The sequence below is a fragment of the Bacillus cereus group sp. RP32 genome (assembly GCF_040459735.1).
GTDB lineage: Bacteria > Bacillota > Bacilli > Bacillales > Bacillaceae_G > Bacillus_A > Bacillus_A wiedmannii.
On the sequence record NZ_JARVHO010000001.1, the window covers coordinates 4,597,501 to 4,655,171 of the forward strand.

A 57,671-nucleotide genomic window follows, 5' to 3' on the forward strand; every position below is an offset into this window, starting at 1 on the left:
ACCTACGTATTACCGCGGCTGCTGGCACGTAGTTAGCCGTGGCTTTCTGGTTAGGTACCGTCAAGGTGCCAGCTTATTCAACTAGCACTTGTTCTTCCCTAACAACAGAGTTTTACGACCCGAAAGCCTTCATCACTCACGCGGCGTTGCTCCGTCAGACTTTCGTCCATTGCGGAAGATTCCCTACTGCTGCCTCCCGTAGGAGTCTGGGCCGTGTCTCAGTCCCAGTGTGGCCGATCACCCTCTCAGGTCGGCTACGCATCGTTGCCTTGGTGAGCCGTTACCTCACCAACTAGCTAATGCGACGCGGGTCCATCCATAAGTGACAGCCGAAGCCGCCTTTCAATTTCGAACCATGCAGTTCAAAATATTATCCGGTATTAGCCCCGGTTTCCCGGAGTTATCCCAGTCTTATGGGCAGGTTACCCACGTGTTACTCACCCGTCCGCCGCTAACTTCTTGAGAGCAAGCTCTCAATCCATTCGCTCGACTTGCATGTATTAGGCACGCCGCCAGCGTTCATCCTGAGCCAGGATCAAACTCTCCAATAAAGTTAGTTTGTCTAGCATCTAAAAATAAAAATTGACGTTTCACGTTGTTTGTTTCGTTCAGTTTTCAAAGAACTTGTCTGCCGCTTCAGAAGCGACTTCATCATATTAACATCTTCATTTTTCGATGTCAACTACGTTTTAAAATTTCTTTTTTGTCGTTTTCTGCGTTTCCGCGTCAGCGACGTTTATTAATATACCATCATGTTTTTTAAATAACAAGTGTTTTTTAAAAAAAACACAAAAAAATATCCATCCTACTTTCTTCTATATAGAGACACCTCCTCCCATCTATGGAAAACAGCTATTTAAATTGTATACCAATACACTCTAGTTAACCAAACTGTATTTCATAACCCCTTCCTAGATTTTCATTCTCTTCTATATTAAAGCCCTGATCATTTACTCCTCTATAGACTAACAATATAAAAAACAAATCAATCCAAACTAAAAAAATAGATTCACCACTTCCTACATAAAGCAAACATGCCGATTTTTAGTTTTGTTCCTCCACACAAACTATTAATTGAACGAATCGGTTGTTTACAGACAGCTCGATTAGGTAATAGTCTTATCGCTCGGCGAATAGCGGAATAAATAACGAAATTCCAACAAAAACATTAACTTAAGATTATTGTTAGATTTTTTTACATTTAATTAATGAAAAATATCCATTTTTTGTTATATAGTAAGAAAGGACGTACTCAACTATAAATAAACCAATGGAGGAATTACTTTATGGATAGGTTAACAAAGTTTTCATTAAAAAACCGCGCCGCTGTTATCATCATGGTTTTTCTCATTTCCGTACTTGGCGTTTATTCCGGATCTAAATTACCTATGGAATTTTTACCAAGCATCGATAATCCAGCAGTCACTGTCACAACCTTATCTCAAGGACTCGACGCTGAAGCGATGACAAAAGAAGTAACTGATCCCCTCGAAAAACAATTTCGCAATTTAGAACACATCGACAGCATCACCTCTTCTACGCACGAGGGGTTATCACGTATCGATATCGCGTATACATCCAAAGCAAACATGAAAGACGCAGCACGCGAAGTTGAAAAGGCCATTAACACAATTAAATTACCTAAAGATGCAACTAAACCCATAGTTAGCCAATTAAATACTTCTATGATTCCACTCGCTCAAATTGCTATCCAGAAGCAAAACGGATTTTCAAAAGCAGATGAAAAACAAATCGAAAAAGAAATCGTACCACAACTCGAAAGCATTGATGGTGTTGCCAACGTTATGTTTTTCGGAAAATCAGCCTCTGAATTATCTATCATACTAGACCCAAACCAATTAAAAGATAAAAACGTAACAACAGAACAAATATTAAAAGTTTTACAAGGAAAAGAAACTTCTACTCCAGCTGGAGCAATTACCGTTAATAAAGAAGAATATAACCTTCGTGTCATTGGGGATATAAAAAATGTAGATGATATTAAAAACATAACCGTTGCACCTCAAGTAAAATTGCAAGATGTTGCTCAAATCGAACTTAAACAACACTACGATACAATCTCGCATATAAACGGAGAAGAAGGAACCGGATTAATCATCATGAAAGAGCCAAGTAAAAATGCAGTTGCAATCGGAAAGGAAATCGATAAGAAAATTAAAGATATAAGTAAACAATATAAAGATCAGTTTTCTATTAAACTTTTAGCCTCAACTCATGAGCAAGTTGAAAATGCTGTTACTAGTATGGGCAAAGAAGTAATTCTCGGAGCAATTGCTGCAACTCTAATTATCTTAATCTTTTTGCGTAACTTCCGAACGACACTCATCGCCGTTGTCAGTATTCCATTATCTATTTTATTAACACTCTTTTTACTACACCAATCTAACATCACACTTAACACCTTAACGCTCGGTGGTTTAGCAGTTGCAGTTGGACGTCTCGTTGATGATAGTATCGTTGTCATAGAGAATATTTTCCGTCGTTTACAAAAAGAATCTTTCTCTAAAGATATTATTCTCGATGCAACGAAAGAGGTCGCCGTCGCAATTACTTCTTCTACTTTAACAACAGTCGCTGTTTTCTTACCTATCGGCCTCGTATCAGGAGTAATCGGAAAATTAATGTTACCTATGGTATTAGCAGTTGTATATTCTATACTATCATCCTTAATCGTTGCACTAACAGTTGTTCCACTTATGGCTTTTTTACTACTCAAAAAAACAAAGCACAAAAAGCCAAGTTCTTCACCACGATATGTCGCTACATTAAAGTGGGCTCTTTCGCATAAATTCATTATTCTACTTACTGCTTTTTTATTATTCGCAGGATCGATTGCAGCCTATGTATTACTACCGAAAGCGAACATAAAATCTGAAGACGACACAATGTTATCTATTAATATGACTTTCCCAGCTGATTACGCTCCTGAAACACAAAAACAAAAAGCCTTCGATTTCGAAAAGAAATTACTTTCTAATTCGGATGTAACAGATGTTATTTTACGAATGGGATCTAGCGCAGAAGATGCACAATGGGGGCAAACGACAAAAAATAATCTTGCCAGTATATTTGTAGTCTTCAAGAAAGGCTCTAATATTGATCAATATATTAAAGAGTTAAAGAAAGAACATAAAGCTTTTGAGCCTGCTGAACTAGATTATATAAAAACGAGTTATTCAAGCTCTGGTGGTGGCAACAATTTGCAATTTAACGTAACAACAACTAACGAAACGAATTTAAAAGAGGCTGCTACTATCGTCGAAACAAAACTAAAAGATATGGCTGCTCTCTCTAAAGTAAAAACAAATTTAGAAGACTCTAAGAAAGAATGGCAAATCCATGTTGATCAAACAAAGGCCGAACAACTAGGCTTAACACCAGAATTAGCAGCACAACAAGTAGCATTCCTTATGAAGAAATCACCTATTGGTGAAATTTCAATCAATAATGAAAAAACAACTATTATAATAGAACACAAAAAAGAAAACATCACTAAACAAGAAGACATTTTAAACACAAACATACTATCACCTATCAATGGACCAATTCCTTTAAAAGACATTGCAACTATTTCAGAAAAGAAACTTCAAACAGAAGTCTTCCATAAAGACGGAAAAGAAACGATTCAAATTACTGCCGAGGCCTCAAATGAAGATTTAAGTAAAGTAAGCGCAGAAGTAAACGAAACGATAGCTAACTTAGACTTACCTAGCGGCGCAAAAGTAACTATTGCAGGTGCAACTGAATCTATGCAAGAGAACTTCACAGATTTATTCAAAATTATGGGGATTGCAATCGGGATTGTATATTTAATTATGGTTATCACCTTCGGACAGGCGCGCGCTCCTTTTGCAATTTTGTTCTCCTTGCCATTAGCTGCTGTTGGCGGTATTTTAGGATTAATCATTTCAGGAACACCCGTTGATGTAAATTCCTTGATCGGCGCATTAATGTTAATCGGGATTGTCGTTACAAACGCTATTGTATTAATAGAAAGAGTGCAACAAAATCGGGAACACGGAATGGAAACAAGAGATGCCTTACTAGAAGCGGGATCCACTAGATTACGTCCAATCATTATGACAGCTATAACAACAATCGTCGCTATGCTCCCTCTCCTATTTGGTCAATCGCAAGCAGGAAGCATGGTATCAAAAAGTCTTGCCGTCGTTGTCATCGGTGGTTTAGCAGTCTCAACCGTTCTTACATTAGTAGTCGTTCCAGTTATGTATGAACTATTAGATAAAATCGGGAGAAAAAGACGCTCTCGTAGAAAAATAAGCACTTCCACAGAAACACCTGATATTTAAAAGAAAAGCGTTATCTTCATGAATGAAGATAACGCTTTTCTCTACCTACTCATATAATCCATCATTTTTTGAGCATATGGCTCTAGAGGTTTATCAGAATCTACAATAAGATATTCAGTATTCGAAGGTCTCTTACTACCATGTAACCACTTTTTAAAAGCTACTTCCGAATCCACTTTTCCAATCTGACTGGCCATACGTTTACGTGTTTGCAGCCTATGATTAATCTCTTCCATATCATTAAGGTAACATTCGATATATTTATATTTTACACCATGTTTATTAGACAATTTTATTCCTTTTTCAACCATCCCTTCATATAGACACGGACTATCCAATATAACACTATGCCCTTGTCCTAAATAAGAATCAATCAATGCCCATTCAATATCGTATGATACTCCTCCAACAATTGTCGATTCAACCCCTTTCATTTCTAATGATTGTAACAATGCCGATTTCAAAACGTCATGATCTACAATTACAGCACCTGTTAACTTCGCTATATACTTAGAAACTGTCGATTTTCCCGATCCAGGAAAACCTGACATTTGTAGAAAAAACAAATTAACTTCTCCTCTCATCTGTACCTATTCATCTATATAATCAATTACAAATTCAACAATCATTACATCCATTCCTTCTATATTAAAATACAAAAAGAACTCTCTACTTATAAGTAGAGAGTTCTTTTTGTATTTTATGCTGCTTTTACCTTCTTCGTCGTTTTACTTTTTCTTTTCGTTCCTGTAAAACGCTTATGCAATATAGATGCTACCAAGCGCGAAATAACATTGAATAGTAATACCATAATAATTAATACAGCTGCAGATTTTGTCGCAATCAACTTTGCATCCGGAATAACTCCTTCAGAATTTAACTTCCAAATGTGAACCGCTAACGTTTCAGCTGGTCTAAATGGATTTAAAGGATGGGCAGGACTTGAGAAGTCCGCTGCTGAATTTAAAATCGGGGATGTTAAACCCGCTGTGTAAATTAACGCTGCCGCTTCACCAAATATACGACCTGCCGCTAAAATAATACCTGTAATAATTTGCGGTAATGACGACGGAATAATGATACGAGCAATTGTTTGCCATTTCGTTGCACCTAATCCAAGACTTGCCTCTTTTACATTATGAGGCACTTCTGAAATCGCATTTTCACAAACACGTGTTAAACCTGGTAAGTTTAAAATAGTTAAAGCAAGAGCACCGCCCATTACTGTGTATCCCCAACCTGTCATGGTAACGAACACTAACAAACCGAATAAACCAACAACAATCGAAGGTAACGACGCCATCGTCTCAATACATAAACGAACAAAATTTAAAAAGCGCCCTTGTTTTGCGTACTCTGCTAAATATATTCCAGCACCTAACCCAAGAGGAATAGATATAACAAGCGTTATAACAAGCATGTAGAAGGAATTGAATAACTGTGGACCAATCCCACCACCAGCTCTTGTATTACTTGGTTCTCCAAACAAGAAATCAGGATCCCAAAATCCCCATCCCTTTTGCAGAATTTCAAACACTAAGAATACTAGCAGAGCTACAACTAAAGCTGCAACTGCATAAAAGATACCTGTCCAAATTTTATTTACCGTTCTTGCATTCATTATTATCGCTCACCTCTTTGCCCAATCGCTCGAATTACTAAAATAAACAGGAATGAAATAACAAGTAAAATCATCGCTAAAGTCCATAGCGCATTATTCCAAGCAGTTCCGTTTAATGTATTTGTCATGTCCATTGTCAAAATACCAGTTAACGTCGCTGTCGGGCTATATATTCCTTCTGGTAATTTAATTGTGTTCCCGATTACCATTTGAACCGCTAATGCTTCACCAAAAGCACGCGCTAAACCTAAAACAACACCTGTTAAAATCCCTTTTTTCGCAGCAGGAACAATCACTCGGCTAACCGCTTGCCATTTCGTTGATCCTAGACCATAAGAAGCTTCTAAATAATCAAATGGAACAGAGCGTATTGCATCAGAAGCGATACTAGCAATAGTAGGTAAAATCATAATACTTAATACAACAATACCCGCAATTAGACTAAATCCCACTCCCCCGAACGAATCACGTAATAGTGGCACTAAAATCGTAACCCCTAATAATCCGTATACAACCGAAGGAATACCAACTAATAATTCTAAAACGGGCTTCAATACTTTATTTCCAAACTTTGGCGAAATTAAATTCATGAATATAGCAAGAGCTATAGCAATTGGCGCACTAATAATAACCGCACCTAACGAAACCACCGTTGAACCTACAATAAAAATCAAAGCCCCGAAGGTTCCTTCGTCAGCATTTGGATTCCATTTTGTCGATGTTAACATCTCAGTAAATGAGATACCACTTTGTGTAAAAGATTGAATACCTTTACCGCAAATAAACGCAATAATAGCTAATGTAATTAAAACAATAAAAATACCACAAAACGTAACAAGCGATCTTCCTATATATTCACTTTTTACGTAATTAATTTGTTTTTTCCCCTTCATCACAGGTCAGACCCCACTTCATAGATTGAAATGAACAGGACTGGCCTTGCAGCCAGCCCCATAAAAATTTATTACTTATTTAATTTAGACATTGGGATGTAACCCATATCTTCTACTTGCTTTTCAAAGTCTTTGCCTTTTACATAATCAATGTAAGCTTTCGTTGCTTCTTTCGCTTCACCTTTTGTTACCATGTACTCGTAAGACCAGAATGGATATTTACCAGACGAAATGTTTTCAACTTTTGGTTCAGAACCATCAATTTTCACTGTTTGTAGCGCACCTTTTTTATCGCCAACCATGTAAGACATTGCTAAATAACTTACTGAACCTGGAGTAGAATTGATCGCTTGCTCTACTGCACCGTTAGAATCTTGTGTTGTACCAGTTCCATCATTAATTTTCGCTTCTTTCATAACTGTCTTTTCAAATGTAGCACGTGTACCAGATGAAGCTGGACGGTTAATTACGTTGATTTTTTCATCTTTCCCGCCTACCTCTTTCCAGTTTGTTACTTTCCCAGTGAAGATATCTTGTACTTGTTGCACTGTTAAGTTATCAACTTTTACATCTTTATTTACGACAAGCGCGAATGCAATACCCGCAACCTTGTTATCTACTAATTCTTTCGCTTTTTCAGCATCTTTTATTTTATCTCCCGACGGAACATCTGAATTACCAATTTGTACTGCACCCGATGCTACTTGGTTAATTCCAGTTCCACTACCGCCACCTTGCACTTGAATAGAAACTTTTGAATTTTTCTCCATGAATTTCTTTCCAGCTTCCTCCGCAAGAGGTAGAAGAGCTGTAGAACCAGCTGCTGCAATCGTACCTGATAATTCTTGTTTTGTATTATCGCTTCCTTTAGCAGGTTCTTTACTAGCTGTATCATCTGCTTTCCCACATCCAACTAACGCTCCTGCCATCACTAAAGCCGCTAAAGAAAATTTAATACCTTTTTTCATAACCATGTCTTGTACCCCCATTTGGATTATCACTTTTCGAATTCATTTTCTTTCGAACACAAATTCATTGTAGGACAACAATATTATGTGAGTGTTAAGCAATTTTTAATTTTAAGTAAATGACGATAATAACCCTTAAAAGCTAGGAATCCCAACATTTATAGTTAAAGAACCCAACAAAATCCACACTAATTAAGCAGTAATGTAAATTTATTCTTAAAAATGTAAATTCAATGTAAATGTTTTTCGCTCTTTTCCCCTTTTAATTAAAAATACATTTACAAATACATTGTATCTTTTAACTTTTACACTCTTACTTTATTTACATTCAACAGAATTTCAGTAATATTTTTTAGTACAACTAAATAAATTGGAACAATTCTAAAAATAAATGAATATTTTTAAAGTACCAATTGACAGCATCATCCAATGTAGTCTACTATATTATTAACAAAAAGTTTACCTAAGGAAACTTTTTAAACTTAAACAAACAATATAGAGATGAGGTAACTTTTATGGTATCGGCTAATACAAAACCACTTTCCAAGTTTAAGACAGGAGAGTTTGTACAAATTGAGAAGATACAATTAGAAGGAACTATGAAACGACGTTTATTAGACTTAGGATTTATCCCTGGGGCAACAATTAAAGTATTACAGCGCAGTCCGCTTGGAGATCCGGTCGCTTATCAAGTAAGCAATACAACTATCGCACTACGTAAGGAAGAAAGTTCCCTTATTTTCGGGGTATTAATAGGAGATGATTTCAGATGAGCAAACATCGTATTGCTTTAGCTGGCAACCCGAACACCGGGAAAAGTACATTATTTAACACTTTAACAGGCTTAAAGCAACACACTGGAAACTGGACGGGAAAAACTGTTTTAAAAGCTGAAGGGGAATATGAACATAACGGAAGTAAATATACATTAATAGATTTACCTGGAACTTACTCACTATATTCAAATTCTGCGGATGAAGAAGTAGCAAGAGATTATATTATATTTGAAAAACCAGAAGTAACTGTAGTTGTTATAGATGCAACTGCAATGGAAAGAAATTTAAATTTAGCCCTCCAAGTGATGGAAATGACAAGCAATGTAGTCATTTGTATTAATTTAATTGATGAAGCGGAGAAAAAAGGCATCGTTATTGATGAAAAGAAATTAGCAAAATCACTCGGTGTACCTGTAGTTAAGATTTCTGCTCGTAACCGAGTAGGTATTGGGCATTTGCTAAGTGTTATCGCTAAAGTAGCAAATAAAAAATTAATTCCAACACCAATTAAAATTTCTTACAGTGAAAAAATCGAAAATATGATTCAGGAATTAGAACCACAAATTTATAAAGTGTTCGGTGATACGTATCCAGCACGTTGGATTGCGTTACGTATATTAGATGGAGATAAAAACTTCTTAACTACACTTCAAAAACACCATAATGAACCACTTGTAAGGGAGGTCGTAATGAATGGAATCTCACTCAGCCAGTAAGGCTCTTCCATTAGACTATATTATTCAACATGCACAAGCACTCTCAAAAGAAGATATACGAGATGATATTGTCGGAGATATTTATCGAACATCTGCAAGCATATGTAAAGAGTCTGTTCAATATACAAATACTGATAAACTGTATCGTTCTGAAAAACTAGATAAAATTTTCACATCTCCAATCTGGGGATTTCCAATTATGCTCGGTATTTTATCTATTATTTTTTATCTTACAATTGCAGGTGCTAACGTACCATCTGATATGATTGCTGAGTTTTTCGGATGGGCCGAAGGATATTTAACATCTTGGTTCCAGGCAGCACATGCACCTGAATGGTTACATGGCATTTTAATACTTGGTTTATTCCGTGGTATCGGTGCTGTTATTAGCGTTATGTTACCACCTATGGCAATCTTTTTCCCTATGTTCGCACTATTAGAAAACTACGGATATTTACCACGTGTCGCTTTTAATATGGATCGCTTATTCAAACGCTCTGGTGCACATGGCAAACAATCTTTAACAATGGCAATGGGCTTTGGTTGTAATGCAGCCGCTATTATGTCAACGCGTATTATTGAATCACCACGTGAACGTATGCTTGCAATCTTAACAAACAACTTCGTTCCTTGTAACGGTCGCTGGCCTATGTTAATTTTAATGGCTTCATTATTTATGGCTGCTGGTTATACAGGTAGTATGCAAACATTAGTTACTGCTGGCGTTGTAGTTGGAATGGTTGTAATTGGTGTTATTATGACATTAACTGTTTCTTGGGTACTATCAAAAACAGCTTTAAAAGGTGTGCCAACTCACTACACTCTTGAGTTACCACCGTACCGTAAGCCAAAAGTTTGGAATACAATTGTACGTGCAACACTCGATAAATCAATTTATGTTTTAAAACGAGCTATCGTTGTAGCTGCCCCTGCGGCTGCATTAACTTGGTTACTAGCTAATATTTTCATCGGTGACACAAGCTTACTTATGTATTTTGTAAACTTCCTAGATCCGTTCGCTAAAATGTTAGGACTTGATGGATTTATTCTAGCTGCATTCATTCTTGGACTACCAGCGAATGAAATTGTTATCCCTATTTTATTAATGTCTTATTTATCAACTGGAGCTTTAACTGAAATAGACGATTTTAATCAAATTAAAAATCTATTCTTAGAAAATGGTTGGACTTGGTTAACAGCGTTAAACACAATGTTGTTCTCACTTCTTCATTTCCCATGTGGAACAACACTGGTTAACATATATAAAGAAACAAAAAGTGCAAAATGGACATTCTTATCGTTTGCAATCCCTACCGTTATCGCCATTGTTGTGACATTCCTCTCTACACAATTGGTACATTGGTTAGGGCTTTTATAAGCAAAGCATACATAGAAGGTATCCCCCTTCACATTTGCTTTGCGCGAAAGAAACCTGAAAATCATTCAGGTTTCTTTTTTTGTGCATCAGTATTCCAAGGCTGTGCTCCATACGTTGTGAGTTTCTTATGAATAAAGTATATGGCTCCCGGAAGAACTGCCATTAATATCGTGCAACTAATCCCTAATCCAGTAAACAACTCATATCACCTTATTTCACTTTCTTCGGTAAAGCTGAACCTGAATGTTCAATTGTCGGATCAACATGAACATTAATTTCAGCATTACTAAAATAATTCTGACCTTGATCCCAATTCTTACTAACTTTTTTCCACTCTTTATAATTATGCCTCTTATATACCTCTCCTAATTCCAATACATCTACCTTATATTTTTTTTGAACAAGTTGTATAGACTTTTCAATACGCTTCGTCATTTCCTTTGAAATCTCTTTCTTTAAAAGCTTTTCACTCATCACTTGTTTCGGTTCATTAAAATGCAACTCAGCTAATATGCCTTCTGTGGACAAATGAATATCAAACTTCGGTTTTGTAGCATTTTCAGTAGACACCTGGATCTTTCGGCGCAACTTATGAATTTCATATGTAATAAGCTGATTCTTTTTACGAACAGTAAAGAAACCTCCAATTTTTTTACCTATTATATAGTTCATTCCTAATGTTTGTTCTCCACTCAAAATTCCAACGCACTTATTATCCTTTCCACGAACCAATGCCGCCCCTTCCATTTGTACCCCTTGTTTTGTTAGCCCTAAAAGAGGTAATGCAAAACTTCGATTTGCAATCATTTTCCCCTGCACTTCACCAATTCTCGCCGCCTCAATCATTTGAGCGTTTTTCGGAGGATGTTCAGCTAACATATCAATATACTGCGCCGGTAAATTTTCAGGTTTTGCACTCTGTTTTAAAATAGATTCTGCATTTTTCTTTGAAACAAACAAACGAATATTTCTTCTCATTTCATGATCACGAATATATACATCTAACGTATTTTGCAAAACATACGGATTCGCCAGTAATTCTTCCGAAAAAATAATCACTTGTATATGTGGAAAAAATAATGTTCGACTAATTTTTTTAGCAATAATTCGGATTTGCTCAAAGACACTATCTGCTTTTGCACTCACATTAATATAATTTTCACTACCTTCATCGCCCTGTCCACCTTGTTGTGCTAACTTACTGGGAAGTACCATCTGATACGTCCCTTTCATAATCGGATTTGATTTCTTTTTTTTCACAATATCGTAAGCTGCGCCTACTACAAATCCTCTTTCTTCTATTTCTTCTAGTTCAGAGCACCCACTTATAGATCCAGCTAAAACCATAACCATTATAATTTTAAGAAGGTGTTTCATTTCTACCATTCCTTCTTTTTATTTTATATACAATCAAAACTAACAAAGGAGCTAATACGACAAACCCCATATCTATCCACGCTAAATACGTTCCGTAACTTGATAACGTATCTAAATTACCAGGGAGCATATTCACCATAAAAATAATAGGAGCACTTACGAAAATAAAAATATATTTCTTCACTTTCGGAAACATAGCACAAAACAATAAAGATGCGACGTCATAATACATTGCTGTCGTGTTATAAATAGTAATAATCCAAGTCGTAAAAAAAATCGCATCAAATCTTTCTAAAAATCCCCCACCAATTTCAATTTCTTTCCCTAATTCAATCGTTGGATATGTCAATCCACGAGTTGTCATATACGTAAAAACACTAATACAAGTTACATAAATTAAAATGTATGAGAGCACATTTACTATCACGGCTTTTGCAACTGCCATTGGTGCCTTTTTCGCTGTCTTATCATTCAACAACACAGCATAAAACAGAGCTACCTCAAATCCAATAAATGTGAATATAGAATTTTTAACCCCAACAGCGTATTGACTTACTTCCGTTTGAAAAGCTGGAAATAAATTGTTTATTTCCATTAAATTTATATTTAATAAAGAAAGAAGCATTATCGCAATTAAAACAATAGGTAAGAACATAACATTTAATCGTAATAAAGCTGCTCTCGATCCTGCTATTCCATAAATAACAACTAATAAGAAGAAGAAAGATAGCAGCTGGACCGGCGTATCACTAAATAAATACGTTTGCGAAATAATTGCAATCATTCGCGATTCATATGCGGTCAAAGCAGCAAACGTCAATACTAAAATGCTACTAATTGTGTATGCAACAGGCTTCGTCAAATGCGTACTTGTATATTGAACAAAGTTTTGTTTCGGAAATAAAATAGCCACCCTCGTTACAAACCAGCCTAAAACTGCACATATCAATCCACCCAAAAGCAAAATAATCCAACCATCTGAAAATAAAGTTTGGTTGGCAATATCCCTCGGCATAGATAATGCGCCTATACCAATAATGGTCGATGATACCGCAAACCCAATTTCCCGAGATCCAATTTCTTCATCACCATACTCAAATGGTTTCAATTATTCCTCCTCCTTTGGACGTATTGTAGAATCTTTCGTTTGTAAATACTCTGGTCTATCTTTCAACATCGATTTTGGCATGCGAATAGACTCTTCTTTCCAATCTTTATAAAATGCAGGAGCAATTGGAGTTGTATACGGTACACCAACACTTGTTAAATTTGTAATATGAACAGCAAGCGCAATAAGAGCTAGAATGATTCCATACAATCCAAAAGTAGTCGCCGCTAAAACAAAGACAAAAAGTAAAATCCGAAACGTAATCGTAATACTATATACAGGCAGTGAAAATGTGGCAATTGCAGTAACTGCAATAATAATTACTAAAAATGGATTTACAATCCCTGCGTTCACCGCAGCTTCTCCAATTACAAGACCACCTACAATCCCAATTGTTTGCCCCATCGGTTTTGGCAACCTAATTCCCGCTTCTCGTATTAACTCCATCGTTAATGCCATCATTAACGTTTCTATATAGGCGGGAAACGGAACACCTTCCCTTGCCCCAGCAATTGAATAAGCCAGTTTAGAAGGGATAAGTCCTTGGTGATATGATACGAGAGCTACATACATCGCTGGCATTAAAACTGCAACTATGCCAGAACCCATCCGCAAAATTCTTAATAAAGTCCCAATTACCCACCGCTCATAATGATCTTCCACAGATTGAAAAATATCAACAAATACTAGCGGAGCTATAAGGGCAAACGGTGATCCATCCACCAAAATAGCTGCCTTTCCTTTCGCTAATGAGGCCACAATATTATCAGGCCTTTCCGTATTCAAAAACTGCGGAAACGGCGACAAATTATTATCTTGAATTAATTGCTCAATCGTACCCGTCTCAAAAACGACGTCTGTCACTATGGATTGAAGACGCCGATCTAGCTCTTTTACAATGTAAGGATTAATAATGTCTTCTATATATACTAAAGTCACTTCTTTTTGGGATCTCTTCCCCATAATATAAGATTGAAATCTCAGCTTTGGGTCACGTAAACTACGGCGAATTAACATTTTATTCACGTTAACATCTTCATTTAATCCGATCCTCGGTCCACGTATTAAATCTTCTGTTACCGGCGGTTCTAAACTTCTTTTTTCCCAAGCTCTACTATTAATCACAATCGCAGTTTGAACATTATCAATTAATATAACGGTATCTCCCGCTAAAATCGCATTTATAATATCTGGAAACGTTGTCTTTTTACCGACTTCCGCAATAGAAATAAAGCGATCCAATAACGTTTGAACAACATCTACTTCCTTTTGCACTTCTTCATATTGAAGTGTACGAACTACATATTTATAAACATTATCCTTATCTGTTAACCCACATAAAAAAATAACAGCACAGCGTGTAAAACTACCAGCAAGGGCAACTTCCCTAATTGTTAAATCATTAGGCGAACCTAACTCATCCCTAATTTCTTTCATAACTTCAAATAAGTTACCTTTTAACTCTAACAATTCCCCCACCTAACTTCCTTTTCAACAAGTTTTTAGTTAGATTCCGCTAATAGAAGAAAATATATACAAAAAAGAGCTATCTCTTTTCAAAGATAGCTCTAGCACACGGATTACTTTTCTACTATTATATTGTCTGTCTTTATAGACACATTTCTCGTGAACCCGCTAACGATAAACATCACAATCATATTCATTAACAATGCGACTATACCTACATTTAAATCTTTTATATATTGAGGGAAAGCTGGAAACATCGTAGCTATAGTTGAACCAGATAAAGTAATATATGCGACCACTAACAACCCAATCCCCATTCCTGCAATTGCCCCTTGCTTCGTAATAACTTGACGTGGAAACAAACTACATACAAGTGCAGGGAAAAGTTGTGTCACTATACTGTATCCCATTAAAAGAAGAGCCCCTATCGTTTCTCCTCCTTTAAATGTAAACAATACTGCAACAAGTGTTACTACAGGCACAAATAATTTTGCCACTTTAGCAACTTGTCTATCTGAAGCAGATGGGACCATTGTTCGGTAAATGTTTTTTGCTAATAAAGTAGACGCGGCCATAACAAGCATGGAACCCGGAACTAATGCTGTTAATACTCCTGCACTACCAATAATCCCAATAAACCATGGATCAAATGTTTGAAGAGCGAGACGGAATAACGAAAGGTCTACATCCCCTCCCTTTAACCCTGGAACTTGCAGTATAGCAGCAAAACCTGCAAAGAATACGAAAAGCAATACTAAAGAATAAAGAGGCATGATTGCCGCGTTTTTCCTAAATACTTTTTCATTTTTTGCAGAGAAAGCAGAAGCAAATGTATGGGGCCACATATAGAAACCGAGAGCTGTTAATACAATAGTAGAAACAAACCAAGAAATACTCATTCCTTCATCGGGTAAAGATAAAAATCCTGGTTTCGCCGCTTCTACCGCTTCGAACATCGGCTGAAATCCTCCGTAATAATGGTACGGTAAATATATACCTAAAAACATAACGATAAACAGGATCATAATATCCTTCAAAGCGGCTGTCCAAGCAGAACCGTGTATGCCTGAAACCATTACATATATAGTTATGACAATCGCACCAATCCACACTGCAATAACTGGTGATACCCTTCCATAAGATGCTTCCGAAACGATAATACCTAATCCTTTTAACTGTAAAACAAGGTATGGGATAATCGAAATAACCCCAATGACAGAAACGATAATGCCAAGTGTCTGACTCTTATATTTCTTTACAAAAAAATCTGGCTGCGAAACAAGATTGTGCTCTTTCGCATACTTCCAAACTGGCGGCAATAAAAAGTAAGATAAAATATAAGCTAACGCACCATAACCTAAAATATAGAAAGTAGGCGCTCCTTTACTATATGCCCATCCACTTCCGCCTAAAAATGTGAAAGTCGTATAAATTTCACCTGCCATAAGAAGAAAAACAAAAATAGTGCCAAAACCTCTTCCTCCAACTGACCATTGCTCTAAATTCATATCTTTTCCATGTTGTGCCCGAATTCCTAAAAATAGTGCAAGAAACAAAAATAATATAATGATAAGTAATGCGATCATTTTACATCCCCCTTATTAGCAGGATCAAATACGTACACAAGTCCCATACAAAGAGACGTAATGAGCACCGATAATAATACCCAAAACAATAAAAATGGCATCCCTAATACGTAAGGAGTAACTGAATTAGCAAATACAGGTCCAATAACTAAACAAAAAACTGGAATAAGCGCTAATACGTGTATTTTCTTCATCTCATTCTCCTTTACTTATAAAATTCATAATGGATGATACAAAGACTTCCACGCCAATCGGTAATGCATCTTCATCAATCGTAAAACGAGGATGATGGTGAGGATATATAATTCCTTTCTCGTTATTTCCCGCTCCGATAAAAAAGAATGTACCTGGCGCCTTTTGTAAAAACGCTGAAAAATCTTCTCCAGCCATCGTCGGCTGTAAACGAGTAACTTGCTCTCTTCCATAAAGCTGTAATGCTGTTTGCTCAATAATCTCTGTAACCTCATAATCATTTACTACTGGTCGATATCCATATTCATAAGAAAATGTATATTTCGCCCCGTAAGATTTCGTCACATGCTTCACAATCCGTTCAATCCTTTTCTCTGTTTCTTCTCGCAACTCATGTCTTAAACTCCGCACTGTCCCTTCAATCTCTGCTTGTTCTGGAATCACATTATGGGTTGTCCCAGCATGAAATTGTGTAACAGATACTACAAGAGAATCTAACGGATTCGTGAGGCGAGATACAATGTGCTGAAGTTGCGAAACGACTTGTGTACCGATTGCAATACTATCAACCGTTTCATGAGGAATTCCAGCATGTCCACCTTTTCCTTCTATCGTAATTTTAAAAACATCTGGGGCAGCCATTGCAGGACCATAAATTACACCTATTTTACCAACCTCTAACGATGCCCAAAGGTGAGCACCAATAATATAATCCACACATTCCATTACACCCGCTGCAACCATTTCCTCTGCACCACCAGGAAAGTTTTCTTCTGCATGTTGGAAGAGAAAACGAATCTCTCCTTTAATCTTCTCTCTTTCTTCTACTAACTTATGTACGACCCCAAGTAATATCGCTATATGTCCATCATGGCCACATGCATGCATCACACCTGGATATGTAGAAATAAAATCAAACTCATTTTCTTCATGAATAGGAAGCGCGTCCATGTCAGCACGAACTGCGATGATTTTACCAGGTTGCTTACCAATTAGCCTTGCCATTACACTATATTTAGTAGGTCTTGACACTTCTAAATGTGGGATTTTTTGAAGTATATCGAATACAAACTGTGATGTTTTTTCTTCTTGAAAAGATAACTCTGGATACTTATGAAAATGCCTTCTCCACTCAATTAATTGATTTTTCGATAAAACCAGTTCCTTTGCAACATCCATTTCTCTTCGCCCCTTCTTCACCAAGTTAAATGTTATTATAACGTGAATTGTTAACTTTTAAAAGAATATTCTGAATTTTCCGTTATAATAACTTAAAAATAAAAAGCCATCAAGAAGATGACTTTTCCAGTATTATAAAATAGTAATCGCTTGTTTCCCCATTTGCTCCCAAGCTTTCTCAAACTCTGCTCGCGGAACAGCAAAACGCGGATTATTTTTAAGTGGATCATTTACATATACAAAGTTTTGATCATACCCAACTATTACTACACTATGTTCATAATATGTAATTTTCACTTCGCCAGAGCTTGTATTCCATGTTTCAAAACTACTCTCGGCTAGTGGCTTAAACGTTGTATTAATAATGACCCATACTGGCGAACCGGAACTAACTACTTTATACACATCTTGCACATCTCTACCTGTTAAATTAACTACTTTTTCAGGAGCATATTTTTCTGCTAAATTAAAAATGGGTTGATTATATACACCATATCCTGGCTCTGCCTTCGTATAAATATTTCCAACGAACCCCTCATAAGGATTTCCACGTAAACCATTTTGTTCAAATGGAACACGATGAATTTCGCTAGCAAGTTGCATCTTATCTACTTGTATACCTTTGTATTGTAGCAACATAGCCAAACTTGTAACTTCACATCCACGAGGTAATTCTGGTAACTGCTTTATAAACGGAACATTTTCAATCATAGTCGCTTCTTTCATTTCAGATAAAAACTCTAAACGGAAAACTTGCGCCTTTTGTATAATTTTATCTTTCCCTATAAAAAACGCGGCAGCAAATATAATTCCAAAAACAAAAAGATATTTTAACTTTTTCATTTTAAACAAAACTCCATTAATTATTATTTTACAGACATACCTCTTATCATTGTACCTTTCTTCTTACTAGTTTGCTAGAAAGATTCTATGAATTATTGTTCACACTTCCATCGTTATAAAATTCTAATTATTTTTAATAAAAAGAAAAAAACAATATACTTTTCTGAATATTTTTTGCTGAAATCAAAATAATTAACATAGTGAAGATATCACCTTGTTAATAAAAACATTCTTAGAGTATTTAGTCATAGTTCGCATTTTTACATACTCCATTCATTTCATAATAAATAAGCCGAGTATGTGTCACATCCCCCACTAATGATTAAAAACTCGGAATGAAAATCAATTCATACATACAAGAAAATAACGAGGTGAGGGGCATATGAATCAACAAGTAGAACAAACAGATTTAAAACGAACAATGAAAAGTAGACACCTATTTATGATTGCACTTGGTGGTGTTATCGGAACTGGCCTATTTATGGGATCTGGTCAAATCGTCCATAACGGCGGAGACATTAATGATTTAAAATATCGCACACCGCTTTATCCAATCGTAGCATTCTCACTCAATTTCATTACATTTGTTAGTTTAGCTTTCATTCCAGATCAGAGAATTGCTCTTTATTGTGGTATTCCATTTATGATTTTTTGTTACATTTTATACCAATTAAAATATAAAAAAGTTGTCACATTTGAACAACAAATAAATCTAAAAAAAGAAGTAAACTAAATATAAAAAATATAAAAAATATTCAGCTATCTTTTTTATCATAAGATAGCTTTTTTCTATTTCTTGGATATCTTGGTATAACTTTATTTATCTTAAAATTTCCACAATCACGTTTTTCACTGGAAAATAGTTTACAATGTTATCAAGTTACAAATGATATTCACCTTAAAAAGTGTGCATTTGTGTCTATTTTTTAACAATATCACAAAAACTATTGCCATCTATAAATTAATAGGTTTATATTGTTTTATTGGCATAGTTTCAATCCAAGGAGAAAGGAGATTTTCAATCGTGCAACTAAAGAAAACGTTTTGGAAGCTGGCTTCGCTTCTTCCGTTATCATTACTTCTGTTCCTCGGCGGCTGTGATAAGAAACTCGCAGTATTAAATCCGCAAGGACCTGTTGCAAAAGCACAGTATGATTTAATTGTTTGGTCATTCTTGCTTATGTCATTAATTATCGCAATTGTATTCATCTTGTTTACAGTCATCTTGATTCGTTATCGTGAAAAACCAGAGAATATGGACTACGAGCCACCTGAACAACACGGTAACACATTATTAGAAATTATTTGGACGCTTGTTCCTGTTATTATCGTTATCGCATTATCGATTCCAACAGTAAAAGCAACGTATGCTTCGGAAGAGGTTCCAGCAGAGTCCAAACATATTAAACCAGTTGAGATTTATGTTACATCTGCAAACTGGAAATGGTTATTCAGTTACCCAGAGGAAAAAATTGAAACCGTTAACTATTTAAACATCCCAGCTGGTGTACCAATTCAATTCAAACTGACTTCTGTCGGTCCAATGAATGCTTTCTGGGTACCAGAACTTGGTGGTATGAAGTACACTATGGATGGCATGATTATGGATCTTTATTTACAAGCTGATAAGCCTGGTTCTTACCTAGGCCGTAGTGCGAACTTCTCTGGTGAAGGATTCACACATATGGAGTTCGAAGTTGAAGCAAAAACTAAAGAGAAATATGACAAGTGGGTTAAAGAAGTACAACAAACTGCTCCTAAACTAACAGAAGATAAGTACAACGAAATTGTTAAACCTGGTGTAGTTGGTCGTATGACATTCTCTAGTCACCACTTAAGTTATGTAGATCCAAAATCACTTGAATATTGTGATTACAACTACTACAAAAACAAAAAATAATAGCTATTATTCCAACAGATTGGAGTGAACACAGTGAAGCTTGATGAATTCTTTGTCACAGGTGACCCGATTATTTACGGTGCAGACGCTTCTATCGTTCTTGTGACATTAGCAATCATTTTCGTACTAACAAAGTATAAAAAATGGAAATGGCTTTGGGACGAATGGTTAACAACTGTTGACCATAAAAAAATTGGGGCCATGTATATTATCTCTGCGGTTATCATGTTATTCCGTGGTGGTATGGACGGTTTAATGATCCGTGCACAGTTAACATTCCCAGAAACAACTTATTTAAATGCTGAACACTATAACGGAATCTTCACAACACACGGTACAGTTATGATTCTTTTCATGGCGATGCCATTCGTTATGGGATTAATGAACCTTGTAGTACCATTACAAATTGGTGCTCGTGACGTTGCATATCCGTTCTTAAATGCTTTAAGTTTCTGGTTATTCTTTGTCGGAGCAATGTTATTCAACATCGCTTTCGTAATCGGTGGTTCTCCAGACGCTGGGTGGACTTCTTACTTCCCAATGGCAGGTACAGAGTTTACTTCTGGTGTAGGAAATAACTACTACGCAATTGCATTACAGATTTCAGGTCTCGGTACGCTAATGACCGGTATTAACTTCCTTGTTACTATCTTAAAAATGCGTACACCTGGTATGACTTTAATGAGAATGCCAATGTTTACTTGGTCAATCTTAATTACAACAGTTATCATTATTTTCGCTTTCCCAGTATTAACAGTTGCTCTTGCATTAATGACATTTGACCGTCTATTCGATGCTCACTTCTTTACGATGGCGAGCGGCGGTATGCCAATGTTATGGGCCAACCTATTCTGGGTATGGGGTCACCCTGAAGTATATATCGTTATTTTACCGGCATTCGGTATTTTCTCTGAAATCATTAGTACATTCTCACGTAAACGTCTATTCGGTTACAGTGCGATGGTATACTCAATGGTTGCAATTTCTTTACTAAGTTTCGTCGTATGGCTTCATCACTTCTTCACGATGGGTGCAGGTCCAGCGGTTAACTCATTCTTCTCGATTTCGACAATGGCGATTTCGATTCCAACCGGGGTTAAGATCTTTAACTGGTTGTTTACACTGTATAAAGGACGTATTCGTTTTACAGTTCCAATGCTTTGGTCATTGGCATTTATTCCAAACTTCGTAGTCGGTGGGGTTACAGGGGTTATGCTTGGTATGGCAGCAGCTGATTATCAGTACCATAACAGCTACTTCCTAATTGCTCACTTCCACTACGTATTAATTGCAGGTACAGTATTCGCTATGCTTGCTGGATTCACATTCTGGTATCCAAAAATGACTGGTCATATGCTAAACGAACGCCTAGGTAAATGGACATTCTGGATCTTTATGAGCGGATTCAACATCTGTTTCTTCCCAATGTACTTCTTAGGTTTAGACGGTATGACTCGTCGTATGTACACTTACTCTGAAAGTCTTGGATGGGGATGGCTAAACCAAATCGCATCTGTTGGTGCGGTAATGATGGGTATCGGCTTCCTAATTCTTTGCTACAACGTAATTTGGAGTGCTCGTCACGGTGAACGTGACACAACTGGAGATCCATGGGATGGCCGTACACTTGAATGGGCAACTCAATCTCCTGTACAACATTACAACTTCGCGAAACTTCCTGAAATCAAAGAAGCTGATGCTTTCTGGTACATGAAAAAACGCGGAGAAACAGTTACACCAGCAGCAGAAGATATCAAACCAATTCACATGCCAAGTAACTCTGGTGTGCCTATTATTGCGTCTTTATTCTTCGGTCTTGCAGGTTTCGCATTAGTATTTAGCTGGTTCTGGCTTGCAGCAATCGGCGGCGTTGGTATTTTAGCTTGCTTAATCTATCGTTCATTCGATTATGATGATGGCTACTACGTAAGCGTTGATGAAATTAAAGAAACAGAACATATAGCATGAGAGGTGAAATGATATGGCGGCTTTAGATAAAAGCTTACCTTTGGAATATCAATCCGAGCAAAGCAGATTGAATATCCTAGGATTTTGGATTTTTCTTGGGGCTGAAATTATGCTGTTCGCAACACTTTTCGCCTCTTATCTAGTACTTGCTGGTCGTACGGCAGATGGCCCAACTCCAGCGCAACTGTTTGAACTTAAAACGCTTTTAATTCAAACATTACTACTTTTAACAAGTAGTTTCACATGTGGTATCGTAATTCACGAAATGCGTAAGAACAACCAAAAAGCAATGCTTGGATGGTTCATCCTTACATTACTTTTAGGTGCAGGTTTCCTATTCTTTGAAATTGAAGAATTCATTATGTACATTGGTGAAGGTGCAACGCTTCAAACAAGTGCTTTCCTATCTGCATTTTTCGTTCTTCTTGGAACACATGGTGCCCACGTAACAGGTGGTATCATTTGGGCAATTTGTGTTATTATCCAAATTTTAAAACGAGGTTTAACACCAGTTACAGCTCGTAAAGTATTTATTATCAGCTTATACTGGCATTTCCTCGATCTTGTTTGGGTCTTTATTTACACACTAGTTTACTTGAACGGGATGGTGGCGTAAATGGGTCAAAATAACAATCAAGCAAATGGGCATGCGCATAGCGGATTCCCATGGTCACACGTTTTCGGATTTATTTTATCGCTTGCACTAACGTTCCTAGCTTTATACGTGGCACTTTATACAAACTTGCCACTTTCAACGATATTAACGTCCATTATCGCAATGGCTGTTGCGCAAGCGTTGTTACAATTAATTATGTTCATGCACTTAAAAGAAGGAGAAGGAAGAGTTCAAATCCTTACAATGATATACAGTTTCTTCGTTGCAACTGCAACAGTTGGTTTAACTGTATGGATCTTCTTCTCAATGTAATGTACATGAAAAAGACTGCTGAGATTCCTCAGCGGTCTTTTTTTATCCCGCATTAACGAGCAGTAAGACCCCACTGATTAAAGTTTCACTTATCCCCTCCCCTATTACATCCACATTACGAAATTAACAACATAATCATGAAAAATATACTTATTATGACAAATCTTAAGAAAACTCTTTCTTTATGAAATCGAATCCATATGCGTTGCTTTTCTACCTATTATATGGCTAAATAGGTACTATATTTATTTGAAGGGAGAGAACGCAATGGAACATCATACTTCTGTTCTATCACTTATGGTTGTCGTTGCAATCGCGTTTTTCGTTCCCCTTTTGTTACAACGCTTTAAATTAAAAGCACTTCCTGTCGTTGTTGCAGAAATCATCGCAGGAATCTTTGTAGGTAAAAGTGGGTTTAATATTATTGAGCCAGATATGTGGCTTCAAGTCTTATCGACACTAGGATTTATCTTCTTAATGTTCTTAAGCGGTTTAGAAATTGATTTTTCTATCTTTAAACAAAAAGGGAAGAAGAATACGACAAACGAACCAAACACATTCCAAGCAGCAAGCATTATCTTCTTATTTATTTTCATCTTATCTTATGCCCTATCATTACTGTTCGTATGGCTAGGATTCGTGGATAATGCAATGTTTATGACTTTAATTATTTCAACTATTTCTTTAGGTGTTGTCGTACCAACATTAAAAGAGAATAACTTAGGAAAAACGGCAATCGGACAAATCATTTTATTAGTCGCTGTTATTGCAGATTTAGTTACAATGATTTTACTCGCTGTATTCGTCGGATTAAATTCCGAAAGCGGCCAAAGCATGTGGCTCCTTCTTCTTCTATTCGGCGCTGGTATTGTTATTTACTTCGTTGCAAAACGCTTTAAAAACATTCCATACTTAGATAGCTTAAAAGCTGGTAGTGTACAAATTGATACACGAGCTGTTTTTGCACTCATCTTAATATTAGTTGGGTTATCTGAATCTGTTGGAGCTGAAAATATTTTAGGTGCCTTCTTAGCGGGTGTACTTGTATCGTTATTATCACCAAATGAAGATATGGTTGAAAAACTGGATTCCATCGGCTACGGTTTCTTCATCCCTATTTTCTTCGTAATGGTTGGTGTGAATCTAGAAGTTTGGTCTATTTTTAAAGAACCTTCTAGCATGCTAATGATCCCAATTTTAATTGTGGGACTCTTTATTTCAAAGCTGTTACCATCACTCGTCTTACGAAAATGGTATCCACGTAATATCGTACTAGGAAGTGCCATCTTATTAACATCGACACTTTCTTTAGTTATTGCAGCTGCACAAATTGGTGAAAAACTAGGAATCATCAGTCCTAGTTTATCTGCTTCCCTTATTTTAAGCGCAGTTATTACTTGTATTTTTGCACCTATATTATTTAAAAAGATGTTCCCAAAAGTAGAAACACCAAAACCAAAAGTTTCTATTATTGGTGCGAGCAGAATTACCCTTCCGTTATCACTTGATTTAAAACGCGAAGATTATGACGTAACCCTTTATATGATGCGTCAAAATAAAATAAATGATGAGGAAGCAAAATCACATGACTTCCCTATCGTAAAATTAGATGACATCACAATCGCTTCATTAACTGAACAAACAGCATTTAACGCAGACCGCGTTGTTGTTGCAACAAGTGATGATGAACAAAACTTATTATTGGCGGAACACGCAAAAGATCTAGGTGTTGAACATGTTATTGCAAGTGTAGAAGATCCACTTCTACAAGAAAAAGCAACGCAAGAACATATCGCCGTATTCTCAACAATTAACTCTACACGTATTCTGTTACGTGCACTAATTGATAAACCGAGTCTCGTTCGCTTAATTACAACAGCAAATGAAACAGTTCGTGAAGTTGAACTACGTAGCAATACATATAACGGTGTTGCACTACGTCGCCTTCCGTTTTTAGGGGATGTACTCGTCATTCAAATTTACCGCGGTAATAAAGCATTAATCCCGCATGGTGATACGAGACTACAACATGGTGATACATTGCTTGTCACAGGTTCAAAAGAACATATTGATACGTTGAAAAACATATTAGAATAAAAAATGCCCCTCACATAATTGAGGGGCATTTTTTTCCATTCCATATGGTAAAATGTTACTATCACATATTATGAGGATGGATCACATTATGTCTATTGTAACTTTAGCTCTTTTATTATTGGCGGAAATACTCGTTGCCATTATTCTCATCGGTGTTAGCATTGAAATTTGTAGTTACGGATGGAAAAAATCGAATGGAATAAAATACTCTTGCCTCTTACTTTCACTCCTTCTCGGAACTGCTAGCATACTCGGACTTTTCGCCGCACCTGCCTATTTCTTTATACAACTAACAGAAAACGCCTTATAAGAAAGGATGTTAATATGATTACCGTGAAAAATATTGAGGGATCTGAAACTTACGTATTACGTCAAAAAATTTTACGCCCGAATCAAACATTAGCAGATTGTAAATACTCTTCCGACTATGAAACAGACACCTTTCACTTAGGCGCATTTATAAACGATGAACTAATTAGTATCGCTTCCTTCTCAAAAGAGATATACCCTGACTTACTAGCAGGTGTTCATTATCGTCTACGAGGAATGGCCACATTACCTGAATTTCGAAACAAACGTGCTGGAAGTTCCTTAATTCAGAAGGCGGAGCAAGTCTTGCAAGAACGTAAAGCAAATATTTTATGGTGTAATGGCCGAATTACTGTAGCTGACTATTACAAGCGCTTAGGCTTTCAGGAACATGGTGAAATCTTTGAAATTGAACCGATTGGCCTTCATAAAGTACTGTATAAAAGAATATAAGAAAAGCTTTCCTCAATAGGGGAAAGCTTTTCTTATATTTCAATCTTCACTTTTTATCTTTTTCATATATATGTATATAAACAAACTAGGAACTAAAAAACAAGCAAACATAATAAGCCCTGTTATACTAATTTCTTTCATCGAAATATCCGGTGTTACAACGATACAAATAGCTAAAATCCCAATAACAATACCTACCGAAATGAATAATAGCTTCCTAAAATAACTACGAGATACTCCCTCTGTATGCTCATACACTTCCACCGAATTTTTTAAATTTAAAAAGTTAATAACTATTATCCCGACCATAAATACCATTAATAAATCTGAAACACTTTCATATCCTGCATCTTGCAAAACGTAGCGATAAAAAACAATACCTAGTATGACGATATTTTGTAAGATGAAAACGAGTCTAATATGTTTTAGCCCCTCAATCATTAAACGTTCATCTTTCACAATCCTCACTCCTCTTCCTCCCAAAATAAATCATTCAATGTTTTGTCTACCGCATAACAAATTTTCAAACATAAATCTAAAGACGGGTTGTATTTCCCCTTCTCAATTAAACTAATCGTTTGCCTTGTAACGCCTACTTTTTCTGCTAATTGTTGCTGTGTTAAATCTAACTGAACACGCGCGACTTTTATTTTACTTACAGCCATTCATGTTCCTCCTCTGCCTTCATTGTAAAATATATATTCCATTAGGTAATTTATATTTTACTAAAATCGTCTGATTTTTACTTTATTATACACAAAAAAAGAGCCTCCCATAAGAAGCTCCCTCTTCTATATATATATTATAAGAATAAATGACATCCAAATAAAATTGTAAATAAGTATAGTAACGGATGTACTTCCATCCCTTTCCCTTTCACAATTTTTAAGACTGGATACACTAAAAATCCAATTGCAATTCCATTCGCAATGCTAGACGTTAACGGAATACCAATAAAAATTAAAAATGCTGGTAATGCATCTTCAAATTCATTCCAATTAATATCACGAAGACTTTGCGCCATTAGACTACCTACAATAATTAATGAAGGAGCTGTAATAGCGGCTACACTTGATAAAGAAGCAATCACAGGGCTGAAGAACGCCGTTATAATCGTTAGACCGACAACTACAATACCCGTTAATCCTGTTTTACCACCTGCAGCAATACCAGCTGATGATTCAATCGTCGCTGCTGTTGGGCTTGTTCCAAAGATAGAACCTGTAGTCCCACCAATTGCATCTGCAATAAACGCTTTACCAAAACGTTTCTCTGTATTATCTGTAATTAAACCCGCTTGTTTAATTAAACCAAGTAATGCACCTGTTGTATCAAATAACAGTACAAGTAAAAATGAAAATACAACACCATATAATCCGTATTCAATTACATCTGAAAAGGCATTGATTGGGTTTGAAACGATAATTCCCTCTGGTAAATGAGGCATCGCAACAATTTTATCCGTAAACTTCAGTTGCCCTGTAAAGAAGGCGATAACTCCTGTCACAATCATACTAATAAATAATGCACCGCTCACACGTAATGCCATTAATACCGCCGCTAATATTAAACCAATTAAAGTTAAAATAACGGCTGGAGAATGAAAATCACCAATCGTAACTAAATTAGATGGATGATCAACGATAATTCCAGAAAGGCGTAATCCAATAAAAGCAATAAATAGTCCAATTCCACCTGCAATTGCATGTTTTAAACTATCAGGAATTGCGACAATTAGCTTTTGCCTAAATGAAGTGAAAGATAATAAAAGAAAAATGATACCTGTTACAAATACTGCTGAAAACGCAATGACATATGTAATCCCCTCTGCCTGTTGAACAACAGAATAAGCAAAATACGCATTCATTCCCATAGCTGGAGCAATAACAATTGGATAGTTAGCTAAAAACGACATACATAGCGTTCCTACAACCGTCGCAATAATAGTTGCTGTAAAAGCTTGATCAAATGGTACACCAGCATCAGATAATATTTTCGGATTGATGACAAGAATATACGCAAATGTAAAAAAAGTTGTGATGCCAGCTAAAAGCTCTTGCTTCACAGAAGTGTTATATTTTTGTAATTGAAACATGGTTATGTACCCTTCCTACATCTGAATTATTATCACATATTCTTTTCTTACTAGTATGTGAGAAAATATAATACTTAATCTTAACAATCAATAAAAAGAAGAGTCAATATATTCGCTAATAGTTCGAATTTTAAGTTTAAGTCTGACAAGTTTAGATGTAGTACAGTTCATCATGATTATTTTTGTAGCATAACAGATAGAAATGTTTTATAATTTGAAATAGTTAAATATTTAGCAAACGCATTCAAATATCGTTCACTCTACAAGGGGGATTCTTCTTATGCAGCACACAAACAAATCTGAAACTTTAAACCGCGGTTTAAAAGAACGACATATTACTTTAATGTCGCTCGGCTCCGCTATTGGCGTTGGACTATTTTTAGGATCCGCTTCTGCTATTAAGCTAGCTGGCCCTTCTATTCTACTAGGTTATATGATCGCCGGACTCGTTATTTTTTTCATTATGCGAGCACTCGGAGAAATGGCAATTGAACAACCTGTTGCCGGTTCTTTTAGTAAATATGCCTCTGATTATCTTGGACCACTAGCTGGCTATATTACTGGCTGGAACTACTGGTTTTTATGGGTTGTTACTTGCATGGCTGAAATTACAGCAGCTGGCATTTACATGCAATACTGGTTCCCAGATATCCCGCGCTGGACTTGGGCTTTACTCGCTCTATTATTAATGAGTGCTTTCAACTTCTTATCCGTAAAGGTATTTGGAGAACTTGAATTTTGGTTTGCTCTCATTAAAATTGTCACAATTATCTGTATGATAATTATTGGAGCTGGTATTATTTTATTCGGATTTGGAAACGGTGGTATCGCTACTGGTATTTCAAACCTTTGGTCACATGGTGGCTGGTTCCCAAATGGTTTTTCTGGGTTACTACTCTCCATGCAAATGGTGTTATTCGCTTATTTAGGCGTTGAATTAATCGGTGTTACAGCGGGTGAAGCTCAAAATCCGAAAAAAACACTCGCAAAAGCAATCGATAACGTATTTTGGAGAATATTACTGTTCTACGTTGGGGCTCTATTCGTTATGATGGCAATTTATCCATGGAATGAACTTGGTGAAAAAGGAAGTCCATTCGTATTAACATTCCAGCAAATCGGTATCGCAAAAGCAGCAGGGATTATTAACTTTGTCGTATTAACAGCAGCTCTTTCTTCTTGTAATGGTGGTTTATTTAGTACAGGCCGTATGCTATTTACATTAGCTCAGCAAAAGAAAGCACCTGAAAGATTTGGTCGTTTAAATAAAAACGGTATTCCGAGTCAAGGAATTGTAGCAACAGCTATCGTTTTACTCGTTGGTGTTATATTAAACTATCTTGTGCCCGCAAAAGTGTTTACATGGCTGACTAGTATTTCAACTTTCGGGGCAATTTGGACTTGGGGCATCATTTTAATCGCTCAAATTAAATTCCGTAAAGGTTTGCAAACTGATAAAAAGGACAAGCTAACATATAAAATGCCTTTACATCCATTAAGTTCATATTTCTCACTCGCTTTCCTTGCACTAGTATTAGGTATAATGGCGTATTCAGAAGATACAAGAATTGCATTGATTGTTGGTCCTATTTGGCTTATTGGTTTAGCTATCGTGTATTACATGAAAGGGTTCCATAAAATTGATGAAACACCTAATTCAAAAATTAGTTAAGCCCAAAATCTCTTCCTATTTATTAGGAAGGGATTTTTTCATTATTCACACAAATATTTCTCAATCAAATTAACGCTATCTTTACACTATTTAATATTTTCTATCTTTCTTTCCTGAAAAAAATAGATTACATTATTAAAGCAAATATTTTTATTAGGGGGATTCTTCTATGAAGAATAAAAAATGGATCACATTTTCTTTAGCAACAGCAATTACACTAAGTATAGGAGCTTCATTCCTTCCGTCTACTTATGCCGAAAGCTCAGTAGACCCAGCTCCTGAAATTGCTGCAAAAGTTGTAAATCAAAATAGCGGGAAGAAAGTATTATTCGATAATACACACGGTCAAACGGCCGGGACCGCTGACTGGGTTATTGATGGTGGCTTTTCTGACTTCGGAAACGGTATTGCCCAAAACGGATATCATGTAAAAGAACTTCGTAAATCAACACCGATTACGTACGAAGATTTAAAAGACTACAATGTATTTATCGTTCCAGAAGCTAATATTCCTTACAAGAAATCTGAACAAGATGCAATGTTACAATATGTGAAAAATGGCGGAAGTATTTTCTTTATCGCTGACCATTATAATGCAGATCGTAATAAAAATCGCTGGGACTCTTCTGAAGTATTTAATGGATATAGACGCGGTGCATGGGATAACCCTGCAAAAGGAATGTCTAGTGAGGAAGTAAATTCACAAGCTATGCAAGGAGTAGAAAGCTCTGATTGGCTATCTGACAACTTCGGTATTCGCTTCCGCTACAATGCAATCGGTGATGTTGCAGCTAAAAATATTGTGTCACCTGAACAATCATTCGGAATTACAAAAGGTGTTTCATCTGTAGCAATGCATGCAGGTTCTACCCTAGCAATTACAAACCCAAAACTAGCAAAAGGGCTTGTTTATCTTCCAGAAAACCCGTCAAAATGGAATAATGCTGTTGATAGCGGTGTTTATAACGGCGGTGGCGTTGCAGAGGGGCCTTATGCCGCTATCGCAAAAGTAGGACTTGGAAAAGCTGCCTTTATCGGTGATTCTTCTCCAGTTGAAGATGCATCGCCAAAATACGTTCGTGAAGATTCTGGCCAAACAAAGAAAACTTACGATGGATATAAAGAAGAAAACGATGCTATCTTACTAGAAAATATCGTAAATTGGCTATCGAATAAAGAAACATTTACAAGTTTAGATCAAGTAAATGGTTTACAACTTGATTTACCTACCACTTTACAAACATTTGAACAACCAAGCTTATCAACTGAGCCACAACCTGAACCTTGGAGTGCGCCAAATGTAGGTTATCAATGGTTTAATACAAATACTTTTAAACCAGGTTCATACGGTTATAACGGGGCTGTAACAGCAAACGACTACGTAGTTACACACCCTAGCACTCTACCAAACAATGAAGTGTTCCAAATAAAAATCCAAGTAAATAACTTATTACCAAACACAACATACACTAATTACTCTTTAGGTATATTCACTACTGGCGGTACACAAGTAGCAAAAGTTCAAAATACAAATGGTTCTTGGCCATCTGCTTTTGGATATAGTAGTGCATTCTCTTTCACAACAAACAGCTTAGGTTCTGCTGAGAAGATTGTAAATGTACAAATCAATCCAAATACTGCTGGACAAGCAACTCTTCGTCTACGCCAAAATACGACAGCGAAATACAATGAAACTGTAATAATTGATAAGAAATAATGAAGAAGGCAATCCGCATGCGGATTGCCTTCTTCTCACTTCTCTTCTTTCGAGAAAAACATTCTTGAAATAACGATACCTATACTTCCTACAATTAAGAATAACACAGCCCTGATCATCATCGATACTTCTGGTAAGTCCAGAAGGAATAGCTTCCCTATCGTTACGACTAACACGACTAAGCCGGCATACAATATTTCATTCATATTTTTATTCCGTCCAAGCCAAACGGCAAATAATGCATATACCATCCATAATAACGATACAGATACGCTTATTATACTTCCATCTGTAGACAGCACTTCACCGACTCTAGTAATTGCAATAAATACGATAACCATAAACCAATAGAGCGTTATAGAATAAACATATTTTCCGAAGCTCCTTAACACATCTTTCGCTTGTTTCATGCAGTAATAAAATGTACCTATTAAAATAATATGGGCAACAAACCCAGCTGAAATTAAATGATCAAACGGACTAAAAATAGTTTGTATCATTCCAATCGCGTAAATCGTCGCACTAACATACAATTTCACCTGTTGTTTTACTTTAATAGCCGTCACCATACCGAGGAAACCTTGCAATAATAATACAATCGCTGCATTTACTAAACTATACTCATATAAAATCGCTAAACTAAATGCACCCATTGCGAAACCAAATAAAAGATTTGTAAATATAGAATGTCTATTCTTCCTATATTCAAACACAAACATAGTAGCGTGCACGAGTGCACTAATCATTAATCCCCATGTTGTAAATTCAGGTATTTTTGAAATGGCTAATATAAAGAGAACTGCATTCGCACTAAATATCGCCAAGCGTGGCTCTAATATAAAACTTCTCTCCGTAAACATATGCCAAAATAATAGTAAGTGAATCAAACCATAAACAACCGTTAACTGTATATGCAAATCCTCTACTAACATTGACATAATAGCAAAGAAAACAAAAAGGACAATAGCAGCAACAGCATAAGAAATCATATATAAATACTGATAACGATTTTTCAACGCATACCATAATAAGCTAAGTGTTAGTATCGTCTCATATCCAAAGAAAATATAAGGATTAGGAGTCGTACTATTTAATAAGAATGGCACGAAGAACGCTCCTACGGCTACGAATATAGTAAGATATTCCGATTGATACCTCTTCGCTACATAAATACCTAAAATGACCCATGCAATATTACATACAAACGCAACACTTGCTGGAATAAATCCATATAAATAATGCGCCGCAAATGTCGTTAAAACTATACCCGTAATACTTCCTCCTGCTAATACTAAACCCAACGCTTGCCGCTCTCGTTTAATTTGAATATCACCTATATAATAAAAACCGATAGATAGGACAATACCAAACGCAATTCGTATTGCAGGTGTTAATAATCCAGCATCTACCCCTGCTTTAAATAACCAGATTACCCCAAGTAACATAATGCCAACAAATATGCGTGGTAACCAAGTTTGGCAAAACTTAATAATATTAAATGGTTCTGGTTTAAAAGCAGATATATCCACTTGTTTTACCTCACTTTCTTGCACAGGCTCTTTTATTGTAACTACTTCTTCTTTTTGTTTTTCCTCCATCACCGTTTCAATATATTCTTTCTTTTCTTTACTAACATGTCGCTGAGTATTTTCTACTTCTATTTCTTTTTGTTTTGCTTTCAATTCAAAAAGCGCTTCTTGAATTGTTTCAATTGCCGTTTCAAGCGCTTCTATTTTCTTATTTAAATCCTCCTTCATACGCTCCCCCCTCATCATTCATTCAAAATCTATATATTACCAATTATCTTTATCATACTCTTAGTCTATTCATTTTCAATACTATTTTTCCTAAAAAAAGAAAGGTGTCTTCCGAAATAGGAAAACACCTTTTTACTCATTTATTCTTATTTAGAACAACACTAACGATGACACCAATACAAACACCTATAATAGCTGGAACAATCCATCCAACACCTTCTGTATAAAACGGAATGTATTTCAATATTGACGTCCACTGATTCATCATTACATTTTTATTGAAAATATCGATTGCACTAAATACCGCTACAATCCCAACAGTTACTGCATATACGTATGCATACTTTCCAATATACTTATGGAATAACCCTAAAATAATAAGCGTTAATGCAACTGGATAAATAAACCCAAGAATCGGTACTGATACTTTTAAAATTTGTGTTAATCCTAAATTAGCTAAAATCATACTAACAAAACTCAATATAAACGCCCAAACTTTATACGCTACTTTCGGAAATGCACTTGCGAAAAATTGACTACAAGACGTAACGAGTCCGATTGAAACACATAAACACGCAATCGTAAAAATAAGACCTAATAAAACGACTCCGCCTTGTCCAAATAATGTAGTCATCACTTGTGCTAACACATTCGCCCCATTATCAAATGTACCTAACGAACCGCTAATTGAACCAACATATCCAAGTATGATGTAAATAATAGATAATAAAAGTCCTGCACCAATTCCAGCAATACTCATATATTTCGCTAAACCTTTATCATCTTCAACACCTTTTGCACGAAGAGCATTTGCAATAACAATCCCAAAAATTAAAGCGGCTAGCGCATCCATTGTTAAATATCCATCTAAAAAGCCTTGGAACATAGGAGCTTGTCCATAGTTTCCAGCAGCCTCTTTCACACTGCCTACTGATGTAAACATACTCTTTATAAAAATAAGGGCAATCATCCCTAATAATAACGGTGTTAAAACTTTTCCGAACAACCCCATTAATTTAGACGGTGATAAACTTAACCAGTACACAATACTAAAGAAAATAACCGTGTAACATAATAAAACTACACTTCCCGATTCTGTGAAGAACTGACCTGGTCCCATTTCAAAAGCTAAACTTCCTGCACGTGGTATACCAAGGCCTGGTCCAATAAATAAATACACGATACATGGGAAAATAATGGCGAATGAAGAATGAACCCTCCCCGCTAACGTTTGAAAGCTTCCCGCTTTCGCAATAGCGATAACACCCAATATAGGAAGACCTGTTGCTGATATAATAAATCCTATTAATGAAATCCACACATGTTCTCCTGCTTCATACCCAAGGAAAGGTGGGAATATAAGATTCCCCGCTCCAAAGAACATCGAGAATAACATAAGGCTAATCAGTAAAATTTCTTTTTTCTGTAACAATTTCATTTGTTTCTCCTTCTTTAATTTCATCTTTTATGAAATCAATTTCACATATAAAAAAGTGCAATAATCCGCTTCCTAACAAAGAAAACATAGTCCATAGTCTAACATAAAAGAAACACCCATTCTATAGCTATCCCTCTTTTCCAATTTCTTCTGAAAAATCAACCTTTATTGACTTATAATAGTTAATAAGGTAAAATATTAAATGTACAAAATTATTAACTTTGTTTTTGTTTGTGTCAGGAGGAAAATAACATGGAATCAGCGATACAACTAGAAAGAGAACAACAAAGAAAAAAGAAACATCCTCCAGGTTTATACTTACTCTTCTTTACAGAAATGTGGGAAAGATTTAGTTACTATGGATTACGAGGATTATTAACATTATATTTAACGACAGCTTTAGTAAGCGGTGGTCTTGGGTTTAGTCCTGCGTGGGCACTATCCATTTACGGATTTTACACTGGAGCCTGTTATTTCACACCAATGATTGGTGGATACTTAACAGACCGGTTCCTAGGTAGACGAAAAGCGATCACAATTGGTGGTATAACAATGGCAATTGGTAACCTTACACTATTTGCCATGCAAAACCAAGTCGGCCTATACCTCGGATTAGCGCTTATTATTATCGGTAACGGATTCTTCAAACCGAACATCTCTACACTGGTTGGGGAATTATACGAAGAGAACGATCCAAAACGTGATAGTGCATTTACTATTTTCTATATGGGTATTAACGTCGGATCATTTTTAGCTCCACTCGTTTGCGGATTTTTATCAGAAAATTTATTCAAAACAACAGTTGATGGCGTTGTTCACTTTGGATTCCGTTACGGTTTCTTAGCCGCTTCAATTGGAATGATCATTGGACAAATTTTATTTACAACATTATCAAATCGCTTCCTTGGTGATATCGGTAAAAAACCAACTCGTGATTTGCAAACAACAGATGGACAACAATCAGTAGGAGATACACCGTTAACAAAAAAAGAAAAACAACGTACCGCAGTTATCGTCATTTTAACATGCTTCGTTGTCTTCTTCTGGGCTGGCTTTGAACAAGCTGGTAGCTCATTAACATTATATACAAACAAATTTGTAGACCGCTCTGTGTTCGGATGGGAAGTTCCAACATCTTGGTTCCAATCGGTCAATCCATTATTTATTATTTTACTTGCTCCAGTCATTTCAGCATTATGGGCAAAACTTGCAACTCGCAAGCGCGGGGATTTAAAAATCCCAACTAAAATGGGACTTGGTATGATCTTGCTTGGTATCGGTTATATCATTCTCGTTATCGCTACATTAAAAACAGGTAGTGATGAACATAACATTACAGAAAAAGCAAACTTACTATTTATCGTCTTTACGTATCTTTTCCATACGTTAGGTGAGCTATTCTTATCACCTGTTGGACTATCAATGGTTAGTGCACTTGCCCCAGTAAAACTTGCTTCTTTATTAATGGGAGTATGGTTAGCAAGCTCAGGAATTGCTAACATTTTAGGCGGACAACTTGCAAGCTTCACAACTTCACTTGGATATGCTGAAGTATTTACAGTAATCGGAGCTGTAGCAATTGTGTTAGGTTTTGTTTTATTATTAATTTCTAAGAGATTAGTGAAATGGATGGATTAAAAAAAGATGAGGGATTCCCCTCATCTTTTTTATGCATTCTTACCTTTTTCTATCGCTTGTTCGTACAGCTCTTTATGTTCTTTATATTCACTTGGCACAAAATTCTTATAGAAGAATGCAAGCCAACTGTCTCCTTTTTTATATCCTTCTTCTCTAATTTCTGCTGCTTTTTTATTTGATTTAAATCCTTCAATAAACCATTTCTTTAACGATTCATTTTTTTCATACTTAGCAGGAACTTTCAAATCATAGTTTTCAAATGCATACTTATAGCCAGCCTTTTCTACTGCTTTTTTTGTAGACTTATAGCCCTTTTCATAAGCTGTTTCATACGCCTTCACGTACACATCTTTCTCTCTATTTCCAGGGTTCTTTCCGGCTAGTTCCTTACCTGCCTTTTCCCCTAGTTCAGCTTGCTCTTTTTCAATTTTTTCTGTTCTTTCTTTATTCCCTACTTGGAAACCTTCTGCAAAGTTCGGCTTAAACTCCGAAGCAATTTGACTATCTTCCATCGTCTCTTGTGCTAAACCTTGCTCTTTTCCTTTTTCAAAATGCGTTTTCTTCTGCTCTTCTAAAGACCAAGATGCAGCATATGCAGTTTTGAATGCTTCTTTATATGTATCTGATTTTCCAGCTAAATGTGATTCCGCATCATTTTTCCCTGCTTTAAAATCAGTCTCTCCACTTTTTTGTCCCTCAAGCTGCCCTTTTTCCATATCAGCTTGACGCTGTGCTTCCTCTCGCTTACGTACCTCTTCTGCTTTTCTTTGCTCTTCAGCTACACGTTGTCTCTCTTCCTCAGCTTTTCTTTGTTCCTCCGCTACACGTTGTCTCTCTTCTTCAGCTTTACGCTGCGCCTCTGCGGTACGTTGTTTTTCAGCCTCAGCATTGCGCTGCGCTTCTACTTGTTTTTCAGCTTCTACAGCACCATTATTATTTGGGCTAGGAGCTGGACTCGTTGCACCACTACTAGAAGCTGGCTTATTGTGATAATGATATTCCCCGTACTGTAATCCCCATTTTTCACAATTTGTCCGACACGTATGTCCCCCATTAGCATCTGTACGCCCTGGATGCGCATAGGCTGAAATTGGAGCTACCAATAACGCTACACTTGTTGTTAAAAGAAGTTTCTTCACCTGTTGTTTCACTCTTGTTCCTCCCAAAATCTTGAATTCTAACTTTATTATACATAAATAGAAAAATACTTAAATACTAACTAAAATATTCTATTATTTCTCAACATTAGTAAAAAAGAAGGTCAACTCTTTAAAGAGTTGACCTTCTTTTTTACTTCTTCGCCTTCGTTCCTACTAAATCACCAGCAACAACGTAACGTTTAGAATTATCCTTCACAGATACACATGTAATAAGCGTTATTTCATCTTTCCCATGATCCTCAACAACTTCCCACTTATCAGGAGTTACTTCAGATACACCAGTAACCACATATTCATATTCGTTTTCATTATCATACAAATAAATTTTGTCACCTTTTTTTAAAGAGGCTACATCACTAAATAAAACACCTTTTTTAGACATATTATGCCCTGCTAATGCATAGTTCCCTTTTCCCATTACTTGATTTTCTTTTACTGTCGCTGCACCAGATAATAGATTTTTCTCAGTAGAAGATTTTAAAACAGGAAGTTCTAATGAAACACTCGGGATCGAAATACGCCCAATTACTTGTTTCTTATCTAATGATGCATTCGCTACTTCTGCTAAGTCTGGCTGATTAATTTTCGAAGCATCTACAAATTTCGTCTCATGTTTTTCATAATCCATCTTTTGAACAGCCTGCACATTTTCAGTCTGTTTCTTTTCAGCCTGATATCCATCATAAAATGGCTTTCCGATTAACACACCACCTACAACAAATAGAAGGATTGCTACTATACTATAAATTCTTTGCTTATTCATATACAATTCCTTTCCCATACAAAATCTTACTCTATTTAAAATGATAAGATAATATTGCTATATGTACAAGTATAAGCTAAAAAGAAACCTTCTTGCCGATGCAAGAAGGTTTTTTTCAAGCGATTTTATTTCGATATAAGGATACGTGGAAAATTGTCATTTGAATAAAGAAAATACTAAATGCAATATATATTGGATATGCAGGAATATATAGATTAGCAATTGGAGAAAGCGTTAAAAAACCAACCGCACAAGGCAACACGTACCATAGTGACATAAATGTAGTACGACAAGCCTTTTCTGTAATTGCCTTTTCTCGCTCATCTTCTTGAGGGAATAATAGTGGAAACATCCAATATGATAGCTCTTTATATTTTTTCTTTTGAATTTTATAAAGAATAGTCGATACAATACCAAATATTAAAAGCAATCCTAGTGGCATTAAACTCACCGTAACTTCAAATGGTACCCTCTTCGTTTGAATAAAATTAGCAACTTCGATAGTAAAATAATATAACTCAATAAATGCCCAACCTGATAATACCATTAAAAGTACATTCAACATATAGGAAAATACAAGTCTATTCATCCTCTTTCCCCTCCTTATTTAAAACAAACACATCTTCCATCTTTAACTGAAATACATCGCAAATCATAAGCGCTAATAATAATGAAGGAACATAATCCCCTTTTTCAATTGCAGCAATCGTTTGTCTCGTCACTCCAACCTTTTCTGCTAATACACTTTGCGAAAAATTAAACCGAGCTCTTAATTCCTTCACTCTATTTAAAATGGTCAAATTTACCACCCCTCAATTTCATTGTATGCTTTCCTTAACAAAATGTAAACTTAACTTAACATTATTTTCATAAAAAAATCCAACTTTACGTATTGTAAAGTTGGATTACATATTAATTTAAAATTTTAACTTTAACTGTTCTTCTACCCCACTCATTAGCTTGAGCTGAGTTTGGCATTAATAGATCAATGATATGCCCTTTTATTGCACTACCAGTATCTCCAGCAATTGCTGTTCCATATCCTTCTACATATACAGTAGAACCTAGTGGGATAACAGATGGATCTACAGCAATTAATTTCATGTTTGGATTTGCAGTTAAATTATGTCCTAACCTAGATTTTACAGTTTCACCCGGTTTATAGCCGTTTTCAGATGGATCAGCTGTATAAGCAGTTGCTGTTACGTAAAATTCTTTTCCACCTTGAGCTGGTTTCGTATCAGGCTTAGACTCTGTTACTGTATTTTTCGCTACAGGTTCAGCTGGTTTACTAGCTTTTTCTTGCTTTTGTTTTTCAGCAATTTCAGCCTGTGCCTTAGCTAAAGCTTCTTGCTCAGCCTTTGCAGCTGCCTCTGCTTTTGCACGCTCTTCTGCAGCAATTCTTGCTGCTTCTTGCTCACGAGCAATTGTTTCTTGAACTGCTTTCATATTTGATTCGATTTTAGCTTTTTCTTCTGCTGCTAAATTAAGTTGGCTTGCAACCTGATTATATTTATCTTGAACTGTTTGTAAGTTAGCTTGACGTTTTTTCAAGTTATCTTGCAACTCTGCTTGTGCTTTTGCTAATTTTTGTTTGTCTACTACTAAAGATGCTTCTTTTTCATCAATTGTTTTCTTATCTTCTTCAATTTGACGAAGATCTTGTTCTTGTAGACGTAAAATTTCTTTATCAGCTTCTAGAATAGTAGAAACTGCGTTCATACGTTGTAAGAAATCTGCAAAGTTTTTTGACTCTACTACAACTTCTACTACTAAACTCGTATTTGAACTGTTTTGAACAGAAACCATACGTTTTCTCATAATATCCTTACGAGCAAGGACTTTATCCTCTAAAACGACAATTTCATTCTTTTTTTGCTCAATCTGCTTATGCGTTTCATCGATTTTACGTTGAATAGCAGCTTGATCCTCTTTATTTTTTGCAATTGTATTATTTAAATTATGTAGTTCGTTTTCGATACCTTTAATTTCTTTATTAACAGCTTGCTTCTCTTGCTCTTTCTTTTGCATATCTGCATCGTTTTGCTGCAATTGCTGTTGCATGTTGTTAAGTTTCTCGTCGTTTGACTCTGCTTTAACAGCGACTGTACTAGAAAGACCTATAATTCCTGCTAATACTAGACTACTGATTCGCTTAAAATAGTTCATAATCCGACTCCCTTCTTATACAGTTATACATGATTTATTTTACAGTTTGTTTACAATACCATTAAATACAGTTTATTTTTCATGACGAAAAAAAGGGAATTATGCATAAAATGTAATAGATTCTTAAATATTTAACAATTCCTATATTTAAAAATTATAAAAGATGCTAAAATCCAAATATAGAGAAAATATAACTTCTAAAGGCGGTTGAAATAAATATATGTTTACTCAAAAGAAATCACTCCAACATAAAATTGATCAATTAGAAAGTCGTATACAAGAACTAGAAGCAGAATTAAAACAAAAGGATATCGAACAACAAGAGACTATTTCTTCTATCCACGATCGTGTACAAAGCGTTGTTCAAGAACATAAACTTGTAAATAGCCAGCACCATACACTTCAAAATTTAGTTCAACAATTAAACTTATGTTTCGAAAATGTTTCAACGCGCACGACACATTCCAATGAATTGAATAACGAAATGTTACAAAAAGAACAAAGCTTAATTCAATCTATTGAAGAAATTATTGACTGTTCTAATGAAGGAAAAGAATCTGTTCATCGTTTACTTATTGTAATTAATAAATTAGGTGAACAATCTCAGCGCACGTCTAATAGTATGAATCATTTAAGTGAGCGCTCAAAAGAAATCGAGCAAATTGTAGAAGTCATCCAAAACATTGCAGCACAAACAAATTTACTTGCTTTAAATGCGAGTATTGAAGCTGCGCGTGCTGGAGAGCACGGTAAAGGGTTCGCTGTCGTTGCCAATGAAGTAAGAAAACTAGCGGAAAGTACAGCCGAAAGTACAAAAAACATCGGTAACTTAACGAAAAAAATTCAAGAAGAAATTGAAAAAGCATACGATAACACAAAAGATAATTTGCATTTAGTTGATGAAGGTGTAGAAATGAGTGCTGATACAAACGCTAGAATTGAAAATATTTTAATTATGATTCAAACGTTACAAAGCGGTGCTACAAATGTTATTAAAGCTATCGAAAACCAAAAATCTTGTAATGATGATATATTACGCGAATTTACTAATACACAACAAATGTTCCAAAAGTTAAATACTACTATTATGAATCACATTCATGATGCTGAGAAAGTCGATGTTCAATTAACGAAAAGTCTTGAAGAAACAGTAGTTTCTCATTAATAATAAAAATCCCTTATACTTTTATAAGGGATTTTTATTATATTTCGAATATTTATTTCTTCTCAATATTCATCCGTATCTTTGTTATAATGGACAAGTTGTTTCTTTCGACTAATATACAAGGAGGTTATTATGGAACAATTTCACTACATTTTAAAATATTTAATTCTTGGTCTGTTCCAAGGACTAACAGAACCCATTCCGATTTCTTCAAGCGGGCATCTCGTTTTAGCACAGCATTTGCTAGGACTAAAAATAGAAGGGTTTAGCTTCGAACTACTTGTTAATTCAGCTTCATTATTAGCTGTATTACTTATTTATAGAAATGATTTAATACGTCTAACGAAGAATGGTCTATCTTATATATTTACAAGAGCAGAAGACGCAAAATCAGATTTCTTCTTTATTATTTATCTTGTTATTGCGACCATTCCAGCAGGTGTTATTGGTGTTTTATTTAAAGATTACATCGATCAGTACTTAAAAGGTGTGAAGATGGTTGGGATTTCCCTTCTTATTACTGCTGTCGGCCTTTGGATTATTAGAAACTTACGTGGACGTAAAAATGATGGCGATCTTTCTATGAAAGATGCAATTATCATCGGATTAGCACAAGCTTGCGCACTAATTCCTGGAATAAGCCGATCAGGTGCAACAATCGTCGCAGCGATGTTACTTGGTATGAAGCAAGAAACAGCTCTTCGTTTCTCATTCTTACTATATATCCCTGTTAGCTTAGGTGGTTTATTACTAAGTATTACAGACATTGCAAAAGATCCAAACCTAGACACATTATTCGTGCCATATATCGTTGCGTTTATCGCAACATTTATCATGACGTATATTTCATTAAAATGGTTTATGAACATTATGGCAAAAGGAAATTTAAAATATTTCTCTTTCTATTGTATTATCGTAGGTGTACTTACTCTTATTTTTTTATAAAGTGAAACTTACAAAGCGAAAAGCGAGTCATTCTATTAAACTAGGATGACTCGCTTTTTTATATCTTTATAATGATAAAGCCCCACTTACAGAAAAAAGCTCATATCGCATATCTTGTACCCTCTCTCAACTTATAATAATCACAATATCCTTATATTAAATTTAGTATAACTTAATCCCGTTTAAATTTGAAATTTTTTCTATTTCGAAATATTTTAATTTTGTTTTCAGGTTCTTTTAACGTTATAATGATAAACGAATTTTCATTGAAAGGAGTTTCATTTTGACTGCATATTTATTTCCAATAAAAACAGCATTTATTTTATTTCCTATTTTAGCAATGTTTCTATTAATCCCTTTTTTAATATTTAATTATCGTAAATACGGTTATTTAAATAAATGGCGTTCATTTATTTTATATTCATTATTACTTTACTTATTAAATGCCTATTTTCTTGTGATTTTGCCATTACCACAAACGTATGATACTTGTAGCCTACAACCGGCTAATACGCAACATTTGCAACTCTCGCCATTTTATTTCATACAAGAGATTAGTAATCATACCTCGGCGATTTTAGCGAAGCCAGCTACGTACTTCTATTTATTAAAGGAATCTGCGTTTTTACAAGTCGCTTTTAACGTTTTACTAACCGTTCCATTTGGTATGTACTTACGTTATTATTTCCGACGTAGCTTCTTACAAACAGTGTGCATTTCTTTTTGTCTTTCACTATTCTTTGAATTAACACAAGTAACTGGATTATATGGTATTTATAATTGTGCCTATCGCTTATTTGATATTGACGATTTGTTTTTAAACACGCTAGGCGGCGTAATTGGTTTTATCATTGCACCAATATTTACGTACTTCCTTCCGAAAACAAGTGAATTAGATATTCATATTGATTTAGAAACGAAACCAGTTGGATTTATTCGTCGTCTCATCGCTATGCAAATTGATTGGATTTTCTTATCTATCGTTGTACCTTTCATTAAAAATAAAGGAAATTCACTATTTATTGCTAACATCCAATCTTATACAAATGTATACGAACTCCTTTTCATTACATGTTCAATCTTAATTTACTTTATTATCATTCCATACTTTACGAATGGAAGAACAATTGGAAAAGCGTTGCTTCGGATTTACATTAAAGGACAAGCTGAGCGTATTACACTAAAAGAATTATTCATTCGTTACGGGATATTCTATTTCATTTTAGGTGGAATCAATTATATTCTTTCGAGTAGCTCTATCTTAAATCATACAGAGCCTTTAGTATTAGTAGTTATACTATTATTCCAATTTGTAATTAACGGTCTATTTATTATTCATGTTTTATTGCATGTATTTAGTCGTGATAAATTACTATTTTACGAGCGTATTAGTCAAACAAGAAATGCGATCATACTAAAAAAAGCTGACAAGTAATACTTTGTCAGCTTTTTTTCATAATCGTAAATAATTTTTCTGTGTAAGGGTTTGAAAACATTTCTGCTTCATCTAGTAACTTCCTCGCCTTTAGAAACGAATGCATTTCTGGATATATATTTTGTAATTTTTCGTACGTTAACGTATGCATTTTCCCCCAATGCGGGCGCCCTTCATACTTTAGAAAAATTTTCTCCACCTCACCAAAATAAGCAGCATACTTCATACCTTTATACATATGAACGGCAATATACGCTGAATCCCTTCCGTACGCTGGACTGAGCCATATATCATCCCTTTTCACATAACGGCATTCAATTGGAAAGTGCACTTTATACTTTTTCTTTTCAATAAGGTTTGAAATATCTTCTACAACAGCCCGCATATACTTTGAAGGAACACTATACTCCATTTCATAAAATGGAACCGCACGCGATGTAGCAAATACTTCATAACTCGGACCAATTATTTTTGTATTCGGTACAGCTTTAGCCGATAATCGACTTACTCCTTTACTTATAGAAGGAAACCATTTACATCCTTTAGATAGCAAAGAAAACATCTTATTTTCAAGCAACTCTATCTTTAGTTTATGCCATTTCAAGTCACTTTTTTTACCCTTTGTTTCATTTGTAAATTTCACTTGTACTTCATCTGAATAAGGAAAAACGAAAAATTCAAAATGGCGATTCTTCTTATATTCTTCTAGCTTGTTCATTACAGTAGATAATGACTGTTTTTCACTTTTATAAACGAGTGAATAGGCTGGAATAACCTTCAATTTTATTTTTACAATGATACCTAACATTCCAAGCGACAACTGAAAGGCTCTCCAATATTCCACATTCTCAGTTTCCGAACAAACTATACTCTCACCTGTAGATAAAACTGCGGTAATCTCTATAACTTGTGTTGATAAACTTCCAAAGGTAATACCCGTTCCATGAGTCCCTGTACTAATCGCTCCTGCAATCGATTGCGAATCAATATCCCCTAAATTTGCTTGTGCATAACCTTTTTCTTCAAGTAACTTCCCTAAATCATGTAACTTTGTTCCTGCCCATACTTCGGCAACCATCTTCTCTGCATCAATATCCAAAATACCTTTCAATTCATCTAAAGAAACTAAAATTTCTTCCGTTTGCACAAGAGGTGTAAACGAGTGTCCTGAACCGACAACACGAATTTTCTTCCCTTCTTTCCCTGCAAGTTCTACAACTTCTACTACATCTTGTATACTTTCTGGATACATCGTATAGTGCGGCGTTCCTTCTACATTCCCTGTCCAATTTCTCCATTTCTGTCCCTTTATAGAAAGCATTGGCCATCCCCCCGATATGTTGCATACTCCCCAACAATTTCTCCCTCTTTCACACGATATAAAAACGGAAAACGCTCACATAACTCTCCAGCTTTACTATGGCGAAACAAGATAGAATCTCCTATCTCTACTCGTTCCTCACCGTTATAAAAAATCGGTGTTTGCACTTCGCCGGCGCCTTCTAAAGTTAATAATTTTGCACCATTTGGTCTCCAAATCTCAGGTTCTTTATCTTTCCCGGTTGCACCTGAGGCAATATATCCACCACCTAGACAAGTGTAAATAGATGGGGCTGGTTTACGCACAACTGGTAAAGCAAATCCGACGGCTGGATGAAATTGCACCTCTTTATAATAATCGAACAACTTCGGGGCATAAAAAGCAGAGCCTATTGTAATCTCCGAAATCGAATTATCTTTCTCAGTTGTTTTTATACTTCCTGTGCCTCCCCCATTTACAAACCTTAGTTCAATACCTAGGTTTTGTATTTCTTTTACGACATGTCCTCTTCGTTTTTTAACTTCTAACACCGATTTCTTTTTTAAATACGAAATCACTTTACTTTTCACTCGTTGATTTGGTATGTTGTCTCCTACCCCAGCAATTTGGGCTTCATATCCCATTACACCATCTAGTATTAAACATGATGATTCTTTTACCCTTCTCACTATTTTCAAAGTACTTTGCACATCTTTTACTGGTGATCTTTTGACCCCAAAATGAAATCGAAAAAAATGACTACTCATATCAATATCCAAACAAACACGAAAACACCCTTTAGACTCCTCAGCAATTTTTTCTAGATAAACAATATGGTCTTCACAATCCACCATACAAGTTATAATGAGGCCTTGCTTTGTTAGCAAACTTATTTCATGTAAAGCCCTTTTATCATAAGCAGGATATCCGAGCAATAAATCATTGAATCCTTGTTCAATTAAAAACAAAGCCTCTCTAGGTGAAAAACACATAATACCTTGAAATCGATCATTTGTAGCTAAAATCTTTTGCATAACCGGAACAGAACGTAACGATTTACTCGCTATACGAATCTTCTTATTCCCACTTAATTCTATAATCGATTGAATATTTCCATCTAAAGCCACTTCATCCAAAAATGCACACGGTAATGGAACCTCTTTAAAAATTCCTCGATCCACATTTTTCTCTCCTCTTTTCAATATGTCTTATACATATTGGAAAGAAAGTTGAAATTTCCTCTACAAAATAAAAAAGTTTCTTCCTATTAAGAAGAAACTTTTTTAGAACTATTTCATAGAAATAGTTGCCTCTACTGGATAATGATCAGAGTAATCATTATATGTATATTTTTTAAGCCATGATGTAACAGTCCACTGTGGAGATTTCGGTTGTAATACTTTATTCTCTATAAATGACGAATTCGCATGGTCCTTACTTGTGATAATATAATCTAAATACTCGGCAGGGCTATCAGGGAAATTATATTTTGCTATACTGTTTGTCGTCGCATCCCAAGTTGCTGTATGTCCCGTATAAGATGGAATAGAAGCGTGCAATGTTTTGAACATGGATGCGTACTCTGAGTCACTATTGTTCTCTGCATTTATTTTATTCACGTTCATATCACCACCAAATAGGACGTACTCGTCATTTGGTATATTCTTATTTTTAATAAAGTCTTGAATTTCTTTTAACTGATTTGTACGTACAGATGCAGGTGAAGTTTTTCCGCACATACTATCTTCAGCCTGCAAATGCGTCCCGATTACATGAACGAAACGATCATTTTTCTTAATTTTCGTGTATACAAATCCTTTATTTGATAAATTATCTGGCCCGCATCCTTTTGCAAATACATATTGAATCTTTTCAACGATTGGCCATTTACTCACGATTGCAACGCCCCCATCTTCAGGAGTTGAAGATGAATAGCTACCTAACGTTTTATCCCATTCATTTCCGTTACTACGACCTAATACCGCTGTTTGATTTGGATATTCTTTCTTCAAATTCCCTAACAAACGATCTGATGCGCTATTATCAAACACTTCATTTAATATAACAACGTCTTGATTCTTTATATAATCTGCGGCCCCAATTAAATCAGCACGCTCACTTTGTCCCCAGTTCGGATATAAATTTGTTGATAGCATGTACACATTATGTGTCATCACTTTCAAAGTATTATTTTGATTTGTAGACGTTTCTGCTTGAGCTGAATATCCTCCGTATAAAACTCCTAAACCAATCCCAAAGCTAAGTACACCTTTTAGCAATTTTCCTTTCACGCTTCATACCTCCATGTATTAGTTATAAAAAGGCCAAATACTCTATTGTGAGATTTGACCTTTTTTTTAATACTTAACGATCTCCGTACGTATCAAACCAAAGCTGAATGTATCCGGCAGTAACACGTTGTGCATCCATTAATCGCTTACCTGTCATTGGCGTAACTTCAGCGCGCCATTTATCTGCATATTCTTGTGATACAGCTGCTTTTACGAACCAATCTTTCGTATTATCATTTACAATGCCAGCGTAATCTTGTTTCGCTGCTACTGCCGCTCCGTGAATCCAATCTTCTGGATTTGTACCTTTCCAGTTCCAATATCCATTTCCATCCGTTACTTTATAATTATCTTTTATCGTATCTACAAAGTTTTCGTATTTAGAATGGAATCCTTGTGGGTACGAAAGATTTGTAAAGTTTGCTGCATGCATCGGTTGGTTTACATCTCCTAAATAATGAAGAGATAATCCTAAATAGAAGAATGCTTGTTTCATATCTTTATTTTTATATGATTCACCAGCTAATTTAAAATATTTAGCGCCAGTTTCTTTTGCCTGCTTTGCAAATGGAATATATGTTTTTCCATTGTCTGGATCATAGAAATGTGAAGCAAATGTGCTATTATCATAATAAGGATTTTCATAGTCAGCAGCATAAATACCATTTTCTAATTCCGTACGCCATTCATTTAATTGTGCAACTCGATCTTGTTTTACAAGTGTTGTATTGCGAGACATAATATCAATGGCACGGTTTACAATCCATAAATGAGAGTTTACGCCTTCTTTATGCTTATCTTCAGCAGACCAGCGATGAACTATTTTTATTTTACTTCCCCCATCGTTTTCATGAGCAAATGCAACACTTTGTAACGGCGCTACTAATGTAATAGCTGCTGCTAAAGCAAGTACTTTCTTTTTCATCTGAAATCCTCCATTTTATAATTGAATTATTGTAAACTTTTTGTTAGGATCCTATGATATCGTCCGGTTAACCTATGACTAGAATATCCCACCTTTCATGAAATTTCTATCAATAAATTAAAATATGCAAATGTTCATATCATTATAACTTTATACATAGTGAATATAATGAATGAATGCACTTATATTGTAATAAAGTATTGTTAAGCTACTACGAATGATTGTCTAAACTAATGTAAAAAAAGAGTAAAGCATCCACATGCTTTACTCTTTTTTTCTATTCGATAATATACTTGGCAGTTGTACATTAACTGCCAACTTATGAATAAATCCAAACACTAATCCAATCCCAATAAATATGTATAAGATTGTAAATATCTTTCCGAAATCAGTTTGCGGACTAAAATTCCCATCACCGACAGTCGTCAACGTGACCACACTAAAATATAAAGCGTTAAGAGGACGTAATCCCTCCACCGTACTATAAAAGATTGTCCCAGATGTTAAGGTCAAAATTGTTAATACGAATAACACTTGAAATTCTTTATCTTTCCACGCTCGTAAACAAGCTTTTAGCATCCGTTTCAATGTCAACATAAATGAAAGCATTAGACTTCTCCTTCCAAACAAAATACCTGTAGTTAAAGGAAAGTCTATCACCTTTCTGTATAGAAAAAAAGTAGCCCTCTTCTATTTCTAGAAAAGGGCTACTTTTTACTATTCTCTATTATTTAGGTGAAACAAGAATTTTCACTTGTGTTTTATCTTTTACAAGTGCTTCAAATCCTTCTTCAACAACTTGATCCACTGTGATTTTTTTCGTAATTAATTTCTCTGCTTGAATTTGGCCAGAGCTAATTAATTTAATAACAGCTGGGAAGATATGACGGTATCCAAGAATACCGATAACTTCTTTTTCTTTTAGTACAAGGTTGTTTGGCGTAATTGTCGCATCTTTTTCCCACACACTAACAATTACAGTTTGTCCTTCAAAGCTTGTACTTTCAATCGCTTGACGAAGTACTACTTCGACACCTGTTACTTCAAAGCTCACATTTACACCTAAACCATTTGTTAAGTTACGAATTTCTGCTAGTACATCTTGAGTAGCTGGATTTAATACATAATCCGCACCTGCTAATTTTGCTAACTCTTGACGTTCTTTAGAAAGTTCTACTGCAATAACAGGAGTTGCTCCTGCTGCTTTAGCTGCTTGAATGACAAGAAGTCCAATTGGACCACAACCAAATACTGCTACAGCTTCCCCTTCTTTTAATTTACTTTGACGTACTGCATGAACTGCTACCGCTGCTGGTTCTACAAGTGCACCTTGTTCATACGTCATTTCATCAGGAATACGGTGGACCATATCTTCTGGTACTACTGTATATTCAGAGAAACCGCCGCCGTCTCCGCCAAGACCGTGGAAAACAAGTTGTTCACAAACATTGTAATGTCCATGTTTACAAGCTTCACATTTACCACAAGAATAAATTGGTTCTACAACGACGCGATCTCCCACTTTATGAGAAGTAACGCCTTCACCGATTTCAACTACCTCACCACTAAACTCATGACCTAAAATAACCGGTGCTTTTACGTGTGTTAATGGGTGCTCTTCTGTTGGAATAAAAATAGGTCCTGCTAAATATTCATGCAAGTCTGTGCCGCAGATACCACACCATTTCACTTTAATCTTAACTGCTCCTGGTCTTACAGTTGGTTCTGGTACTTCTTCTACTCGTACATCGCGTTGATTATGCCAAAGTAATGCTTTCATTTTATACATCCCTCTCTACGTATATACTTAACCTGGTGAAGTTTACAAATCTATTATAATACTTCTATCCATATATTTCAAAAAAACAATCTCATTTCCACTAAATTTTAACAAATAACGTTCAATGTTTTGTCACTTTGTACTTTTTTCCACATCTGTTAATGCTAATTTCATTGCGGTTGAAATTAGCATTATGCCATAATAGCATAGGAGAGGTGAATATCGCTTGAAATATTTTATTTACTTTATTGTTATCGTAGCGTTTCTAGATACATTTTCACAATTACCTATTATGAGTACGTTCGCTCAAAGTCTTGGAGGATCTCCTCTTATTATTGGGCTAGTTGTCGGTATGTACTCATTCGCTAATATGATCGGTAATATTATTGCTGGCGCTGCTGTCGATAAATTTGGTGCAAAAAAAATACTTTATATAAGCATGGGACTTACGAGTTTCATAGTCTTGTTATACACCGTTGTTCAAAGTGGTGAACAACTATTAGTTGTGCGCTTTATGCACGGCTTTAGTGACGGATTTTTAATTCCTGCTGCCTTTACGTTTTTATCAAAACAAACAAATTCAGCAAGACAAGGTAAGGCAATGGCTCTATCTGGTGCTGCTGTTGGAACAGCGGCAATTGTAGGACCGGCTTTCAGTGGAATTATGAAAGCAACTGCTGGTATAGAGTGGGTGTTCATTACCATTTCTATTTTAATGGTCCTTGGTACAATCGTATCTCTATTCTTCTTACCAAATAACGTATCAAGAAAAGATACTTCAAGAACACAAATGATGAACAAAGAAGATATGATTGAACTATTGAAATCAGAACCGTTATTGCAAGCATATATTGGTGCTTTTACGCTAATGTTTTCACAAGGAATTGTCACTTATATGCTACCAGTGAAAGTTGAGGCATTAGCACTTAAAGCATCTACAACAGGCATGATGTTAAGTGTATTCGGCATTACCGCTATCCTCTTCTTTTTGCTGCCAACAAACCGTATTTATGATCGATTTAATCGTTCAAAACTCATGCTAATTGGTATTGCAGTAATGGCATTTGCGTTATCATTACTTGGATTATTCGCAACAAAGGGTATGCTCTTTATCGTTATGATGATTTATGGCATTGGATTCGCTATCCTTTTCCCATCGATAAATGCATTACTTGTTGAAAATACGACAGATAATAAGCGCGGAAAAGCATTCGGATTGTTTTATGCTTTCTTCTCATTAGGAGTTGTTGCTGGATCCTTTACAGTTGGTGCAATCGGGGCATCCCCTAGCTTCAGCTTCGTTATCGGAACTGCATTCTTATTAACATTCGCTGGAATGATTTATGTAAGAAGCAAAATAAAAAGTAAAGCAAAAAGCAAAGTAAAAAGTAAAGCAAAAAGCAAAGTAAAAAAGAGCACTATCCAATAGTGCTCTTTTATTGCCGAATATATTACTTTTGTGTATAGCCAAGTAACAATGTAAATAAATTAAACTGTAAAGGCAATACTGCAGTTCTTTTTTCACAAAAAAAGTGTATAAATACCAACGATACTTCGACAATTCCCTCGGAAATATTTCCTTTCCCCACATAATTTGATACACTACATATGAACAGACACTTGTATTACATAAGCTAAAATAATAACTTACTGTACAAATTGAAAAGCACACTCTTCATATGAAGAATGTGCTTTATTTTATTAACGTTTAATCCAAACAGCGCCTGCCGATTTATCCTCTGCCTGTCCAACAACTTGGAATTTAAGTCCAAGGTTTGGAACTTTTCTTCCTGCATCTGCAATTTGTTTGTTACTATATACTTTTGAATCATCAAATGTTGTAACACCTTGTAATCCAGAATAGTTAAACTGTCCACGTGTTAATGAATTTGCACTCCATGCTGGTGTTTGATCAAATGAAAATGCAGCATCTGCAATTTGCATACCTGTATTACCGTAAGTTGGTCTTCCGTTTAAATTCCCAACAAATGCCTCTGGATGCGAATCCACAACACCAAGGAATCCTTCACCTGGATGCACCCCCACCCAGTTATCTTTGAAGCTATCATCTGCATACCAAACGACAAGACCTGTATTATACACTGGACCTTTTCCTGCTTTTAATCCATTATCTGATCCCGCATAGTTTCTCCACTCTAAGTAGTAATAATGAGCTTTCTTTTCTGTCCCATCAGAAACAACAAAACCATTTAAATTCATTTTATCCTGTCCTTCTGTATCATCAGAAAATACAACTTGTCCATCAACAGTTACATTTACATTATCCATCGCGAAACCTTTATATGTTACAGCCGGATCTGTAATATAATCGAATTGCAGTTTCACTTTTTTCCCTTTAAATTGACTTAAATCATATGATTTATCCATCCATTTTCCATCTGTTGTATCTTTATCTTCTTGGACTACTTTTTCTCCAAGTCTATCAATTAACGTTTTCGTTCCATCTTCTGTTACTGCATGCACTTCGACAAAATCGCACTCTGCTTCTAACTCATAATTTGCTTTATAATCAAATTTTGCATTTGTTCCTTTTGTTAAATCAAAGAATGGTGTCTCTAGTGTTGTATGCATATCATCTCCTCTTGTACTATAATATGCATGCTTTCCAAACTCCGGTTTAATCGTTTCAACACTCTTACCCGGTAAGTTAACACGTACAACGCCTGGACGATTGGATTTCGTAACACTTTGATCAATATATGTAGGAATTCCTACTCCACGCTTAATTTTATCGTAATCTACTTCTAAAATTTTTGCCCAGTTGCCGCCCATATTCTTTTGTAAGAAGTCTTTATTTTGTGGTGAGAAACTAGTTGGCTCTGTTCCTGCAATTTTCCCTGTCCAACTACCTCCACTCATTAATGACCACGCTTCGACAGGTGAACCAGTTCCAGTATATTTCGTGTCATATTCATCTGGTAAGCCAAGATCATGTCCAAATTCATGCGCAAATACACCTACTGCTCCATCTTCTGGTTCAATTGTATAATCATGCGCCGCTACTTTTCCACCAAAGTAATCTACCTTTGATTTTGTACCTTCAACCGCTACTGGATCTATTGCTAATTTTGAACGATGTGACCAAATTGCATCATCACCTAAATTACCGCCACCAGCTTCTTGACCAGCGCCAGCATGGATTACCATTAAATGATCAATTACACCATCAGGTTCATTTTGATTTCCATCACCATTTGTATCATATCTATCGAATTGATCAAATTGAGATAAATCTAACCCTTTCTCAGCAGCTGCATGTAAAGCTTCTTTCACTAAATCACGTGCGCCTTTTGGTCCTTTATTATCGTGACCACTACTACCATCAGCACCGTAGTCAGACGCTTTTCCTGGAACAGTTAGCCATTCCGTTACATATCCATCTGTCGTATAACTTCCACCAGACTGCTCTTCATAATATTGTTTAAACGTTTTTACTTTCGAACCATCAAATAACGTGTACGGTTCATTACCAAATAACATTTTTTGATAATGCTCTCTACCAAAGTCATTCGAATACATATACCCTGGTGTTTGATCAATATTATTATGTTTATAATCACTAAATTCAACGAGTAATACTAATACTTTATCAGTTCGAACAGACCCTTTATATGGCGCTTGCTTTGCTTTAGAAGTTGGGACTTGTCCATTCAATTGTTTTTTATTTGGTTCTGGTTTTTGCTCAGGACTAACGTTTTTTTCAGGTTTCTTTACTTTCTCCTTTTCTTCCATTTTTTTCTCTTTTACTTTTTTCACAAAATCAGATGCCTCTTTAGCAGTATCCGCTGGTAGGATTTCTTTATTTGCCTGATCGCCTTGTTTCTTTTCAATATACTTTTCTACAGCTTTTTTCGTCTCTTCTTTAGAAGATGCTGGATTAATTGTTCCTCTTTCTTTCAACGCTTCCGCTAAACGATCTTCTTGAATTAAATTGTAATCAATTGGTGTTGTAGATACATTATCTTTCTCTTTTGCTGGCGTTTCTGCGTATGCTAGCGGAGTACTCATTACAGATGTGCATCCGATAATTGCCGCAATTGCTAAAGATGATAACACTTTAAATGGCGCTTTTCTTCTCATTCTATTTCTCTCCTTTTATAAAACTTAAAATTCAGATAAATAAGTGCATTTAAATCAAAATCTCTACTTTCTGCCCTCCCTATATACAGTGAAACTTTAATCAGTGGGGAGTTTGTCCATCCCCACTGATTATTAGCCCACACCAATCGGGCATTTACGGGCAGTTGATTTCCCACCTAACTTCTTTGCTCTAGCTGAATTTTGAGGTGGGAATCTTACTGACCGTTAATGCGGGACAAAAAGGCATAATTCTATAAACGTTAAGCTTTCTGTTATAGAATCATGCCCTCCAGTTTTCTGGTCAGACTCTCTATCTTCTTATATCAAAATATGAAAAATAAAGAGTGATTTGTATATATTAAATAGCTTATATAACAAATTTAAAAGACAATATGCAAAATTGCATGAAAATTCTTTTAAATAAAAAAAGAACCCTAGTCAATTAAACTAGGATTCTCTTTTTTCTATTATTTCTCTTGTGTTTTTTCCCAATCAGCTAAGAACTTCTCAATTCCTTGATCTGTTAATGGGTGCTTCACTAATGAAGCAATTACGTTTGCTGGGATTGTTGCAATATGTGAACCGTTTAATGCTGCTTCTGTTACGTGAACACTGTGACGTACAGATGCTGCAATGATTTCTGTTTCAATGCCGTGAATTGCAAAGATTTCTGCGATTTGGCGGATTAGGTCCATACCGTTATGGCCGATATCGTCTAAGCGACCTAAGAATGGTGAAACGTATGTTGCACCAGCACGAGCTGCAAGTAATGCTTGAACTGCTGAGAATACTAATGTAACGTTTGTACGAATTCCTAAATCAGAGAATGCTTTTACTGCTTTTAAACCTTCCGTTGTCATTGGTACTTTTACAACAACGTTTGGAGCAATTTTCGCTAACTCTTTTCCTTCTTCAATCATTTTATCAGCTTCTAAGCTAATTACTTCTGCGCTTACAGGTCCTTCTACAACGTTACAAATTTCACGAATACGCTCGTGGAAATCTACGCCTTCTTTTGCTACAAGTGATGGATTTGTCGTTACTCCAGCTAATACTCCTAATGCATTTGCCTCTTTAATTTCGTTAATGTTTGCTGTATCAATAAAAAATTTCATTTGTTATTCTTCCTTCCTGATTTTCATTTTATATTTATTTGTTTTTCTTAATAAGCTCTAATTCAATCGGAATAGATTTGTCCACTTTTTTACCTTGTGTTATCTCTTTTGCTGTTTGCATCGCCTTCTCCCCGATTAATTCCGGTTTTTGAGCAACTGTTGCAGCCATACGCCCATCTTTAACCGCTTTTACAGCATCTTCTGTTGCATCAAAACCAACAACGACTACATCTGTTTTTCCAGAAGACTTCAATGCTTCAAGTGCCCCTAATGCCATTTCATCGTTATGCGCAAACACGGCTTTAATATCACCATTCGCTTGTAAAATGTTTTCCATAACAGATAATCCTTTAGCTCTATCAAAATCAGCCGCTTGTTTTGCAACTACTTTTAAAGATTTATCAGCTACGTTATGGAATCCTTTCCCGCGCTCACGAGCAGCAGAAGATCCAGGGATTCCTTCTAACTCAGCAACGTTTGCTCCCCCGCCAACTAATTCACGAATGTAATCACTAGCCATTTGACCACCTTCAATATTATTAGAGGCAATGTGAGAAACAACTTTACCTGAATTTGCAACGCGGTCTACAGTAATAACAGGGACATTCGCTGCATTTGCCGCACTTACTGCTGAAGCAACAGCATCTGAATCGGTTGGATTAATAACAACTACATCGACACCTTTTTGAATTAAATCTTCAACATCATTTGTTTGCTTTGCTGCATCATTTTGTGCATCAACAGCAATCAATTCAATACCGCTTGCTTTCGCTTGCTTTTCTGCACCCTTTTTCAAAGTTACAAAAAATGGATTATTTAAAGTTGAAACAGAGAATCCAACTTTAATAGTTTTATTTCGACCTTTATCGCTAGAATCCTTTGCCCATTCTGGTGGTTCCATTGAACAACCAGCAGTAATGACCATAATACATGCAACGAGTATAAGTAACCATTTCTTCATGAAATTTCCCTCCATTACGCTTCTTTTCGACGATCAATTAATACAGCTAGTAAGATTACAAGCCCTTTTACAACTTGTTGGAAGAAAGAAGATACACCTAATAAATTTAAACCATTATTTAGTACACCGATAATTAGTACACCGATGAATGTACCAACAATCCATCCTCTTCCCCCAGAAAGACTTGTTCCACCTAATACAACTGCTGCAATTGCATCTAATTCGTAAGAAGTACCTGCAGTTGGCTGTGCAGAATCTAGTCGTGATGTTAAGACAATACCTGCAAGCGCTGCCAAAATTCCGGAAAGACCGTAAATCATTACTTTAATTCTCGTAACATTAATACCTGATAGTGCTGCTGCTTCTTCATTTCCACCAATTGCAAATGTACGGCGACCAAATGTCGTTTTCTTCAAAATGAAGTACAGTACTGCGAAAGCGATCATCATTGTAACAGCTGGTACCGGAATACCGAGAAAATAACCGCGGCCAAACATTTGGAACATTAAATGATCACCCAGACCAGTGATCGGACGTCCGTCCATATAAACAAGCGTCAACCCACGAAAAATAGTCATTGTTGCTAAAGTTGCAATAAATGGAGCTACTTTTCCCTTCGCTATGATGATACCGTTTACAATTCCCATTACAAGACCAGCTAATAATCCAACTGCCATCGCAAGGAACGGGTCCATGCCACTTGCCATCATTCCAGCAACAAGTGCACTTGATAATGCTAAAATAGAACCTACCGATAAGTCAATACCCCCTGTTAAAATTACAAAGGTCATTCCGAATGCAATAAGCGCATTAATCGATACTTGACGCAGTATATTAAATAAATTTGGAATCTCAATAAATGCCGGATTTAAAGCTGTAATTACGACGATAATTAATACTAAACCGATTAAAGAACCGAGTTGTTGTAATACATTCCCCTTCTTAGCCATCCTTACTCTCCCCCTGTAGCTAGTGCCATAATAGACTCTTGTGATGCCTCATCTTTCTCTAAAATGCCGCCGACCTTTCCTTCATGAATAACAAGAACACGATCACTCATTCCTAAAACTTCTGGAAGCTCAGATGATACCATAATAACGGCATCGCCTTGCTCAGTAAGCTTATTCATAATAGAGTAAATTTCTTTTTTCGCT

At 35.8% G+C, this 57,671-nt stretch carries 50 protein-coding genes, 1 rRNA gene and 2 pseudogenes (2 of these 53 only partly in view); 19 read left to right on the forward strand and 34 right to left on the reverse strand.

The window, feature by feature from the left end; all coding sequences use genetic code 11:
* Positions 1-551 (reverse strand): 16S ribosomal RNA (locus QCI46_RS23810); it reaches 1,001 nt to the left of the window's first position.
* A gap of 735 nt (positions 552-1,286) precedes the next feature.
* On the opposite strand from QCI46_RS23810, the gene QCI46_RS23815 reads away from it, so the two are divergent.
* Positions 1,287-4,331: an efflux RND transporter permease subunit gene (locus QCI46_RS23815; RefSeq protein WP_353841579.1), complete on the forward strand. Its 3,045-nt coding sequence runs from the start codon at positions 1,287-1,289 to the stop codon at positions 4,329-4,331.
* 41 nt (positions 4,332-4,372) lie between these two features.
* Here QCI46_RS23815 and QCI46_RS23820 read toward each other — a convergent pair whose 3' ends face one another.
* The 4 genes from QCI46_RS23820 to QCI46_RS23835 form a co-directional block, all read right to left on the reverse strand.
* On the reverse strand, positions 4,373-4,897 hold the full coding sequence (locus tag QCI46_RS23820) for a P-loop nucleotide/nucleoside kinase family protein (RefSeq protein ID WP_353841580.1): 525 nt from the start codon (positions 4,895-4,897) through the stop codon (positions 4,373-4,375).
* 134 nt (positions 4,898-5,031) lie between these two features.
* On the reverse strand, positions 5,032-5,952 hold the full coding sequence (gene pstA / locus QCI46_RS23825; RefSeq protein WP_048562942.1) for a phosphate ABC transporter permease PstA: 921 nt from the start codon (positions 5,950-5,952) through the stop codon (positions 5,032-5,034).
* A gap of 2 nt (positions 5,953-5,954) precedes the next feature.
* Entirely contained in the window at positions 5,955-6,845 is an 891-nt protein-coding gene (pstC, locus tag QCI46_RS23830) for a phosphate ABC transporter permease subunit PstC (RefSeq protein ID WP_000676675.1), read from the reverse strand.
* A gap of 71 nt (positions 6,846-6,916) precedes the next feature.
* Positions 6,917-7,819: a phosphate ABC transporter substrate-binding protein PstS family protein gene (locus QCI46_RS23835; RefSeq protein ID WP_172553307.1), complete on the reverse strand. Its 903-nt coding sequence runs from the start codon at positions 7,817-7,819 to the stop codon at positions 6,917-6,919.
* Between the two features lie 509 nt (positions 7,820-8,328).
* Between QCI46_RS23835 and QCI46_RS23840 the strand changes: the two genes are divergently transcribed.
* Genes QCI46_RS23840 through QCI46_RS23850 form a run of 3 tightly spaced genes read left to right on the forward strand, consistent with a single transcriptional unit; the run spans position 8,329 to position 10,683 of the window.
* Positions 8,329-8,586 carry a FeoA family protein gene (locus tag QCI46_RS23840; RefSeq protein ID WP_353841581.1) on the forward strand — a complete coding sequence of 86 codons (258 nt, stop codon included), beginning with the start codon at positions 8,329-8,331 and terminating at the stop codon, positions 8,584-8,586.
* Positions 8,583-9,305 carry a FeoB small GTPase domain-containing protein gene (locus QCI46_RS23845; protein ID WP_046953769.1) on the forward strand — a complete coding sequence of 241 codons (723 nt, stop codon included), beginning with the start codon at positions 8,583-8,585 and terminating at the stop codon, positions 9,303-9,305. Before QCI46_RS23840 ends, QCI46_RS23845 begins: the two co-directional genes overlap by 4 nt.
* Complete coding sequence (locus QCI46_RS23850; protein WP_088061939.1) at positions 9,283-10,683, forward strand: nucleoside recognition domain-containing protein; 1,401 nt, start codon at positions 9,283-9,285, stop codon at positions 10,681-10,683. The genes QCI46_RS23845 and QCI46_RS23850 overlap by 23 nt, the downstream gene beginning before the upstream one ends.
* A 61-nt stretch (positions 10,684-10,744) precedes the next feature.
* Here QCI46_RS23850 and QCI46_RS23855 read toward each other — a convergent pair whose 3' ends face one another.
* From QCI46_RS23855 to QCI46_RS23890, 8 genes are all read right to left on the reverse strand, one after another.
* The gene (locus QCI46_RS23855; RefSeq protein ID WP_000493989.1) at positions 10,745-10,882 is read right to left on the reverse strand and encodes a hypothetical protein; all 138 of its coding nucleotides are present in this window, start codon (positions 10,880-10,882) and stop codon (positions 10,745-10,747) included.
* Between the two features lie 11 nt (positions 10,883-10,893).
* Complete coding sequence (gene gerLC, locus QCI46_RS23860) at positions 10,894-12,060, reverse strand: spore germination protein GerLC (RefSeq protein WP_353841582.1); 1,167 nt, start codon at positions 12,058-12,060, stop codon at positions 10,894-10,896.
* A complete protein-coding gene (gene gerLB, locus QCI46_RS23865) occupies positions 12,044-13,168 on the reverse strand; it encodes a spore germination protein GerLB (RefSeq protein ID WP_353841583.1) in 1,125 nt (374 codons plus the stop codon). The genes gerLC and gerLB overlap by 17 nt, the downstream gene beginning before the upstream one ends.
* A complete protein-coding gene (gene gerLA / locus QCI46_RS23870) occupies positions 13,169-14,647 on the reverse strand; it encodes a spore germination protein GerLA (protein WP_353841584.1) in 1,479 nt (492 codons plus the stop codon).
* Positions 14,648-14,748: 101 nt separating this feature from the next.
* On the reverse strand, positions 14,749-16,221 hold the full coding sequence (locus tag QCI46_RS23875; RefSeq protein ID WP_088061933.1) for a sodium:solute symporter family protein: 1,473 nt from the start codon (positions 16,219-16,221) through the stop codon (positions 14,749-14,751).
* Entirely contained in the window at positions 16,218-16,415 is a 198-nt protein-coding gene (locus tag QCI46_RS23880; RefSeq protein WP_087983279.1) for a DUF3311 domain-containing protein, read from the reverse strand. Before QCI46_RS23880 ends, QCI46_RS23875 begins: the two co-directional genes overlap by 4 nt.
* 1 nt (position 16,416) lies before the next feature.
* Complete coding sequence (locus QCI46_RS23885) at positions 16,417-17,592, reverse strand: amidohydrolase (protein ID WP_353841585.1); 1,176 nt, start codon at positions 17,590-17,592, stop codon at positions 16,417-16,419.
* 132 nt (positions 17,593-17,724) lie between these two features.
* Positions 17,725-18,435, reverse strand: coding sequence for a C39 family peptidase (locus tag QCI46_RS23890; protein ID WP_353841586.1), 711 nt, complete (start codon positions 18,433-18,435; stop codon positions 17,725-17,727).
* 499 nt (positions 18,436-18,934) lie between these two features.
* On the opposite strand from QCI46_RS23890, the pseudogene QCI46_RS23895 reads away from it, so the two are divergent.
* The 8 genes and pseudogenes from QCI46_RS23895 to QCI46_RS23930 all read left to right on the forward strand — a co-directional run.
* Positions 18,935-19,168, forward strand: a pseudogene (locus QCI46_RS23895) (amino acid permease); the annotation flags it as partial.
* Positions 19,169-19,459: 291 nt separating this feature from the next.
* Positions 19,460-20,335, forward strand: a complete 876-nt coding sequence (locus QCI46_RS23900; RefSeq protein WP_046957295.1) for a cytochrome aa3 quinol oxidase subunit II — start codon at positions 19,460-19,462, stop codon at positions 20,333-20,335.
* Between the two features lie 33 nt (positions 20,336-20,368).
* A complete protein-coding gene (qoxB, locus tag QCI46_RS23905; RefSeq protein ID WP_000762383.1) occupies positions 20,369-22,303 on the forward strand; it encodes a cytochrome aa3 quinol oxidase subunit I in 1,935 nt (644 codons plus the stop codon).
* Positions 22,304-22,316: 13 nt separating this feature from the next.
* The gene (gene qoxC / locus QCI46_RS23910) at positions 22,317-22,919 is read left to right on the forward strand and encodes a cytochrome aa3 quinol oxidase subunit III (RefSeq protein ID WP_048562935.1); all 603 of its coding nucleotides are present in this window, start codon (positions 22,317-22,319) and stop codon (positions 22,917-22,919) included.
* Positions 22,920-23,231 (forward strand): cytochrome aa3 quinol oxidase subunit IV, encoded by a 312-nt coding sequence (qoxD, locus tag QCI46_RS23915; RefSeq protein ID WP_048562934.1) that lies wholly within the window; start codon positions 22,920-22,922, stop codon positions 23,229-23,231.
* Between the two features lie 267 nt (positions 23,232-23,498).
* Positions 23,499-25,328: a monovalent cation:proton antiporter family protein gene (locus QCI46_RS23920; RefSeq protein ID WP_353841587.1), complete on the forward strand. Its 1,830-nt coding sequence runs from the start codon at positions 23,499-23,501 to the stop codon at positions 25,326-25,328.
* Positions 25,329-25,380: 52 nt separating this feature from the next.
* Positions 25,381-25,638 carry a DUF4022 family protein gene (locus QCI46_RS23925; RefSeq protein WP_000926994.1) on the forward strand — a complete coding sequence of 86 codons (258 nt, stop codon included), beginning with the start codon at positions 25,381-25,383 and terminating at the stop codon, positions 25,636-25,638.
* 14 nt (positions 25,639-25,652) lie between these two features.
* A complete protein-coding gene (locus QCI46_RS23930) occupies positions 25,653-26,090 on the forward strand; it encodes a GNAT family N-acetyltransferase (RefSeq protein WP_000633772.1) in 438 nt (145 codons plus the stop codon).
* 39 nt (positions 26,091-26,129) lie between these two features.
* Here QCI46_RS23930 and QCI46_RS23935 read toward each other — a convergent pair whose 3' ends face one another.
* From QCI46_RS23935 to QCI46_RS23945, 3 genes are all read right to left on the reverse strand, one after another.
* The gene (locus QCI46_RS23935) at positions 26,130-26,558 is read right to left on the reverse strand and encodes a hypothetical protein (protein ID WP_353841588.1); all 429 of its coding nucleotides are present in this window, start codon (positions 26,556-26,558) and stop codon (positions 26,130-26,132) included.
* Positions 26,555-26,755: a helix-turn-helix transcriptional regulator gene (locus QCI46_RS23940; RefSeq protein ID WP_000301181.1), complete on the reverse strand. Its 201-nt coding sequence runs from the start codon at positions 26,753-26,755 to the stop codon at positions 26,555-26,557. Before QCI46_RS23940 ends, QCI46_RS23935 begins: the two co-directional genes overlap by 4 nt.
* 137 nt (positions 26,756-26,892) lie before the next feature.
* The gene (locus QCI46_RS23945) at positions 26,893-28,185 is read right to left on the reverse strand and encodes an NCS2 family permease (protein WP_353841589.1); all 1,293 of its coding nucleotides are present in this window, start codon (positions 28,183-28,185) and stop codon (positions 26,893-26,895) included.
* A gap of 280 nt (positions 28,186-28,465) precedes the next feature.
* On the opposite strand from QCI46_RS23945, the gene QCI46_RS23950 reads away from it, so the two are divergent.
* A complete protein-coding gene (locus QCI46_RS23950; protein WP_098090609.1) occupies positions 28,466-29,857 on the forward strand; it encodes an amino acid permease in 1,392 nt (463 codons plus the stop codon).
* A gap of 169 nt (positions 29,858-30,026) precedes the next feature.
* On the forward strand, positions 30,027-31,574 hold the full coding sequence (locus tag QCI46_RS23955; protein WP_353841590.1) for a DNA-binding protein: 1,548 nt from the start codon (positions 30,027-30,029) through the stop codon (positions 31,572-31,574).
* Between the two features lie 35 nt (positions 31,575-31,609).
* On the opposite strand, the gene QCI46_RS23960 is transcribed toward QCI46_RS23955, so the two are convergent.
* The gene (locus QCI46_RS23960) at positions 31,610-33,331 is read right to left on the reverse strand and encodes a DUF2339 domain-containing protein (protein ID WP_353841591.1); all 1,722 of its coding nucleotides are present in this window, start codon (positions 33,329-33,331) and stop codon (positions 31,610-31,612) included.
* Between the two features lie 136 nt (positions 33,332-33,467).
* On the reverse strand, positions 33,468-34,769 hold the full coding sequence (gene brnQ1, locus QCI46_RS23965; RefSeq protein WP_353841592.1) for a branched-chain amino acid transport system II carrier protein BrnQ1: 1,302 nt from the start codon (positions 34,767-34,769) through the stop codon (positions 33,468-33,470).
* 252 nt (positions 34,770-35,021) lie between these two features.
* On the opposite strand from brnQ1, the gene QCI46_RS23970 reads away from it, so the two are divergent.
* Positions 35,022-36,407, forward strand: coding sequence for a peptide MFS transporter (locus QCI46_RS23970; protein ID WP_353841593.1), 1,386 nt, complete (start codon positions 35,022-35,024; stop codon positions 36,405-36,407).
* Positions 36,408-36,436: 29 nt separating this feature from the next.
* Here the strand turns inward: QCI46_RS23970 and QCI46_RS23975 are convergent, their stop codons facing one another.
* From QCI46_RS23975 to QCI46_RS23995, 5 genes are all read right to left on the reverse strand, one after another.
* Positions 36,437-37,558, reverse strand: coding sequence for a YHYH domain-containing protein (locus tag QCI46_RS23975; RefSeq protein WP_327958309.1), 1,122 nt, complete (start codon positions 37,556-37,558; stop codon positions 36,437-36,439).
* A 139-nt stretch (positions 37,559-37,697) separates the two neighbouring features.
* Complete coding sequence (locus QCI46_RS23980; RefSeq protein ID WP_353841594.1) at positions 37,698-38,330, reverse strand: class A sortase; 633 nt, start codon at positions 38,328-38,330, stop codon at positions 37,698-37,700.
* 115 nt (positions 38,331-38,445) lie between these two features.
* Positions 38,446-38,919, reverse strand: a complete 474-nt coding sequence (locus tag QCI46_RS23985; RefSeq protein ID WP_353841595.1) for a DUF2178 domain-containing protein — start codon at positions 38,917-38,919, stop codon at positions 38,446-38,448.
* Complete coding sequence (locus tag QCI46_RS23990) at positions 38,912-39,130, reverse strand: helix-turn-helix transcriptional regulator (protein ID WP_000154008.1); 219 nt, start codon at positions 39,128-39,130, stop codon at positions 38,912-38,914. Before QCI46_RS23990 ends, QCI46_RS23985 begins: the two co-directional genes overlap by 8 nt.
* Positions 39,131-39,242: 112 nt before the next feature.
* Complete coding sequence (locus QCI46_RS23995) at positions 39,243-40,499, reverse strand: 3D domain-containing protein (protein WP_046957307.1); 1,257 nt, start codon at positions 40,497-40,499, stop codon at positions 39,243-39,245.
* Positions 40,500-41,145: 646 nt separating this feature from the next.
* Between QCI46_RS23995 and QCI46_RS29930 the strand changes: the two are divergent.
* The 3 genes and pseudogenes from QCI46_RS29930 to QCI46_RS24010 form a co-directional block, all read left to right on the forward strand.
* Positions 41,146-41,664 (forward strand): annotated as a pseudogene (locus QCI46_RS29930) (methyl-accepting chemotaxis protein); the annotation flags it as partial.
* A gap of 132 nt (positions 41,665-41,796) precedes the next feature.
* Complete coding sequence (locus QCI46_RS24005) at positions 41,797-42,609, forward strand: undecaprenyl-diphosphate phosphatase (RefSeq protein ID WP_353841596.1); 813 nt, start codon at positions 41,797-41,799, stop codon at positions 42,607-42,609.
* 283 nt (positions 42,610-42,892) lie between these two features.
* Complete coding sequence (locus QCI46_RS24010; RefSeq protein WP_353841597.1) at positions 42,893-44,044, forward strand: VanZ family protein; 1,152 nt, start codon at positions 42,893-42,895, stop codon at positions 44,042-44,044.
* A gap of 7 nt (positions 44,045-44,051) precedes the next feature.
* Here the strand turns inward: QCI46_RS24010 and QCI46_RS24015 are convergent, their stop codons facing one another.
* The 6 genes from QCI46_RS24015 to bdhA all read right to left on the reverse strand — a co-directional run bounded on the left by QCI46_RS24015 (position 44,052) and on the right by bdhA (position 50,340).
* A complete protein-coding gene (locus tag QCI46_RS24015; RefSeq protein WP_353841598.1) occupies positions 44,052-45,365 on the reverse strand; it encodes a D-arabinono-1,4-lactone oxidase in 1,314 nt (437 codons plus the stop codon).
* Positions 45,353-46,525 (reverse strand): amino acid deaminase/aldolase, encoded by a 1,173-nt coding sequence (locus QCI46_RS24020; RefSeq protein WP_353841599.1) that lies wholly within the window; start codon positions 46,523-46,525, stop codon positions 45,353-45,355. Before QCI46_RS24020 ends, QCI46_RS24015 begins: the two co-directional genes overlap by 13 nt.
* 108 nt (positions 46,526-46,633) lie before the next feature.
* Entirely contained in the window at positions 46,634-47,635 is a 1,002-nt protein-coding gene (gene sph, locus QCI46_RS24025; protein ID WP_353841600.1) for a sphingomyelinase C, read from the reverse strand.
* A gap of 73 nt (positions 47,636-47,708) precedes the next feature.
* Positions 47,709-48,560 (reverse strand): phospholipase CerA, encoded by an 852-nt coding sequence (cerA, locus tag QCI46_RS24030; protein WP_000731006.1) that lies wholly within the window; start codon positions 48,558-48,560, stop codon positions 47,709-47,711.
* Positions 48,561-48,824: 264 nt separating this feature from the next.
* Positions 48,825-49,169, reverse strand: coding sequence for a potassium channel family protein (locus tag QCI46_RS24035; RefSeq protein ID WP_353841601.1), 345 nt, complete (start codon positions 49,167-49,169; stop codon positions 48,825-48,827).
* 118 nt (positions 49,170-49,287) lie between these two features.
* Positions 49,288-50,340, reverse strand: coding sequence for a (R,R)-butanediol dehydrogenase (gene bdhA, locus QCI46_RS24040; protein WP_353841602.1), 1,053 nt, complete (start codon positions 50,338-50,340; stop codon positions 49,288-49,290).
* A 226-nt stretch (positions 50,341-50,566) separates the two neighbouring features.
* On the opposite strand from bdhA, the gene QCI46_RS24045 reads away from it, so the two are divergent.
* The gene (locus QCI46_RS24045) at positions 50,567-51,769 is read left to right on the forward strand and encodes an MFS transporter (protein WP_353841603.1); all 1,203 of its coding nucleotides are present in this window, start codon (positions 50,567-50,569) and stop codon (positions 51,767-51,769) included.
* A 272-nt stretch (positions 51,770-52,041) separates the two neighbouring features.
* Here QCI46_RS24045 and inhA2 read toward each other — a convergent pair whose 3' ends face one another.
* The 5 genes from inhA2 to rbsA all read right to left on the reverse strand — a co-directional run.
* Positions 52,042-54,441 (reverse strand): M6 family metalloprotease immune inhibitor InhA2, encoded by a 2,400-nt coding sequence (inhA2, locus tag QCI46_RS24050; protein ID WP_353841604.1) that lies wholly within the window; start codon positions 54,439-54,441, stop codon positions 52,042-52,044.
* Between the two features lie 467 nt (positions 54,442-54,908).
* The gene (fsa, locus tag QCI46_RS24055; protein WP_000667662.1) at positions 54,909-55,556 is read right to left on the reverse strand and encodes a fructose-6-phosphate aldolase; all 648 of its coding nucleotides are present in this window, start codon (positions 55,554-55,556) and stop codon (positions 54,909-54,911) included.
* A 34-nt stretch (positions 55,557-55,590) separates the two neighbouring features.
* Positions 55,591-56,517, reverse strand: a complete 927-nt coding sequence (gene rbsB / locus QCI46_RS24060) for a ribose ABC transporter substrate-binding protein RbsB (RefSeq protein WP_048541760.1) — start codon at positions 56,515-56,517, stop codon at positions 55,591-55,593.
* 14 nt (positions 56,518-56,531) lie between these two features.
* Complete coding sequence (locus tag QCI46_RS24065) at positions 56,532-57,467, reverse strand: ABC transporter permease subunit (protein ID WP_001074641.1); 936 nt, start codon at positions 57,465-57,467, stop codon at positions 56,532-56,534.
* Between the two features lie 2 nt (positions 57,468-57,469).
* Positions 57,470-57,671: the 3' end of a ribose ABC transporter ATP-binding protein RbsA gene (rbsA, locus tag QCI46_RS24070; RefSeq protein ID WP_046953796.1), read on the reverse strand. 1,283 nt of this gene lie beyond the right edge of the window; the window shows 202 of its 1,485 coding nt (coding positions 1,284-1,485); its start codon lies off the right edge, out of view; it ends in the stop codon at positions 57,470-57,472.

Coding starts and splice junctions, on each gene's coding strand:
- gerLC (WP_353841582.1), bottom strand. CDS start 12,060: ATGAAACACCTTCTTAAAATTATAATGGTTATGGTTTTAGCTGGATCT.
- QCI46_RS23925 (WP_000926994.1), top strand. CDS start 25,381: ATGTTACTATCACATATTATGAGGATGGATCACATTATGTCTATTGTA.
- QCI46_RS23945 (WP_353841589.1), bottom strand. CDS start 28,185: ATGTTTCAATTACAAAAATATAACACTTCTGTGAAGCAAGAGCTTTTA.
- QCI46_RS23955 (WP_353841590.1), top strand. CDS start 30,027: ATGAAGAATAAAAAATGGATCACATTTTCTTTAGCAACAGCAATTACA.
- QCI46_RS23995 (WP_046957307.1), bottom strand. CDS start 40,499: ATGAACTATTTTAAGCGAATCAGTAGTCTAGTATTAGCAGGAATTATA.
- cerA (WP_000731006.1), bottom strand. CDS start 48,560: ATGAAAAAGAAAGTACTTGCTTTAGCAGCAGCTATTACATTAGTAGCG.
- QCI46_RS24005 (WP_353841596.1), top strand. CDS start 41,797: ATGGAACAATTTCACTACATTTTAAAATATTTAATTCTTGGTCTGTTC.
- QCI46_RS23875 (WP_088061933.1), bottom strand. CDS start 16,221: ATGATCGCATTACTTATCATTATATTATTTTTGTTTCTTGCACTATTT.
- QCI46_RS24035 (WP_353841601.1), bottom strand. CDS start 49,169: ATGCTTTCATTTATGTTGACATTGAAACGGATGCTAAAAGCTTGTTTA.
- QCI46_RS23845 (WP_046953769.1), top strand. CDS start 8,583: ATGAGCAAACATCGTATTGCTTTAGCTGGCAACCCGAACACCGGGAAA.
- QCI46_RS23850 (WP_088061939.1), top strand. CDS start 9,283: ATGGAATCTCACTCAGCCAGTAAGGCTCTTCCATTAGACTATATTATT.
- QCI46_RS23885 (WP_353841585.1), bottom strand. CDS start 17,592: ATGGATGTTGCAAAGGAACTGGTTTTATCGAAAAATCAATTAATTGAG.
- bdhA (WP_353841602.1), bottom strand. CDS start 50,340: ATGAAAGCATTACTTTGGCATAATCAACGCGATGTACGAGTAGAAGAA.
- QCI46_RS23985 (WP_353841595.1), bottom strand. CDS start 38,919: ATGAATAGACTTGTATTTTCCTATATGTTGAATGTACTTTTAATGGTA.
- QCI46_RS24015 (WP_353841598.1), bottom strand. CDS start 45,365: ATGCTTTCTATAAAGGGACAGAAATGGAGAAATTGGACAGGGAATGTA.
- QCI46_RS24065 (WP_001074641.1), bottom strand. CDS start 57,467: ATGGCTAAGAAGGGGAATGTATTACAACAACTCGGTTCTTTAATCGGT.
- rbsB (WP_048541760.1), bottom strand. CDS start 56,517: ATGAAGAAATGGTTACTTATACTCGTTGCATGTATTATGGTCATTACT.
- inhA2 (WP_353841604.1), bottom strand. CDS start 54,441: ATGAGAAGAAAAGCGCCATTTAAAGTGTTATCATCTTTAGCAATTGCG.
- pstA (WP_048562942.1), bottom strand. CDS start 5,952: ATGAATGCAAGAACGGTAAATAAAATTTGGACAGGTATCTTTTATGCA.
- QCI46_RS23920 (WP_353841587.1), top strand. CDS start 23,499: ATGGAACATCATACTTCTGTTCTATCACTTATGGTTGTCGTTGCAATC.
- brnQ1 (WP_353841592.1), bottom strand. CDS start 34,769: ATGAAATTGTTACAGAAAAAAGAAATTTTACTGATTAGCCTTATGTTA.
- QCI46_RS23835 (WP_172553307.1), bottom strand. CDS start 7,819: ATGGTTATGAAAAAAGGTATTAAATTTTCTTTAGCGGCTTTAGTGATG.
- pstC (WP_000676675.1), bottom strand. CDS start 6,845: ATGAAGGGGAAAAAACAAATTAATTACGTAAAAAGTGAATATATAGGA.
- QCI46_RS23815 (WP_353841579.1), top strand. CDS start 1,287: ATGGATAGGTTAACAAAGTTTTCATTAAAAAACCGCGCCGCTGTTATC.
- QCI46_RS23840 (WP_353841581.1), top strand. CDS start 8,329: ATGGTATCGGCTAATACAAAACCACTTTCCAAGTTTAAGACAGGAGAG.
- QCI46_RS23930 (WP_000633772.1), top strand. CDS start 25,653: ATGATTACCGTGAAAAATATTGAGGGATCTGAAACTTACGTATTACGT.
- QCI46_RS23950 (WP_098090609.1), top strand. CDS start 28,466: ATGCAGCACACAAACAAATCTGAAACTTTAAACCGCGGTTTAAAAGAA.
- QCI46_RS23940 (WP_000301181.1), bottom strand. CDS start 26,755: ATGGCTGTAAGTAAAATAAAAGTCGCGCGTGTTCAGTTAGATTTAACA.
- QCI46_RS23880 (WP_087983279.1), bottom strand. CDS start 16,415: ATGAAGAAAATACACGTATTAGCGCTTATTCCAGTTTTTTGTTTAGTT.
- fsa (WP_000667662.1), bottom strand. CDS start 55,556: ATGAAATTTTTTATTGATACAGCAAACATTAACGAAATTAAAGAGGCA.
- qoxC (WP_048562935.1), top strand. CDS start 22,317: ATGGCGGCTTTAGATAAAAGCTTACCTTTGGAATATCAATCCGAGCAA.
- qoxD (WP_048562934.1), top strand. CDS start 22,920: ATGGGTCAAAATAACAATCAAGCAAATGGGCATGCGCATAGCGGATTC.
- QCI46_RS23980 (WP_353841594.1), bottom strand. CDS start 38,330: ATGAATAAGCAAAGAATTTATAGTATAGTAGCAATCCTTCTATTTGTT.
- QCI46_RS23890 (WP_353841586.1), bottom strand. CDS start 18,435: ATGAAAAAGTTAAAATATCTTTTTGTTTTTGGAATTATATTTGCTGCC.
- QCI46_RS23970 (WP_353841593.1), top strand. CDS start 35,022: ATGGAATCAGCGATACAACTAGAAAGAGAACAACAAAGAAAAAAGAAA.
- QCI46_RS23960 (WP_353841591.1), bottom strand. CDS start 33,331: ATGAAGGAGGATTTAAATAAGAAAATAGAAGCGCTTGAAACGGCAATT.